Annotated in this window: 37 protein-coding genes and 3 pseudogenes; 3 read left to right on the forward strand and 37 right to left on the reverse strand. The window is 43.2% G+C overall.

Annotation, left to right across the window (positions count from 1 at the left end; genetic code table 11):
- Positions 1-109: 109 nt before the first annotated feature.
- From AALA56_RS02870 to AALA56_RS02895, 6 genes are all read right to left on the reverse strand, one after another.
- A complete protein-coding gene (locus tag AALA56_RS02870; protein ID WP_164682307.1) occupies positions 110-1,003 on the reverse strand; it encodes an ABC transporter permease in 894 nt (297 codons plus the stop codon).
- A 14-nt stretch (positions 1,004-1,017) separates the two neighbouring features.
- The gene (gene opp4B / locus AALA56_RS02875) at positions 1,018-1,977 is read right to left on the reverse strand and encodes an oligopeptide ABC transporter permease (protein ID WP_369908676.1); all 960 of its coding nucleotides are present in this window, start codon (positions 1,975-1,977) and stop codon (positions 1,018-1,020) included.
- 1 nt (position 1,978) lies between these two features.
- A complete protein-coding gene (locus AALA56_RS02880) occupies positions 1,979-2,920 on the reverse strand; it encodes an ATP-binding cassette domain-containing protein (RefSeq protein ID WP_115268265.1) in 942 nt (313 codons plus the stop codon).
- Between the two features lie 2 nt (positions 2,921-2,922).
- Entirely contained in the window at positions 2,923-3,918 is a 996-nt protein-coding gene (locus AALA56_RS02885) for an ABC transporter ATP-binding protein (RefSeq protein ID WP_369908677.1), read from the reverse strand.
- Between the two features lie 91 nt (positions 3,919-4,009).
- Positions 4,010-4,639: a hypothetical protein gene (locus AALA56_RS02890; protein ID WP_369908729.1), complete on the reverse strand. Its 630-nt coding sequence runs from the start codon at positions 4,637-4,639 to the stop codon at positions 4,010-4,012.
- Positions 4,545-5,783 (reverse strand): ABC transporter substrate-binding protein, encoded by a 1,239-nt coding sequence (locus tag AALA56_RS02895; RefSeq protein WP_369908678.1) that lies wholly within the window; start codon positions 5,781-5,783, stop codon positions 4,545-4,547. Before AALA56_RS02895 ends, AALA56_RS02890 begins: the two co-directional genes overlap by 95 nt.
- A 35-nt stretch (positions 5,784-5,818) precedes the next feature.
- On the opposite strand from AALA56_RS02895, the gene pbp3 reads away from it, so the two are divergent.
- Entirely contained in the window at positions 5,819-7,078 is a 1,260-nt protein-coding gene (gene pbp3, locus AALA56_RS02900) for a D-alanyl-D-alanine carboxypeptidase PBP3 (protein ID WP_369908679.1), read from the forward strand.
- A 35-nt stretch (positions 7,079-7,113) separates the two neighbouring features.
- Here pbp3 and sufB read toward each other — a convergent pair whose 3' ends face one another.
- The 26 genes and pseudogenes from sufB to AALA56_RS03030 form a co-directional block, all read right to left on the reverse strand.
- A complete protein-coding gene (sufB, locus tag AALA56_RS02905; protein WP_115268257.1) occupies positions 7,114-8,532 on the reverse strand; it encodes a Fe-S cluster assembly protein SufB in 1,419 nt (472 codons plus the stop codon).
- Between the two features lie 13 nt (positions 8,533-8,545).
- On the reverse strand, positions 8,546-8,983 hold the full coding sequence (gene sufU, locus AALA56_RS02910; protein ID WP_369908680.1) for a Fe-S cluster assembly sulfur transfer protein SufU: 438 nt from the start codon (positions 8,981-8,983) through the stop codon (positions 8,546-8,548).
- Positions 8,970-10,199: a cysteine desulfurase gene (locus AALA56_RS02915; protein ID WP_369908681.1), complete on the reverse strand. Its 1,230-nt coding sequence runs from the start codon at positions 10,197-10,199 to the stop codon at positions 8,970-8,972. The genes sufU and AALA56_RS02915 overlap by 14 nt, the downstream gene beginning before the upstream one ends.
- Before the next feature lie 2 nt (positions 10,200-10,201).
- Positions 10,202-11,464, reverse strand: coding sequence for a Fe-S cluster assembly protein SufD (gene sufD / locus AALA56_RS02920; RefSeq protein ID WP_369908724.1), 1,263 nt, complete (start codon positions 11,462-11,464; stop codon positions 10,202-10,204).
- Between the two features lie 40 nt (positions 11,465-11,504).
- A complete protein-coding gene (sufC, locus tag AALA56_RS02925; RefSeq protein WP_115268248.1) occupies positions 11,505-12,275 on the reverse strand; it encodes a Fe-S cluster assembly ATPase SufC in 771 nt (256 codons plus the stop codon).
- 150 nt (positions 12,276-12,425) lie between these two features.
- Positions 12,426-13,577, reverse strand: coding sequence for a glycosyltransferase family 4 protein (locus AALA56_RS02930; RefSeq protein WP_369908682.1), 1,152 nt, complete (start codon positions 13,575-13,577; stop codon positions 12,426-12,428).
- A gap of 4 nt (positions 13,578-13,581) precedes the next feature.
- On the reverse strand, positions 13,582-14,325 hold the full coding sequence (gene mecA / locus AALA56_RS02935) for an adaptor protein MecA (protein WP_369908683.1): 744 nt from the start codon (positions 14,323-14,325) through the stop codon (positions 13,582-13,584).
- 147 nt (positions 14,326-14,472) lie between these two features.
- Positions 14,473-15,315: an undecaprenyl-diphosphate phosphatase gene (locus AALA56_RS02940; RefSeq protein WP_369908684.1), complete on the reverse strand. Its 843-nt coding sequence runs from the start codon at positions 15,313-15,315 to the stop codon at positions 14,473-14,475.
- Positions 15,316-15,394: 79 nt separating this feature from the next.
- On the reverse strand, positions 15,395-17,293 hold the full coding sequence (locus tag AALA56_RS02945; RefSeq protein ID WP_369908685.1) for a DUF2207 family protein: 1,899 nt from the start codon (positions 17,291-17,293) through the stop codon (positions 15,395-15,397).
- 70 nt (positions 17,294-17,363) lie between these two features.
- A complete protein-coding gene (locus tag AALA56_RS02950; protein ID WP_369908686.1) occupies positions 17,364-18,050 on the reverse strand; it encodes a hypothetical protein in 687 nt (228 codons plus the stop codon).
- A pseudogene (locus tag AALA56_RS02955) lies at positions 18,040-18,870 on the reverse strand (ABC transporter ATP-binding protein). The gene AALA56_RS02950 and the pseudogene AALA56_RS02955 overlap by 11 nt, the downstream one beginning before the upstream one ends.
- Positions 18,871-18,996: 126 nt before the next feature.
- Positions 18,997-19,713, reverse strand: a complete 717-nt coding sequence (locus AALA56_RS02960) for a YebC/PmpR family DNA-binding transcriptional regulator (RefSeq protein WP_369908687.1) — start codon at positions 19,711-19,713, stop codon at positions 18,997-18,999.
- 98 nt (positions 19,714-19,811) lie between these two features.
- A complete protein-coding gene (locus AALA56_RS02965) occupies positions 19,812-20,723 on the reverse strand; it encodes a polysaccharide deacetylase family protein (RefSeq protein WP_369908688.1) in 912 nt (303 codons plus the stop codon).
- 106 nt (positions 20,724-20,829) lie between these two features.
- Complete coding sequence (adhE, locus tag AALA56_RS02970) at positions 20,830-23,499, reverse strand: bifunctional acetaldehyde-CoA/alcohol dehydrogenase (RefSeq protein ID WP_369908689.1); 2,670 nt, start codon at positions 23,497-23,499, stop codon at positions 20,830-20,832.
- 166 nt (positions 23,500-23,665) lie between these two features.
- Positions 23,666-24,043 (reverse strand): TipAS antibiotic-recognition domain-containing protein, encoded by a 378-nt coding sequence (locus AALA56_RS02975; RefSeq protein ID WP_369908690.1) that lies wholly within the window; start codon positions 24,041-24,043, stop codon positions 23,666-23,668.
- Between the two features lie 88 nt (positions 24,044-24,131).
- Entirely contained in the window at positions 24,132-24,377 is a 246-nt protein-coding gene (locus AALA56_RS02980; RefSeq protein WP_369908691.1) for a MerR family transcriptional regulator, read from the reverse strand.
- Between the two features lie 55 nt (positions 24,378-24,432).
- A complete protein-coding gene (locus AALA56_RS02985; RefSeq protein ID WP_369908692.1) occupies positions 24,433-25,524 on the reverse strand; it encodes a nucleotidyltransferase in 1,092 nt (363 codons plus the stop codon).
- 1 nt (position 25,525) lies between these two features.
- Positions 25,526-26,260 (reverse strand): class I SAM-dependent DNA methyltransferase, encoded by a 735-nt coding sequence (locus tag AALA56_RS02990; RefSeq protein WP_369908693.1) that lies wholly within the window; start codon positions 26,258-26,260, stop codon positions 25,526-25,528.
- A gap of 54 nt (positions 26,261-26,314) precedes the next feature.
- On the reverse strand, positions 26,315-26,671 hold the full coding sequence (gene rsfS / locus AALA56_RS02995) for a ribosome silencing factor (RefSeq protein WP_369908694.1): 357 nt from the start codon (positions 26,669-26,671) through the stop codon (positions 26,315-26,317).
- Between the two features lie 44 nt (positions 26,672-26,715).
- Positions 26,716-27,303: a bis(5'-nucleosyl)-tetraphosphatase (symmetrical) YqeK gene (yqeK, locus tag AALA56_RS03000; protein WP_369908695.1), complete on the reverse strand. Its 588-nt coding sequence runs from the start codon at positions 27,301-27,303 to the stop codon at positions 26,716-26,718.
- Complete coding sequence (locus AALA56_RS03005) at positions 27,300-27,932, reverse strand: nicotinate-nucleotide adenylyltransferase (protein WP_369908696.1); 633 nt, start codon at positions 27,930-27,932, stop codon at positions 27,300-27,302. Before AALA56_RS03005 ends, yqeK begins: the two co-directional genes overlap by 4 nt.
- Before the next feature lie 22 nt (positions 27,933-27,954).
- Positions 27,955-28,266: a ribosome assembly RNA-binding protein YhbY gene (yhbY, locus tag AALA56_RS03010; protein ID WP_369908697.1), complete on the reverse strand. Its 312-nt coding sequence runs from the start codon at positions 28,264-28,266 to the stop codon at positions 27,955-27,957.
- Between the two features lie 15 nt (positions 28,267-28,281).
- Complete coding sequence (gene yqeH, locus AALA56_RS03015; protein ID WP_369908698.1) at positions 28,282-29,403, reverse strand: ribosome biogenesis GTPase YqeH; 1,122 nt, start codon at positions 29,401-29,403, stop codon at positions 28,282-28,284.
- Positions 29,403-29,930, reverse strand: a complete 528-nt coding sequence (locus AALA56_RS03020) for a YqeG family HAD IIIA-type phosphatase (protein WP_277423780.1) — start codon at positions 29,928-29,930, stop codon at positions 29,403-29,405. Before AALA56_RS03020 ends, yqeH begins: the two co-directional genes overlap by 1 nt.
- A gap of 90 nt (positions 29,931-30,020) precedes the next feature.
- Positions 30,021-31,418 (reverse strand): MFS transporter, encoded by a 1,398-nt coding sequence (locus AALA56_RS03025; protein ID WP_369908699.1) that lies wholly within the window; start codon positions 31,416-31,418, stop codon positions 30,021-30,023.
- A pseudogene (locus tag AALA56_RS03030) lies at positions 31,418-32,343 on the reverse strand (DMT family transporter). The gene AALA56_RS03025 and the pseudogene AALA56_RS03030 overlap by 1 nt, the downstream one beginning before the upstream one ends.
- A gap of 118 nt (positions 32,344-32,461) precedes the next feature.
- Between AALA56_RS03030 and AALA56_RS03035 the strand changes: the two are divergent.
- Together AALA56_RS03035 and AALA56_RS03040 are read left to right on the forward strand one after the other, a co-directional pair.
- Positions 32,462-32,998: pseudogene (locus AALA56_RS03035) on the forward strand (restriction endonuclease subunit S); the annotation flags it as partial.
- 103 nt (positions 32,999-33,101) lie between these two features.
- Complete coding sequence (locus AALA56_RS03040; RefSeq protein WP_277066505.1) at positions 33,102-34,034, forward strand: site-specific integrase; 933 nt, start codon at positions 33,102-33,104, stop codon at positions 34,032-34,034.
- A gap of 21 nt (positions 34,035-34,055) precedes the next feature.
- On the opposite strand, the gene AALA56_RS03045 is transcribed toward AALA56_RS03040, so the two are convergent.
- From AALA56_RS03045 to AALA56_RS03065, 5 genes are all read right to left on the reverse strand, one after another.
- The gene (locus AALA56_RS03045) at positions 34,056-34,298 is read right to left on the reverse strand and encodes a type I restriction endonuclease subunit R, EcoR124 family (RefSeq protein WP_369908700.1); all 243 of its coding nucleotides are present in this window, start codon (positions 34,296-34,298) and stop codon (positions 34,056-34,058) included.
- Positions 34,299-35,059: 761 nt separating this feature from the next.
- Positions 35,060-35,614 carry a hypothetical protein gene (locus AALA56_RS03050; RefSeq protein ID WP_027973188.1) on the reverse strand — a complete coding sequence of 185 codons (555 nt, stop codon included), beginning with the start codon at positions 35,612-35,614 and terminating at the stop codon, positions 35,060-35,062.
- A gap of 24 nt (positions 35,615-35,638) precedes the next feature.
- Positions 35,639-37,468 (reverse strand): ImmA/IrrE family metallo-endopeptidase, encoded by a 1,830-nt coding sequence (locus tag AALA56_RS03055; RefSeq protein ID WP_369908701.1) that lies wholly within the window; start codon positions 37,466-37,468, stop codon positions 35,639-35,641.
- A gap of 8 nt (positions 37,469-37,476) precedes the next feature.
- Positions 37,477-39,702, reverse strand: a complete 2,226-nt coding sequence (locus AALA56_RS03060) for a DEAD/DEAH box helicase (protein WP_369908702.1) — start codon at positions 39,700-39,702, stop codon at positions 37,477-37,479.
- Positions 39,699-41,303 (reverse strand): site-specific DNA-methyltransferase, encoded by a 1,605-nt coding sequence (locus AALA56_RS03065; RefSeq protein WP_027973191.1) that lies wholly within the window; start codon positions 41,301-41,303, stop codon positions 39,699-39,701. The genes AALA56_RS03060 and AALA56_RS03065 overlap by 4 nt, the downstream gene beginning before the upstream one ends.
- Positions 41,304-41,454: the final 151 nt, after the last annotated feature.

Raw genomic sequence — 41,454 nt, forward strand, 5'->3', positions numbered from 1 at the left:
TAGACATATGAAAACTCCCCTTATAGTTTCTAGTGAATTTTTGTTTTTTCACTGTCTACTATATGGGGAGTATATCAAGGCAAGCTAAGTCCTTTTTATTTATTTTTAATTATCCAAGACGTTGTCTAGCGTCTGCTACACGTTGAAAGGCTTGTCCGACATAGTTGATACTTAACATCATCACAAGGATGAAAACAGTCGCTGGCAGCCAAATCCAAGCTTTATTTTGCAAAATGTCCTGATTACGAGCATAAGCAATCAAGGTTCCTAGACTCGGTGATGTCGCTGGCAAACCAAAGCCAAGATAAGTCAGTGACGTTTCAATCCCGATGTTCCCCGCAAAGTTCAGTGTCAAATTAACAATGACAAGCGAGCTGATATTGGGCAAAATCTCACGCAACATGATGACAATATCACTCGTTCCTAGCGTCTTAGAAGCACTGACATAGTCAAGGCTAGCTTCAGATAGAACCCGTGTCCTAAAGAGCCTTGCCTTTGCTGTCCAATAAAAGGCACTCATAATGAGGATAAAGTGATAAATGGTGTAAGACTTGATGACCGTTACAAACACGATGATGAGGAGCAAAATCGGCAAAATCATGATAAAGTCCACAATCCGCATCAAGATACCATCAATACGACCACCATAGTAACCTGAAATCAGACCGACAGACACACCGATGACACTGGTGATAATCGTTATGGAAAAACCAATCAAAATCGAATTTCTAGCACCGATAATCAATTGCCCAAGGACGTCACGCCCATAAGAGTCCGTTCCTAGGAGGTGTCCTTCATAGCCTGGTGGCAGATTTTTAGAGATGATGTTTACACCCATGACTTGCTCTTGGTCAATAAAGAGTGAGCCGATAAAAACAAATGCCAAAATCAAAACCAACAAAGTCAGCGAAACCAAGGCCACCTTGTCTTTTAAAAATTCGCGACTAATAACGCTAAATCCTGTTGGATTGAGAGTTTTAGTTTGTGTATTTTCCTTACTCAAAAGAGAACCCCCTTCTACTTAATCCGAATACGAGGATCGACAATACTCATGATAATATCTGATAAAAGCGTTCCTAGTAGTGTCGCTAGTCCAAACATCAACAGCAGTGCCAAGATGACAGCATAATCCCGCTGAGAGATAGAGGTCAAAAAGAGCTGACCAATCCCTGGATAGGTGAAGATACTTTCAATAAACACTGACCCACCAATCAATCCTGTCAATTCATAACCTAAGAAGGACGCAATTGGTAGCAATGAGTTTCTAAAAATATGACGATTGTAAACCACACGCTCTGGCACACCCTTTGCCCTAGCTGTACGGACATAGTCCTGCGACTTGGCGTCAATGATACCTGTTCTTAGGTACTGGATAGTCCCCGTTGTGGACAAAATGGCTAGTGTGATTGCTGGCAAAATCATATGATAAAACCTACTAAAGAGAGCACTCACACCTGTCAAGCCTGCCTCGACAGACCCCCTCGTTGGGAACCAGCCCAAAACATAACCAAACAACCACAAGAGCAAAATAGCAAAGACAAAGGTTGGTGTAGAGTAGGTCAAAAAGTTATAGATGGTAATGAGCTTATCTGCAAGGGAGTTTTGATAGCGCCCTGCTATCATCCCTAGTGGCAAAGCAATGAGATAAGTCAAGATAAGGGTCAAGAGTGACAACCAAACCGTGTTATTTAACCGTTGACCGATAACCGTCAAAACAGGTTGCTTGAAAGTGATACTTTGTCCAAAATCACCGTGCAAGATGTTGCCTAACCATTTGAAATATTGGATATAGACAGGGTCGTAGTAACCAGCTTTTATGCGCAGTTGCTCGACGACTTCTGGGCTGATTTTAGGGTCTTGCTCAAGTGCTGTGTAGGCATCCCCTGGCATCATTTTTGAAATAAAGAAGGCGATAATACTAAGGATAATCAACTGAGGTATCATCAGCAGTAAGCGCCTTAAAATTGTCTTCCACATATTAGCGACCTCCTTTGCTATCAAGAGCTACCTTATGGCTTGGTGTGATGTCCTGAAGGTCAAACACTCTGCCATTGGCATCAAAATACTGCGCCTGCTGCTCACGAAAGGCTTTTTCGGTCTCTCGTCTTTTAGCCTTATTGGCGTCACGATTGACAGGGTCAAGGGTTGGAACAGCAGATAAGAGTCGCTTGGTGTAGATATGACGAGGGTCGCTATAGATTTCAGCTTTTTTTCCTGTCTCTACGAAACGTCCACGATACATGATATAAAGCTCATCACACATATGGCGGACAACCCCTAGGTCATGGGAGATAAAGAGATAGCTGACGTTAAACTCCTCTTGGATACGCTTCATGTAGTTGAGGATTTGCGCTTGCACGGACAAGTCAAGGGCTGAGACAGGCTCATCTGCGATGATGAGACGAGGGTTACTGGCTAGAGCCCGTGCAACACCGATACGCTGACGTTGCCCACCTGAAAACTCATGAGGATACTTGTACAGTGCCTCCTCACCTAGACCAATCGTGTCCAGTAAAGACAGCACTTTTTGACGTTCCTCGCCTGCTGACAAGCGCTCAAAATTGCGAATAGGCTCTGCGATGATATCTAGAATACGCTTTTTAGGATTAAAACTAGAGAGCGAGTCTTGGAAAATCATTTGCACATTTTTGCTAAAATGTTCCTTGTCACGGCGTTGCTTGTTGGTAACGTCCTTGCCCTCATAAAAGACCTTGCCAGAAGTCGCTTTTTCAAGACCGATAATAGTTTTTCCAATCGTTGACTTACCAGAGCCAGACTCTCCGACCAGACCATAGGTCTTGCCAGCTTCGATGTGCAAGTCAACACCATCCACAGCATAGACATAGTCTGTCACACGATTGAAAAAGCCACTGCGAATCGGATAATGAACCTTTAAATCTTTCACTTCAATAAATCCCATAGCTATCTCTCACTTTCAAAGTCAAAATATTTATAGCAGGTGCAGCGGACAAAATGCCCTGGTGACACTTCGTGTAAGCTTGGATGAGCCTCGTGTTTATCATCTGCTATCCATTTGATACGTGGGGCAAAGCGGCAACCTTCTCTCTTGATATTAGCAATAGACGGAACGGCACCAGCGATGACATAAAGCTCCTCATCGTCACGGTCAACCTGTGGATTGGAGCGCAAAAGCGAGCGTGTATATGGGTGCTTTGGATGTAAGAAGAGCTCTTCAACGGGAGCAATCTCGACAAACTCGCCTGCATACATGACCGCCACACGGTCTGCCGTCTCAGCAACGACCCCAAGATCGTGTGTAATCAAGATAATCCCTGACTTGGTTTCTTCTTGGATATCCTTTAACAAGTCCAAAATCTGCGCTTGAATGGTTACATCAAGGGCTGTTGTCGGCTCGTCTGCGATGATAACCGCAGGTTTACAAGATAGCGCCATAGCGATTCCGACACGTTGGCGCATCCCACCAGAGAGCTCATGAGGGTATTGGTTGTAGGTACGCTTTGGATTTGGTATGCCGACTTGGTCTAAAAGCTCAAGCACACGTGCCTCACGCTCTTTATCCGTCATTTTCTTGTGGAAATAGAGTGCCTCATCAATCTGTGCCCCAACGGTCATCAAAGGATTGAGCGAAGCCAGCGGATCTTGGAAAATCATGCCGATGTCATTTCCACGGATAGCATTAAAGGCTTCTTCGGATAAGCCAACGAGATTTTGCCCTTTGTAGTTAATCTCGCCTGTGATTTTGGTATTGTGAGGATTGTGTAGTCCCATGATGGCAGTTGCTAGAGTAGACTTGCCACAGCCAGACTCACCGACGATAGCGACGATTTCATTTTCCTTTATCTCCAGTGAGACATCATCAACGGCGTCATAGAAGTCATCTCGTATCCTAAAGCCAACATGCAAGTCCTTTATATCTAATAGCGTATCACTTGTCATTGTTTTTCCTTTCTTAGTGTATAGAAAAAGAGGAGAAGGCTTGTATCAAACGTTTTGTTTGATACCTCCTACCTCCTCAATGTCATCAAGACTATTTATCAGCTACGCCTTTGTCTGAGACAACTTCAAGGTTGTATTCCTTGTTGTTTGCTGATCCGATTTCAGTGTTATAGACTTTAACACGTTTATTGACCGCTACAACAGCGTTTGTCTCAAAGAGTGGGACAGCGTAGAGTTGCTCATTAGAGTATTCTTGCCATTCTTTGTAAGCTTTGATACGGTAGTCTTTGTCCATGGCTTTTTCAGAGACAAGTTTCTTAAAGAGCTTGTTTTGTTTTTCTGAGACAAAGCCTGTGTAGTTCATGTTGGTTGTATCTGGTCCCCAAAGTCCGATTGGTGATGGGTCAAATCCTGTTATAAAGGCACCTATATACATATCAACTGATGTGTCATTTTTCTTAATTTCTTCATAGAAAGCATTTCCCTCCATAGTGCTTCCACCATAGAGCTCTACCTTGACACCGATTTCTTTCCACCATGCGATATACTGCTGAATCATAGACTCATAAGCGTCTCCACGTTGCGTTGCTGCAAGGGTGAGCTTGAAGGATTTACCTTTAGGGTCTTCAACGTAGGCCGTCGTTATTCGTGTCCTTGTAGCCTGCTTCTTTGAGCAGTTTTTTCGCCTTATCTTGGTTAAAGCTGTAGCTCTTGACGTCATCAGAGTGAAGGTCTCCAAAGAAACTAATCTCAAGCGTTGTCGCTGGGTACCAAAGTCCATTGTAAACAGACTCGCCAATCTTTTTATTATCAAGGGCGTAAGCTAGCGCTTGACGAAGCTTGACATTGCTTACTTTAGAATTTGGATTCATGACACGTTTGCCATTTTCAATCTTACCAAGTTTGAAACCTAGATAACGTAGGCTATTTTCTTTTGAGCCTAGTAAGTCGATATTTTTTAGCTTAGTGAATTGTTCGTATTGGTCACTTGGGATATTTGTGATGTCGTAGTGCCCTGCCTTGACCTCTTGTGCGATGGTATCTGGTGATACCACATCCACCTTGAGGTTCTTGTTTTTTGTCTCACCTTTAAAGTAATATGGGTTAGCTTCGTAAACAACAGACTCCCCTGAGACGACGCTTTTAATCTTGTAAGCTCCCATGCCGACAAACTTAGCCGTTCTAGCATAATCACTCTTTTCCCAATCTTGGACAGGGATGTCTTTAAAGATATGTTGTGGAGCGACAAAGTTAGGCAGATAGCTAGCATAGGTCATTGATGGGTTCATCTCGCTGTAGTGGAGAACAACGGTATAGTCGTCTTTCTTTTCCACACCTGAGATGGTGTCGGTCTTGCCCTCGTGGTAGTCTGCCATACCGACAATACCAGCATAACCATCAGAATAACGAACCCCTGTGTAATCTTTATTTCCGATTTGATAGATGGTAAAGATATAGTCATCAATGGTAAAAGGCTGACCATCTGACCACTTGTAGTTTTTACCTGTCAGTGTCACAGTGATAGTCTTTGCGTCATTGTCAAATTTGGCTGACGCTAGACCAGAGTCGTTAATTTGCAGATTTTTGTCATACTCAAAGATAGTCGAATCAACATAATCTGAGAAGTTTCCATCGATATCTAGATTTGCTAGCTCATCCATAAAGATCCCCGTACCGCCTGATGAGGCTACAAGAGCAACGTTAAGCGTTGCATCTTTTTTAGCTGTTCCCTTGTTTTTCACCGTTGTTGGGAGCGAGCTTTGGTCTACGCTCTTACTGGATGATGATTTGTTGCCACATGCAGCTAAAGCGCTTACTGCAAGCAAAGTCACACCTGCTGTTATAAACCATTTTGACTTCTTCATATTTCTTCTTTTGATTTCTATGGTATAATGTGTGTATGAAAAATACTCGATTTTCTTTTGCCTTAAAGGCTATTTTTCTGTCTGTTTTGCTCTGCTTTGGCTTGGCGACAAGCTCTACTTTAGCACAGGATTTTGACGCTGCGGCTGAGCATGCTATCGCTGTCGAGGCAAGTACAGGCAAGATTTTATATGAAAAAGACGCTGATACACCAGACGGTATCGCCTCCATCACAAAACTCTTGACCATTTATCTGGTTTATAAGGACATCAAAGAAGGTAAGCTCTCTTGGAACACCAAGGTCGACATCTCAGACTATGCCTATGACCTGACGACCGACTCACTAGCCAGCAACGTCCCTATGAAAAAACGGCAGTACACGGTCAAAGAGCTGGTCAATGCCTCTCTAGTCGCTAGTGCTAACAGCGCAGCCATTGCCATTGCTGAAAAAGTCGGAGGCAGCGAGTCCAAGTTTGTCGATATGATGAGCGCTCAACTCAAAGAGTGGGGGATAAGTGACGCTAGTCTGGTCAATAGCTCTGGGCTCAACAACAGCATGCTAGGTGACAATATCTATCCAGGCTCTAGCAGTGACGCTGAAAACATGATGAGCGCTAAGGATGTCGCTATCGTGGCGAGACATCTGATTTTGGACTTTCCAGAGGTGCTGGATATCACCAGCCAATCGACCAGTGATTTTGACGGGGTGACCATGACCAGCTCAAACCTCATGCTCAAGTATATGACCAGCTACCGTGATGGCGTTGATGGGCTCAAGACTGGTACAACTGACCTTGCTGGCGCTTGCTTTGTCGGCACGACCGAGGAGAATGGCATGCGCATTATCACAGTTATCCTAAACGCTGATAATGGTGACACTGACAGCACCGCACGCTTCACTGCCACCAACAACCTCATGAACTATATCTATACGACCTACACCGTGCAGACCGTTCTTGAAAAAGGGCAAGCCTACAAAAACAGCACCGTAGAAGTGCTCGATGGTAAAAAGCCTGACGTAACCGCCGTTGCTAAAGACACTTTCAAGGTCATCACACCACGCACGACAGCTTCTACTGCCCTCACCTTTGACCTCAAAAAAGAAGCACCAACCGCTCCTGTAACAAAAGGGCAGACGGTAGCCACCCTGACCTACAAGGATAAGAGCTTAGTCGGTTCTGGCTACCTAGACGGTGAGCCTAGTGTCCAGATGGTCGCTAAAACTGACGTCAAGCGCAGCTTCTTCCTCAAAGTCTGGTGGAACCACTTCGTTCGCTACGTCAATGAGAAACTATAAAAAAGATTGGAAACATCGTTTCCAATCTTTTTTTCTTATCCAACTGAACCTTCCATCTCGTAGGAGATGAGACGGTTGAGCTCAACGGCGTACTCCATAGGGAGTTCTTTTGTGAAAGGCTCGACAAATCCCATGACAATCATCTCAGTAGCTTCGCTCTCAGAAAGCCCACGGCTCATGAGATAGTAGAGCTGTTCTTCTGAAATCTTAGAGACCTTGGCTTCATGCTCAAGAGCCACTTGCGAATTGTGAATTTCGTTAAATGGGATAGTGTCTGAAGCTGACAAGTCATCCATGATGATGGTGTCACACTCGATATGGCTGACGGATTTTTTCGAGTTTTTGGCAAAGGTCACCTGTCCACGATAGTCCACCTTACCGCCACCTTTTGCGATAGACTTAGAGACGATAGAGGAGCTTGTGTGTGGAGCGTTGTGAATCATCTTAGCCCCTGTGTCTTGGTGCTGTCCTTTATTGGCAAAGGCGATAGAAAGCATAGTCCCACGAGCACCCTCACCGTCTAGGTAGACAGATGGGTACTTCATGGTCGTCTTAGCGCCCAAGTTTCCATCAATCCACTCAACAGTAGCGTCTTTCTTTGCCGTAGCACGCTTGGTGACAAGATTGTAGACATTGTCAGACCAGTTTTGGATAGTGGTGTAGCGCATGTAGGCACCGTCTAGTGCAAAAATCTCAACGATAGCAGCATGCAAGCTGTTGCTTGAGTAGGTCGGTGCGGTACAGCCCTCGACATAATGGACGCTGGCGCCCTCATCAACGATAATCAAGGTACGCTCAAACTGCCCTGTATTTTCGTTATTGATACGGAAATAAGTCTGCAAGGGAATGTCCACCTTGACACCCTTTGGCACATAGATAAAGGTACCTCCTGACCAGACAGCAGAGTTGAGCGCAGCCAGTTTATTGTCCGTTGGAGGAACGAGCTTCGCAAAATACTGCTTGAAAAGGTCTGGGTATTCCTTTAGAGCAGAGTCAGTATCGGTAAAGATGATACCTAGCTTTTCAAACTCGTCTTTCATGTTGTGGTAGACAACTTCTGACTCATACTGGGCAGAAGCTCCCGCTAGATAGGCACGCTCTGCCTCTGGGATACCGATACGCTCAAAGGTTTCCTTGATCTTGTCTGGCACTTCATCCCAAGAGCGAGCAGGCTTGTCAGACGGCTTTTGATAATAGATGAGATCGTCAAAGTCAATCTCAGACAAGTCTGGGCCCCACTCTTGCATGGGCATTTTGTTAAAGGTTTCTAGCGACTTGAGACGAAAATCTAGCATCCACTCTGGCTCGCCTTTGGCGCTTGAGAGCTCTCTTACAACGGCTTCACTAAGCCCTTTACCTGTAGAGTAGATAGGCTCGACATCGTCATGAAAGCCAAATTTATATTCTCCTAAGTCGATGGGCTTAGGTTCTACTTTTTCATTTACTTCAGACATAGGTTTCTCTCTTTCATTTGTCATCTGTTCTCTCGATTGCTTTTTTGAGGGCATTCCAAGAGAGGGTCGCACATTTTATCCTTTGGGGAAATTTTGAAACACCTGCTAGATACTGGGCTTCTCCGAGTGCTTTTTGGCTGTCCTCTTTTTGTCCTTGAACCATTTTTGAAAAACTATCTGCTAGAAACAGTGCTTCTTCCTTGGTCTTTCCGATAACAGCGTCTGTCATCATGCTTGAAGACGCTGTCGAGATGGTGCAGCCATCTCCTGAAAAGGCAATATCCGAGATGACATCGCCGTCAAACTGGACAGATAAGCTAATCACATCACCACAGGTAGGGTTGTTGAGCACGATTTGCTCGACATTATCAAGTGTCCCGTGATGGTGGGGATTTTTAGAGTGGTCAGCGACCACAGCCATATAAAGACTATCTAATCTAGAGAGTGCCATTGAAAAACTCCTTTGTTTTGATAATTGCCTCAATCAGCTTGTCACAGTCCTCTTTGCTATTGTAGAGGTAAAAGCTTGCCCGCACAGCAGAGTTAAGCCCAAGGTGATTAATCAAAGGTTGTGCACAGTGGTGCCCTGCTCGCACAGCCACACCCTCGTAGTCAAGAGCTGTTGCGACATCATGCGGATGAAGCTCATCAAGATTAAAGGCAATGACACCGACATGCTTGTCTGCGTCCTTTGGTCCATAGACTGTAAGACCAGAGATAGCTTGCAGTTTTGGCAGAGTATAGCGCATCAACTCACGCTCATGCTCATAGACACGCTCCATACCAATCGCTTCTAAATAATCAATAGCAGCACCAAGCCCAATAGCACCAGCGATATTTGGCGTGCCCGCCTCAAACTTCCAAGGCAGTTCTTTCCAAGTCGCAGACTCCTCATAGACAAAGTCAATCATCTCACCACCAAACTCGACAGGCGACATGCGCTCTAGGATTTCCTCCTTGCCATAAAGGACACCGATACCCATTGGGGCTAACATCTTGTGCCCTGAAAAGGCGAGAAAGTCGCAGTCCAAATCACGCACATCCACTGGCATGTGAGGCACAGACTGCGCTCCGTCAACCACCATATAAGCACCAACAGCGTGCGCTCGCTCTGCAATTGCCTTAATCGGTGTCAGTGCTCCTAGGACATTTGAGACGTGGGCGAGACTGACAAACTTGGTCTTAGGCGATAGCTTGCTATAAAGGTCGTCAAGATCGAGCTCACCGTCCTTTAGATAAGCATAGACCAGTTTTGCCCCTGTCTTTTGGCAAGCCTGCTGCCAAGGGATGACATTGGAGTGGTGCTCCATGATAGAGATAAGCACCTCATCTCCAGGCTGCAAGACCTCCTCAGCAAAGCGCCCAACCCAGTTGAGCCCTGTTGTTGTCCCTCGTGTAAAGAGGACTTCCTTGGTCGTTTTTGCTCCGATAAAGGCACGCACTTTCTCTCGTGCCGCTTCGTACTTGGCGGTTGAGCGCTCTGCTAGCGTGTGCACACCTCGGTGCACATTCGCATTGTCCTCTTTGTAATAGCGCTCTAAGACATCTAAAACTGCTTTTGGTTTTTGTGTGGTGGCAGCATTGTCCAGATAGACCAAGGGTTCGTCATTGACGATTTGGTCTAAAATGGGAAAGTCTGCTACTTTTTTTGCGAGTTCTTCTGTCATGACTATCTCTTTTCCAGCTTGCTATCAACAACGTCAATCATCTCATCACGCACAGCTTTTATCGGAATCTCGGTGATAACCGTGCCTAAGAAACCACGAATGACCAGCTGTTCAGCTGTTTTTTGATCCAAGCCACGGCTCATGAGATAATACAAGTCCTCTGGATCTACCTGACCGATAGAGGCAGCGTGTCCAGCGGTGACATCGTTTTCATCGATGAGAAGAATGGGATTAGCATCACTTCTTGCCTTGTCGGATAACATCAAGACACGGCTCTCCTGCTGAGCGTCAGCGCCTTTTGCGCCTTTGATGATATGTCCGATACCATTAAAGGTCAAGGTTCCACGCTCTAGGATAACCCCGTGCTGCAGGATATATCCGACAGAGTTGCAGCCGTAGTTGGTTACACGTGTGTCAATCCCTTGAACCTGACGTCCAGAGGAAACAGCTACCACCTTGAGATTAGCGTGACTGCCATCACCCACTAGATCAGAGTCAAAGTCTGCGATGACATCTCCTTCATTCATCACATCGAGCGCCCAGTCAATAGTCGCATCACGTCCGTGACGCCCACGGCGGCTAATGTAGGTGGTCACATGCTCACCCAAACGGTCAATGGCTGAAAACTTGACCTGCGCACCGTCAGCAGCGATGACCTCGACACTGATGTTAGCAGTCGCTTTTGTACTTCCTTGTCCAATACTTTCAAAGCGCTCAAGGTAGCTGATACTGCTGTTTTTTCCTACAATGACAAGGACGTGCTTGTTAAAAGGTGTATCGCTATCGCTGTCTTGGTAGAAAATCCCCTCAACAACTGCCTCCACTTCGACATTGTCTGGCACATACAAGACCGCTGCGCTGTTAAAATAAGCCGTGTGATAGGCTGCTAGTTTGTCCTCGTCGTAGCTAGCTGCGCTACCAAAAGCTGCCTCAATCACCTCTGGAATCTCATCAAGAGCACTTGCTAGGTCTGTAAAGACGACACCTTTTTCTACGAGCTCACTTGGCATTTGCTCTAGGATAGTTTGTGTCCCTACTTGCACCAGCTTTGGATTGTCCCCAAGTGCTGTAAAGTCAGGGACGTTAGCTGAGAGCGGGCTGTCTGAGATGGTGCCGTCTCCAAGGTTCCAGCGATGAAACTTAACACGCTCAATCTTTGGCAGTGCCAACTCTTCTATCACATCATAGGCTTTTAGGCGGCGTTCTCTTAACCAGTCAGGCTCTGCATGTGCCCTTGAGAAGTCTAAAATAGCTTCTTTTGTCATCATTTCCTCCTTCTAGTATGGTAAGTAGCAAGCGATGTGCTTACACTTCTTCTTTGTATTCAATACCGAGTTCTTCTGCGATTTTAGCGTAGCCTTCTTTTTCAAGACGAGCAGCCAAGTCAGCCCCTCCAGAGAGAACGACACGTCCATCCATCATGACATGCACCACGTCTGGTGTGATGTAGTTGAGCAAGCGCTGATAGTGAGTGATAATCATAGCACCAAAGCCTTCGCCACGCATAGCATTGACCCCTTTTGAGACCACCTTAAGAGCATCAATGTCAAGTCCAGAGTCAATCTCATCAAGCAGCGCAAACTTAGGCTCTAACATCAAGAGCTGTAAAATTTCGTTACGTTTTTTCTCACCACCTGAGAAACCTTCGTTGAGGTAGCGCTCTGCCATCTCCTCTTTCATGCCAAGCAGCGCCATTTTCTCATCCAGCTTTGTGATAAAGTCAATGACTGAAATCTTGTCCTCATCTGCTTTTCCTGCATTCATCGCTGCACGGATAAATTCAGCATTGGTGATACCTGGGATTTCAGATGGGTACTGCATAGCAAGAAACAGCCCTAGTCTTGCACGCTCATCCACTTCAAGCTCGAGAATATTTTCCCCGTCAAATAAAATCTCGCCTTCTGTGACTTCGTAGTTTGGATTTCCCATGATGGCAGCAGACAAGGTAGACTTACCTGTCCCGTTTGGACCCATGATTGCTGCGATTTCACCTGTTTTCAAGGTCAAATTCAAGCCTTTTAAGATTTCCTTGTCTTCGATAGACACATGAAGATTTTTGATTTCAAGTACAGACATCTATGTTACTCCTTTTTCCATTATTACTAAGGGCAAATCTTGCTCTAGACTAAGTGTTTATAATGATTATTATAACAAAAAAGCGCTAGGCTTTCTATTTTGGCGTTTTGGATTTAAGAAAATGACTGAAACTCTTTCAGTCATTTTTGTTTATTTACGACGGTATTCGTCTTGTTTACGTTTGCGGTAGGCTTTATTGCCGATGAACTTAAAGGCATTAAAGAGAGGCGTGCGATTTTCACCCCAAATACCAAGCCCTTCAATGAAAATCTCAAGGGCAAACAAGAGCCCAAATATCAAAAGCACACCACCAAAGCGGCTAGAGACATTTAACAAGAGAGCAATCAAAGAAAAGATAAAGGCAATGGCATAAACCATCCAGACCGCACCTCTATGGCTAAAGCCCATCGAAAGCAACCTGTGGTGCAGGTGCAACTTGTCTGGCTCGTAAAACTTTTGACCAGATAGCGTCCGTCTGATGATGGCAACAACCGTATCAAGGATAGGCACGCCAAGGATGATAACAGGTGTGACCACCGCAACGGCTGTTGAATTTTTCAAGCCTTGTAGGGACAAAACTCCAATCATAAAGCCAATAAATAGCGCTCCAGTATCACCTAGATAGATACTTGCAGGATGATAATTGTAAGGGAAAAAGCCTGCAATAGCCGCTACCATGACCAAAATAGTCAAGGTCAAAAACAAATCCGCCTTAGGCAGGAAAAAGTAAGACACAATAGCCATGGTCACAAGGCTAATGATAGATACCCCACTCACTAAGCCATCTAAACCATCAATGAGATTGATAGCATTGGTAATAGCGACAATCCACAAAATGGTCAAAAAGCAGGTCACAAGCGGATTAAAGTGGATGAACGGTCCTCCAAAAGGAATCTTAAAACTGTCAAAGCGAAAATCTGTAAATGCCCAGACAATGGTCGCTGCAATGACAATCCCAAGGAGCTTAGGCAGAGGTTTTAGCTCAAAGATATCGTCTAAATAACCCGTCACCACAATCACCAAAGCACCAAGGACAACTGGTAAGATGTAAACCTGATAAGGCTCACGCCACCAAGGATAGGTGTAGTCCTTTGAGATTAACGGTAAAATCACCAAGGTAGCAATGACGAAGGTTAAAAAGATAGCTAAACCACCACCACTAGGCATATCCACCTTGTTGATGCGACGTGCATTGGGATGGTCTACTGCTCCTACTTTCAGTGAAAAACGTCTCACAAGTGGCGTTAGAATAGCTGAGAGGAGACAAGTCCCAAGGAGCACCAAAAAAAGATTTATTGTCATTGATTTATCCCATCTTAATCAACTGTAAACGGCTAATAGCGTCATCAACAATCAATTGCACACCGTGCTCTTGCAAGTAAGCACGTGTTTTCTTGGACTGACTGGCATACTCAAGTAATCTAGCATACATGAGATTGGCATAGTAGCTTGGCTGGTCTTTGATGTCCAATAAAACCGTCATGTAATAGCCATCTTGCTCCTTGTAGAGCTCAGACGCTTCTGTCTCAAAGTCCACAGCTTTTGAAAAGCTAATCGCATCTTCAAGTTTTGGAAAGAAGAAAACGTAATGCACATAGTCTGTTTCTGGCTCATCAAGAGCTTCCTGCTCACTAGTTGCCTCACTCTCCAAGGCATCTTCCATCATCTGTTCAAGCTGTTCGAGCTTTTCATGCGCTTGCGTATCGCCTTTTGATTGCATGGTTTTCTCAAGCGTTTTGAAAAATTCCTCTGGTGACATCTGCGACACATCGCCAAACTCTGCTAAATCATCAAAATTTAAGTCCTTGTCAATCTCAGACTTGGTCACAAAGACATCTATGCGGTCTTTTCGTGGAGTCACTCGAAAACTGAGCATACCGCTGTTTTTAAAGTTATCTGGCAAGTCTAGCTCATCCATGACACTGTAGAAAAACTCCTCTGTCTTTTCCTGCGGCAAAAGAAAGTCCTTCAACTCCATGCCACGATCCGCTAAATCTTCCATACTGATTGTAATTTTCAGTGTTGTTTCACTAATTTGTTTCATTTCCATACTAATCTACCTCGTACGAGTCGTCTTGAGAAATCAACTGTTATCAATCTCTCGCTCTAATGTATTATACAGAAAAAGTCCGCTTTGTGCAATCCACAAGAAAAAAAGAGGCAAGGAAACAAGAAAACCTTGGCTCTTTTTAGTTTTTTAGGCTACTACCATTTTAAGGATTAGGTAGAGGATGATAAGTGTTCCTAGGATGATACGGTATTTCCCAAAAACGGTGAAATCGTGCTTTTTGACATAGCTTGTCAAGAAACGAATAGCATACAAGCTGACGATAAAGGCTGTGATACTTGCAGCTAGTAAAATCAAGACTTGGTTGAAAGTCAGGTGATTGCCGTCAATGAAAAACTTGACCATTTTAAGACCACTGTAGCCAAACATGGTCGGAATGGCAAGGAAAAAGGTGAAGTCAGCAGCCACAGAACGGCTAGTGCCCACGATAATCGCCCCTAAAATCGTAGCTCCTGAACGGCTTGTCCCAGGGATGATACTCAAAACCTGAAAACAGCCAATCCAAAAAGCTGTCTTATAGGGCATGCGAGCAAGTGACGTCACCTCTGGGACGACATCTTGATTGCGCTTTTCAATCCAAATAAAAGCAATCCCGTAGAAAATCAATGCAAGCGCAATGGTAAACAGCGATGTAAAGTGCTCTTCAAACCAGTTGTCAAAGGGTACTGCAATCACAATGGATGGAATGCAGGCAATCACCACCTTGAGCCAGAGTTGCCAAGTCAAGCGAATTTCCTTTGCTGACTTGCCGGGCTGAAAGGGATTGAGACGTTCAAAGTAAATGACCATAACCGCTAGAATAGCTCCCAGCTGGATAACGATATTGAACATCTCCATAAAGCTAGCCGATTGTTTGAGGTTGACGAACTCCTGCAGCAGCAACAAGTGCCCTGTACTTGATACTGGCAACCACTCCGTAATCCCCTCAACAATCCCAAAGAGGATAGCTTTCAATAATTCAAGCAGTAACATAATGTCTCCTTAGTTTTAGTGCTTTCATTATACCATATTGTCACAAGCACCGCCAATACGATTGACAGGCTCTTTTTGACTAGAAGGCGCCTCCGCCTCCACCGCCACCTCCGCCGGTAAAGCCACCAGAAACGCCAGTTCCTGAACTTGCTGGCAAGCTAAAGCTTGAAGCGGACGCAACACCTGAGACACTTGCAGTATAATGGCTAGCTGATAAGAGAAAGGCATAGTTGAAATCTGAAAACGTAACAGTGGCAAGACTGTCTGGCAAGTGCATACCATGCACACGCAGTGCCTTTTCGACCTTGTCAGCGTAGCCAAACAGAGTCGCATAGACCAAGATACGGTTCCAGACAACGATACTTTCAAGCTCTGCACGCTCAAAGGTCTTGACCGCTAAGAGCATTTGCTTAAAGCTGTGCCATTGATAAAGGCGATATGCGCCCTCTTTGGTCACTACACCTTTAGTGTGAAGCGGCTTCATCAAGTGGTACACAAGCCCCGCATAACCAAGCGCCAAGACCACTAAATAAGCATAAGCTGGCCAAAGCTGTGGCAAGGTCATCAAAATATAAGCAAAGAGGCAAATACTAACTAAGCCAAAGCTAAAAGCCCAGATGTAGATGAGATAGCTCACTAGGGTTTCACGATTAGTCAAATCACGGTAAGGCGAGTCAATGCCTTTAGCCGCAAGCTCAAACTCAACATCCCTGTCAACAGCAGCTGTGCGCTCATTGAGCAAACGAGAGATAGAGCGTGAGCTTTTTTTCATCTCATCCTCCAGCTGACTGCCACTGTAGCGTTTTTCTAGGCGAGCTAGGGTCTTGTCATAGTCATAAGCATAGTCTGAAAAGAGAGCCTTAACCGTCTTGACCTCTTCGTCCCCAAAAGCAAGTGTGAGAAAGTCTAGCTCGTAATCCGTCGCACGCTCTAGCTTATCAAAAGAAATCTCATGCCCATCATAGCTTAAAACCTTGCGGTCAATAAAATCTAGTATGGTTGCTTGAGCAAGGTTGGTAAAGCTGATGTCATTGGAATTGCCGTTTTGGGCATCCTCAAGTGTCGTTGCATAGACACTATTTGCGACCAGCAATGGCGAGAGGTCTTCAGGCACCTCATAGAGCCTGTCATGCTTTTCAAAGCGAGCAAAGCGGTTGATACGCCAGACAAAAACCACAAGAAAGATAAGACCCACAGCGCCTGCCACAAGGATAATCACTGGAATCTCTTTTCCAAAACGTATCAGCTTTTCTTTGTACTGCTTGACAAGCAACTTCTCTTGCTTTAGGATAATGGCTTTACGCTTACTTTTTATCGGATGAGCCACACTTGTCAAGTAACTCCTATCCCAATAACCATGCAATTCTAGCTTGCCTTCGACATTTTTTCGTGTAAGAGTGTAGGTCCTATCGCTCAAGCTTGCTTGTAAACTTGGTGTAAACGCACCCAAGTGCCCCCAGAGCTTGCTGTCCTTGACCATTTTATCCGTTGAAACGCTGAACTTTACTTGCTCTAAAGGCACACTCCAGTCTGTAATCGGCAGCCACCTAAGCTCCGCAACGTCCTGATAAGCATAGAGCATGTTCTTTAAATGCCAGCTTACCGTGACTGTGACCTTGTCATCCTCATAGCCTTTATTGTAGATTTTGAGCTGGTAGCCAGCCGTCTCCTTTGTCAAGTCCCAGCGGACTTTGGCAGACCTTTTCTTGCCATTTCTGACAATAACAGCAGACACTTTTGGATCTTTGTCAACACTAAACCCTTCTGGCATTCTGCCTGTTCCTAGGGTGATAATCTGACCGTTATAGTCGGTATCAAACTGATAGCTGATTTGCTGCTTAAAGTCTGCGCTATTGTCCTGATGGATACGCAACTCTCCCTTATAATCTGGAATACTATATTCCACATCATCTGCCAAAACACTCGGCATGAGAAAGAGCAAAATAGCGCTCACTAAATAAACAATCCCTTTTTTCATGGCGCTCCTCCTTTGTCTTAATTATACCATAAAATTAAGACAAAAAAACAAGCTGAAAACAGCTTGTTGATTAGTGGGAACGATTGAAGCGAAAAGCAAGTCCTAAAAGATAAAAAAGAAGGACGAGCCAAACCAGCAAGGCTATAAAGGATGTGTCTGTTAGCTGGTAGCCAGTACTAGCATAGAGGTAGTTGCTGCTGGCACCAAAAAAGCTAAAAGAAACTACCGTTTTGACCATATCATTTGTAAACATCAGCATGGGCAAAAAACTGCCTAGAGCCATAACCAGCATGCTGCACATGGCTTCCTGCACCTGCGTTTGACACACCAGCGCAATGACAAAGTTAATGGCGATATAAGCTAACGCCGTCAAAATGGTGACAAGGCTGTAAACCAGCCAATTGGCAACAGGTCTTTGAAAAAGAAATGGCAGGAGAATAAGCGACAAAACCGAGAGGATGAGAGGATAGGCGATGACAGAAATGGCATAATTCAGCTGATGCACCCCTGTCAAAATCAAAGTTCTGATATTCTTTTTCTCCTTTTCCTCAGCGACTATCAGCGTCACAAAAGAACCCGCCGTCACGCTATAGACAAGCCCTGTCCCAAAAGAGAGCAGCATGGCGTCAGCGCTAGGACCTAAAAGCGACATCAAGTAAACATCTATAATCGGGCTCAGCACCACCACTAAAAGCACTTTATTGGTCACAATATACTGCCACTTTAACCACAATAAACTACGCATACTATTTGTCATCGAATCTCTCTCCTGTCACCTGAATGAAAACACTCTCAAGGGTTGGCTCTAAGCTGTGAATGCTAGCAGCTTTACCAAGATAAAGCCCGACATCTTCTTGAGGAACGAGCTTAACCTCACCAGAGAGCATGCGCACTTCCACTCTATCATCATTACGATAACGCTCTAAAATGTCCTGAAGGCTGCCATACTCACAGATACGCCCACGGTGAAGCAGCGCCAGCTTATCACAGAGCCTTGTCGCTTCTTGCATATCATGAGTGGTTAAGAAAATCGTCATGCCATTGTCCTTAAGCTCAAGGAGAAGCTCATGCACCTTTTGAGACATGACAGGGTCTAATCCTGATGTTGGCTCATCTAAAAAGACAATCTTTGGCTCATGTAAAATCGCTCGGATGAGAAACATGCGCTGCCGCATTCATGTGGACAACTTCTCCGCTCTGGTCTTTCGACTCTCCCACAAGTCCAGACGTCTAAGCAAAGCCTCCAAGCGCTCCATTGGTACCCTATGAAAGCGAGCAAAAAAAGCGAGGTTTTGATACAAGCTCATCTTTTCATAAAAACCAACCGTATCACTCATAATGCCTAAGTTGACCATATCATCTGCGACGAGCTTACTCGACTCTCTTCCAAGCACGAGAGCTGTGCCGCTCTTAGGCGTCAGCTGACCTGTTAGGATATTGATAGTCGTCGTCTTTCCCGCACCAGACGGACCTAGAAAGCCAAAAATCTCGCCCTCTTCCACCTCAAAACTGATGTCCTCCAAGGCAGTCTTTTCATGAAAGACGCACACCAGATGATTTACCTCTATAACACTCATATTTTTCCTTTCTCATCTCAACTCGCTATTGACTTAATATTCTGACAAGATTATACCACACGACAGGAAGTCTGTATAGGGTATCAAAAAACTCACTGCTTGATGTAGCAGTGAGTGCTTTGTTTTTTAGAAATCTGAAACGTTGTGGTAAACTTTTTGCACGTCGTCATCCGCTTCAAGGGCGTCGATGAGTTTTTCAAAGACTTCGAGGTCTTCACCCTCAAGAGTGACCTCAGATTGTGGAATCATCTCTAGTTCAGTCACTTGAAACTCTTCGATACCATTAGCACGAAGGGCTTCAATTCCCTTGTGAAGGTCAGTTGGTGCTGTGTAGACAGTGATAACGCCGTCTTCTGCTTCAACGTCATCCACATCAACGTCTGCTTCAAGCAATTGCTCAAAGATACTGTCTGCGTCATCTCCAGAAAAGACGATAACACCTTTTTTGTCAAAGAGGTAAGATACAGAGCCTGACGCTCCCATATTACCACCGTTTTTACCGTAGGCTGAACGCACGTTGGCAGCAGTACGGTTGACGTTTGAGGTGAGGGTATCTACGATAATCATTGAACCGTTTGGTCCAAAACCTTCATAACGCCCTTCAACAAAGGTTTCGTCTGTATTTCCCTTAGCCTTGTCAATGGCTTTATCAATAACGTGTTTTGGTACTTGCGCTTGCTTAGCACGCTCCAAAACAAACTTCAAAGCTGAGTTTGACTCTGGGTCTGGCTCACCTTTTTTAGCAGCAACATAGATTTCAACACCAAATTTAGCATAAATTTTTGAGTTTGCACCATCTTTGGCAGTTTTCTTGGCAACAATATTAGCCCATTTACGTCCCATTCTAGTCTCCTTTTTGTCTAATAATGATAAACACGGCTGTTAAAAAACAGTCAAATCTTCTTTATTATAGCACGTTTCATCTAAAATGTTAATCTCTTTTACCAACTCGCTCGCATACTAGCGAGTAAATCATCTGCTGTCATGTTTGGCAGCACCCGCACCCGATCAAGAGAGAGCAGCCCATCGCTGTACTCTGCCAAGCCTTCATTGGTCGTGACAGCCAGTTTGTAACTTTGCTCTGCCGTTTGTAAGGTTGTGTCATTATATCTCCCAGACGGATAAGCAAGGGCAATAGTGTCTTGAGAGAGATTGCTATCTAAAAAGCTCTTACTGCCTGTCATCTCGCTACTTTGGCGCTCTGGTGTCTGTACTGACAAGTCTGGGTGTGTGACGGTGTGCGCTTGAAAGGACATGCCGTTTTCCTTCATCTCCTGCATTTGCTCAAGGGTGAGATTAGCAGCATTGCCATTTTCTACAAAGCTTGTGATGACATTATTGGTAGCTTTGGCGCCGTATTTTTTGAGAATAGGGTAAGCCTGCGTATAAAAGTCCTCATCACCGTCATCAAAGGTCAGCCAAACCACCTTTTGGCTCGGCAAGCTGTTTTCGATCAGCGCCTTATAAGCCTCCTCTGGCGAGAGGAAATAATAACCCTCTTCCTTTAAACGCTTGATATGCGTTTCAAAAACGCTAGGTGAAACGATGAGATTGGCACTAGCCGTTTCTGACGGATCCATATCATGGATGGCATGATACATCAAAATCGGAATGCGAACGGGCTCGTCCTGCTTTTGCCAGCTCACTTTTTCTGCTTTTTCTTCACTTTGTGCCGTTGATGTGCTGGTGCTTTGCTTGCTACTTGAGGTGATTGTAGTCTTTTCAGCTGTTTTGTCCTCAGAGAGAAAAGCTTTTGAGAGCGCAAAAGCCCCCAGCAAACAAAAACCTACAAAAACAAAACCAAGCGCTAATATAGCTTTATAAGATGACTTTCTTTTTCTGCGACGACGCATAACTTCCTCCTAAATAATCATTCCTCTTAATTGTACCACCAATACAGACACTTGACTAGAGCTTTTAAAAAAACAATTCCTGCTAGTCGCAGGAATTGTTTTGGGATTAAAACATGTCAATCAAGAGTTGTTTGAGTTCTTCGATGTATGGCTGGCGTGGGTTAGCTGGTGTGCATTGGTCGTCATAGGCAAGGACAGCCAACTCATCCACAGCAGCATCAAAGGCTTCTTTTGTGACACCGTTAGCTGATAGGGTTGGTGTGACGTCAACCGCTGTCATCAAATCATTGATACGCTGGCAAAGCGCTTCGACAAGGTCAGCGTCCGTCTTACCTTTGAGTCCGACAGCACGGGCAATATCAGCATAGTCTTTTTGACCACGGTAAACTTCGTAACGTGGGTAGACACTGCGTTTGACATTACCAGAGACACCGTTGTAGCGGATAACGTGCTGCATAGCAATAGAAATCGCTAGACCATGTGGCAACTCAAACTCTCCACCTAGCTTGTGGGCGATAGAGTGGTTGATACCAAGAAAGGCATTTGAGAAGGCCATACCAGCAAGTGTCGCTGCGTAGTGCATGTTTTCACGCGCCAACTCACCCTCAAGCGTTGGGTGTTGTGGGTCGTACTTGTAAGACGCTTCTAAGTTTTCAAGAACTAACTTGATAGCTTCTAGTGACCAAGGACGTGTGAAGTCTGACGCCATAACTGACACATAAGACTCAAGAGCGTGTGAAAGCGTATCAAGTCCTGACCAAGCACAAGTGCGTTTTGGTACTGTCATGACAAACTCTGGGTCGACAATAGCAACCTGTGGTGTCAATTCATAGTCTGTCAGTGGGTATTTGACATGGGTGTGATCGTCTGTGATAACAGCATATGGTGTTACTTCTGAACCTGTACCAGATGTTGTTGGGATACAGAAGAGACGTGTTTCAGCTTGGTGTTTGAACTTGACGATACGTTTACGGATATCGATGAATTTTTGTTGGAGACGAAGGAAGAGCTCGCTAACAGCTTCATAGCTTTCAAGGAAGCCTTCTTCTTGGTCAAGAGAGTACTCGTAGATGTAGCGGGCAATTTTCGCTGCGTCTATAGCAGAACCACCACCGACAGCGATGATTGTGTCTGGTTTGAAGCTTGCCATTTGTTTAGCAATCTCGATGGTTTGCCCAAGTGTTGGGTCTGGCTTGATGGTACCGTAAAGTGAGGTCACGACTTTTTCCTCACGAAGAGCTAGCTGAGCAAGCACCGTGTCTACAAAACCAAACTGCACCATACCTGGGTCAGCAACGATCAAAGCACGTGTAATGACTTCTGACTCGTCTTGAAGGTAAGAGATGGCATTTTTTTCGTAGTAGATTTTTTCTGGTAAACGTACCCATTGTGGACGGTTACGACGTTTAGCGACTGTTTTGATGTTCAAGAGGTCGCCAGTTGATAGATTGTGTGACAATGAATTTTTCCCCCATGATCCTGTTCCAAGTGTTAGGCTGGCTTTAAGGGCATCTGTATAAATATCACCGATACCACCGATAGAGTCTGGCTGATTGACAAGCACACGAGAAGCTTTGACCTTATCGCCAAATTCAGAAACAAATGGGTCTGCTTGTGAGCCGATTTGGATAGCCGCATTGTGTCCAGCACCTTGGTAGTCTAGAAGGGCAGAGACAATCTCAACACCGTCTGTACGGTCTTTTGCTTTATAAACAGAAAGGAGTGGAGAGAGCTTTTCAGATGAGAGTTTTTCGCCGATATTTTTCTTATCAAGCTCAAAGAGAAGCACGTCTTTGCCATCAGGAAGCTCAACACCTGCCTGCTCACAAATCCAAGCGGCATTGCGTCCAGCAACAGGACCATTGACACCGTGGTGGTCGTTAAAGACAAAGTCTTCAAACTTCTTGTAATCTTTTTTTGGCACCAAGTAAGCGCCTTTTTCCTGCATCTTCGTCAGCCATTCTTTGTAAATCGGCGCTTCAACGACAGCAGAGTTTTCTGTCGCACAGATCATACCATTATCAAAACGTTTTGACATGAGTAAATCCTCAACCGCACGGTCAAGATAAGCAGTGTGGTCGACATAAACCGCACCATTTCCAGCACCAACACCCATAGATGGATTACCAGATTTAAGAGCGGCATTGACCATACCAGGTCCACCAGTCGCTAGGATAGAAGCAATCTTTTTGTTTTGGATAAGCGCTGATGTGTTGGCAATAGAGGGCACTTCAATCCATTGGATGATGTTTTCTGGTGCGCCAGCTTCAATAGCTGCCTCGTAGAGGATTTTCGCAGCGTGTGCTGAACAGTTTTGCGCCTGTGGGTGGAAAGCAAAAACAATAGCATTGCGTGTTTTGAGCGCCACCAAAATCTTGAACATGGTCGTTGATGTTGGGTTGGTCGTTGGGACAATCCCTGCTAAAACACCAAGCGGTGCTGCGATTTGGACTTGACCTGAAATCTTGTCCTCGCCAATGATACCAACGGTTTTCTCATCTTTGATAGAATTGTAGATATTTTCAGTCGCAAAGTGGTTTTTGGTATCCTTATCCTCAACCACACCACGTTTGGTTTCAGCGACTGCTTCCTGGGCAAGCTCTAAGGAATGCTCAGACCCTGCAAGCGCCATAGCAGCAACGATTTTATCCACTTGCTCTTGTGAGTAAGTCGCATAAAGTGCCTCTGCTGCTAGCGCTTTTTCAACCAAGCTATCTGTGTAGGCAATCGCCTGCTCCTCTACAGATAATTCTGCTGTTTGTGCTTTCTTAACCATTTCTCTTCCTCCATAGTCTTATGTCAATAATAACGAAAAAATATCTTTGTGATTTTCTTCACCTAGTATTGTACATTATTTCACAAATAAATGCAACCGTTTTCTGTTTTTTTTACATTATTTTTCGACAATTCAAAAAACAGCCCAAAAGGACTGTTCTTCTTTTCTACTTGACATAGATGGCGATGGCTTTGTTGACGTAGTTGGCTGTGCCACGACCACCTGATTGGTCAATAAAATCTGTAAAGCGCTGATCTGTGACATAAAGCTCACCCAGACCCTTTAGAATGTCATCTGTGCACTCGTAAAAATGCTCGCTGATGTAGTCTTTTAGCGCCTTGACCTGGGCTTGAACTTCCTCGGTATCTGCTGGCAAGTCCTGCATGCGTCCAAAGCTAGCAAATAATAAACGCAAGTCATCTACAGCAGACGGCAGCTCTTCTTGAGTGCGCTTGGCAAAGTCTTGATAAGCCTCGGTATCTCCCCATTTTTCCTTAGCTTCTTTTTGAAAAGCTAGGACTTCCTCTTTTGTGTAACTCAGCATAGTGAGCCCTCCTTTTTTTCTCCTGCAAATGCTTGAGACGATTGATTTTCTGTGTTAGCGCTCTGCTCTCTTGCTGCAGAGAAGCAAGCTACTGCCCTAACAGGATATATCTATCGTCCCTTGAGCACATCAAGAGTGTTTTTATCGTCTCAAGAGGAAAAGACAGGTCACGAAAATATAAAATCATCTGCAATCGACTAAGAGCCGTCCCATCATAATAGCGGTAGCCATTTTCAGCGGCAATCGTTGGCTTTAACAAAACAATCTTATCGTAATAATGCAGCGTCTTGATACTAACACCTGATAGGTGACTCACTTCTTTTACCGTTTTCATGATTTTTCCTCTCTACAGCTAGTATAAAGGATACCCTAAGGGGAGAGTCAAGCCTTTAGCGCAACATTTTTGGAATCCGCCCCCAGTTTTGCTCAAGGACTTGGCTATTGCCTAGCTGATAGACGGTGTCTGCCTGCTGGGTCATAGCGTCCCAAGGGAGCTTTCCAATCCGTGTCACAAAGTCGACCTGCCCTTTTAGGCTAGCGAGATGTTTTTGACCGTCTCTTGAAAAGCCCAGGACATGCACGGCTTCTGGCAAGGGAATTTCTCTAGCGTTGACTAGGATGTAGGTAAGTATTCGTCTGACGCGTGCCTTGGTGTAGCGTTTGGTGCTGACCGTATCCACCAAGTCCTCCACACTAGTCGCTGGCTTGATAGCAGACCGAATGCGATGCGCAAGCTCGTGATTGACCTGATAAACCTCGGTCAAATCCTGATGTGTGATAATCTGGTAACGTAAAAAGTCAAAATAATCCGCCCAGCTGACCTGCGGCTGACTGCGTAGAAGCGCAGCATTTGGCATGACACTGTCTACAAAAGCGTCGTCTCCTCGGTTCTTACGGATACTGGTTGCTGAAGCGAACTGCTCTCTTTTTTCCTGCGAATGGTAGCCTGCACCGAGACGCTTGATAGGGTTGAGGGAAATGCCGTAAGGTCTTGCTGCCTTAGCATAGCTCAGCGCTAGGATATGGTTGGGCGTTGCTCCAGAAAAGGGACTGCCTGTAAACTTCTCCCACATGGCTTGCGTCTTTTGCGGATAGGAGAGCGCCTCAGGCAGACTCTCAAGATAAGCAGCCATCTCCTCTTTGTGCTCTATATAGCGATCACCAATAGCATTGTAATCCAGCATTTCCTCCGTGCCAAAGGTCAAGTTATCCACACCCAGCTTAGAGAGAATATCAACCGCTCCCTGCGCAAAGTAATCTGCCGCCTGCACCGCTATCAGAAGAGGCAGCTCCACCACCAAATCAGCCCCGCACTCAAGCGCCATCTGCGTGCGTGTCCACTTGTCCACAAGAGCTGGTTCACCACGCTGGACAAAATTGCCACTCATAGCGATGATTTTAAGACCCTGTGCCTGCTCCAGCAGGTACTTGTGCCCATTGTGCAGGGGATTAAACTCTGCGATGATTCCTGTTGTGGTCATCTCACTTCTCCGCTACGAAGAACCAGCGTAAGCTCTCGTCTGTCGGTGCTTGGTCGCTAAAGTCGGCATAGACTTGGACCTTGCTAAAGCCAGCTTCTTTTAGCAATTTTTTTAAAGTCGCTATCGGATAGGTGCGCTCCTCGTGCAGCTCATCACGTCTAGTGAAGCAACCGTCCTCTTCCTTGACAAAGAAAGTCAGCTCATGAGCAATCGAGTGCGGCTCTTCTCCCTCATAAGTGTCCCAGACGAAGGCAAAGTCCTCGTAATTTTCATGATAAGCGTAGCCTGGGAAAATGTCGTCCATCTGATGAATAGAGTGCACGTCAAACAAAAAGCGACCGCCTGTTTTCAGGACACTTGCCACCTGTGAAAAGACCTGAGCCACCGCTTTTTCATCAGGCATGTAGCAGAGACTGTCTGAATAGCAGGTCACCACATCAAAAGTACCAACTCCTTCCATATCCAGCATATCTGCCTGCACCAAATCCAACTGCGCCTGCTCACGCTCGGCACGCTTTTTGGCCACCTCTAACATCTCATAGCTCAAATCAAGCCCTGTCACCTCAAAGCCTGCCTTGGCAAAGCGTACTGCTTGAATGCCAGTCCCGCAAGCCAGCTCTAAGATAGAGTGCGCCTTTTCTGGAAAATGCCGTAGACTAAAGGCTGTCCAATCGTCATAAAGACTATCGTCCATAATCTCGTCATAGACTGCCGCAAAAGTTTCATAACTTGCCATTTTATCCTCATTTCTAACAAAAGAGACTGCAACATCCGCTACAGTCTAGCTTGGTTAATCTTCTAAAAAGGCTGTGACATCAAGGCTGTCTGCCTCATGCCAGAGCTTTTCAAGGTTGTAGTGTTCACGCTCATCTTGAGAAAAGATGTGCACAACGACACTACCAAGGTCAAGCAAGACCCAGCCTGTCTTGCTATCGCCCTCATGGTGGCTACTATCGCCTCCAGCTTCCTTGACCTTCTCACGGATATTGTCGGCTATTGCCTCAAGCTGACGGCTGTTCATCGCAGAAGCAATAACAAAATAATCCGTGATACTGGTTAGCTTTATCACATCTAAAACAAGCATGTCCTCAGCACGCTTCTCATCAGCAGCCTTCAGGACTACTGTTAACAATTCTTGTTCTTTCATAGGTTCCTTTCTATGATTTCGTTTGTAATAAAAGTGGAATATGTCTATTTTAAATAGCTTATGTAAGCATTGTAAGTCTCAATAGTCTGTGGGTAGATAGGCTGTGCTTTTTGAGCGAGGAAGGCAACGGTTCTTGCTGTCTCGTAAGCGACTGCCCTATCAAGCGAAGATGCGGCAATCTCCCTTGCCTCATCGACTCCGGGAAAGTCTCTGCCATCCTCGATGTAGTCAGCAACGTAGATGATTTTATCCAGCAGGCTCATCTCCTTTGAGCCTACCGTATGGATCTCAATGCTGTGTAAAATCTCAGTGTCACTAAGCCCCAAATCTTCTTTGATTTTGTAGATACCGACCACGCCATGCCAGATGTTATTGCCCCAGTTTTTGAGGTCATTATCTAGCTGATATTTGTCAATCAAAGCCAAAAAGTCCTCGTCAGACACTTCCTTGGCATAGTCATGTAAAAGCCCAGCCAGACCAGCCTTTGTCTCGTCTGCGCCGTAGCGCTTAGCCAGCTTGATAGCCGCTGCTTCAACGCCCAAAGAGTGCTCCAAGCGTTTTTTTGACATCTGCTCTGCCATTTTTGCAAGTAAATCCTCTCGGTTAATAGCAAGATACGCTTCATAGCTCATCGGTATAGCCCTTCTTTCTCGATATAGTCTAGCACGGCTTGAGGCAAAAGAAAGTTTGGTTTTTTTCCTTCCTCAAGCTGGCGTCGAATCAGACTGGATGAGATGTCGAGTAGTGGCACATCCACCCAAATGACAGGATAAGACGTCCCTGCCTTGTACTTAGGGCGTTGCACTCCGACAAACTGCACCATCTGGATAAGCTCTGAAATGCGGTGCCACTTGGGCAGATAAGCCACCATGTCCGCTCCGATGATAAAGTAATAATCCACATCTGGATTTTTCTCGGTCAAAAGTTTCATGGTGTCGTAAGTGTAGCTAATGCCCTTTCTCTCAAGCTCAATGGTCTCAATACCAAGTCCATCAATGTCACGCACAGCCAGCTCAAGCATTCTCAAACGATGTTTTTCGCTAATGGTTGTCTTTTTATCCACATGCGGAGGTTGGTATTCAGGCATCAGAAGAACCTCATCAAGCCCTAGCTGCTGGCGCACTTGGTCAGCAATGGTCAAATGCGCATTGTGGACAGGATTGAAATTCCCACCCAAAAGCCCAATTTGCTTACGGTTGCTTGTGACTTTTTCTTCTTCTAACTCCACCTTGGTAAAAGGTGTCAATAATTCTAATGCCATAAATTCCTCCTAAAAGAAGCGCTTATAGCGCCTTGACTTTGACCGATAGTTTGCGGTTTTCCTTGCGGGCTGACTGCTTGTAGAGAATGAGAATGCGCCCAATTTTAAGCACAGTATCGCAGCCAATCTCCTCTTCTAAGATGTCAGCTACGTCGTGGATGTCCTCATCTGTATTTTGCAAGAGTTGAACTTTAATCAACTCACGAGCATCAAGTGCTTGCCTAACACTTGTCTTAATCTGGTCGTTGAGACCGTTTTTGCCAATCTGTACAATTGGCTTCATGCCATGTGCTTCTGACTTTAAAAAAGCACGTTGTTTTGATGTTAATGCCATATGTTTTCCTCGTTTTTAAATAATCGCTTTTCTCAGCACAACAGCGACACCCTTTGGTGCCCAAGCAGCTAGCACAACTGGTTTATCTTGACTGGCGTTGACACGCACCCAGCCAAGACCAGAGCAAACCACATCCATCTTGTCCTTAATGGTAAATTCATGGCGGACAAGCTCTGGGAAGTTTTCAAGCGTCTTGGCACTTGGTGGTTGCAAGAGCTGTCCGACATGCTTGTCATAAAAAGCATCTGCGCCAGCTAATTTTGTCCTGTGGATGTTTAGATTATTGTCCATATAGACCGTGAAGCCCTGCTTTTGCCCTTCTACAAAGTCAAAGCGAGCAAGACCGCCTAAAAAGAGCGTCTGCTCTGGATTAAGCTGATAAGTCTTGGGCTTGATTTCTTTTTTAGGGCTGACATATTTCAAATCCTTGGCTGAGAGATAATGCGCCATCTGGTGGCGGTGGATAATTCCCGGTGTGTCAAAGAGGAAAGTTCCGTCATCCAGCGGAATCTCAATCTTATCAAGCGTCGTGCCAGGAAAACGTGACGTGGTAATAGTGTCCTTGTCCCCTGTAATCTCACGGATAATGGCGTTGATAAGTGTTGACTTGCCGACATTGGTCACCCCAACGATGTAGACATCTCGTCCTTTTCTCAGACGCTCAATAGTCGCTATCAAGTCTTTGATGGCTTGGTGGTTTTGCGCAGAGGTCAACACCACATCAATCGGGCGTAAGCCCTCCTCGTGCGCACGCTCTAAGAGCCAATTTTTGATTTTACTGTCCTTGACAGACTTTGGTAAGATATCTTTTTTATTACCGACAAGAAGGATATCGTTGTTAGAAACAAAGCGGGCAAGCCCTGGAATGAGCGAGCCATTGACATCAAAAATGTCAATCACGTTGACTACAAGCGCATTGCTGTCGCCAACTTCGTGAAGCAATTTTAAAAAGTCATCGTCACTCATCTGCACATCTGTGATGTCATTGTAGTGACGCAGTCTAAAGCAGCGCTGGCAATAGAGCTGTCCTGTCTCTAAGCCCTTTTCAAGGGCAGCCTTTGGGGTGTAGCCCAGCGCTTTTGAATCTTCTGTTTGAATGGGTGCACCGCAACCGATGCAAGATAATGTTTCGTTCATTAAATTCCTTTTTGATAGGTTAGTTTTCCGTATTTTTTCTCAAGTTTACGCCAAATGCGGCGCTCACGAAAGCGATTGAACTTGGTATTCCAAGCGTCTGATGTCACTAATGGCTTGACCAAAACCGAGCGAATGCCAGCCCTGTGGCTAGCACGAATATCGGTCATGAGTTGATCGCCCACCATGATAACCTCATCTGGCGAGAAACCATAGCGCTCCATGGCAATCTTGATGCCCCTTGTGAAAGGCTTCATAGCACGACTGACAAAGTCCACGCCAAATAAAGACACCGCACGCTCGACACGTGAATGCTTGTTATTTGAAACCACGACAATGGCAATATCTGCTGTTGTCATCTCATCAATCCAAGCACGCACTTCAGCGGTGCCGTCTGGATTGTCCCAAGCAATCAAGGTGTTGTCTAAATCTACTAAAACGGCATGAATGCCGTGCTTAAGCAGGTCTTCTGCTTTTAAATCATATACTGCCTCAACCATAAAGGTCGGCCTATAATCGTCTATACTCACATGTTACTCCAAAAGGTTAGTTTAGCTTTTATTTTACCATATTTTGGCTTATAAGGCGAATTGAAAATGCCTTGCCAAAGGCAAAACATTTTACTGAGATGATTTGGGTGTGTTATCCACCACTTTGTAAAGGACAAGCCACTCAATAATAGCAAGCACTAGTAAGCATATAAATGCCATCTGGCTGCCTTTTGCAGTTGCTTGGCTCTGGCTGATATTAGACGCAGACTGGCTAATAGCAACTATAAGGGACGCTAGCGTTGTTCCAACAGCTCCCGCAAACTGTTGCAGGGTGTTAAAGATAGCATTGGCGTCTGAGCGATTTTTTTCAGGGACACCCTTTTGCCCGCTGGTCATGATATTGCCAAAGGCAATCCCCATCCCACACATAAAGATAATGTAAATAGCGGTCAAATAGCCATTTTGCAAGTGACGCCCAAAGACAGAAAAGAGCGCAAGAGCAATCACAATTAAGCTCGTTCCAAACAAAATCGGTTTTTTAGCGCCTAGCCTATCTAGCAAATAACCGCTAAATGGCGAGCAAAACGCTCCCAGAAATGCTGCTGGAAAAACCAAGAGCCCTGCGATAGTCGCACTTGAGTGATTGACCAGCTGGATATAGTTTGGAATCAAGAAGGACATGCCAAGATTGACCGTCTGAAAGAGGAAAAAGGCAAGCACATGCCCTGCAAAAATCGGATTTTTCAAGACATCAAGAGCGATGATAGGCTGCGTGAGCTTTTGACTGCGCTTGATGAGAAGGACAAGCCCACAAACACCCAGCAAGAACCAAGCCCAGACCTCAGGCTGGTAAAAAGCGTACTCTGCTAGATTATTAAGCGCTAAAATTAAGCCGATAAACAGCGCTAAGATAGCTAAAAAGCTGATGACATCAAGAATTTCAAAGACAACCTTTGTCTTTTGCTCAATCGCTGTCACGCCTAAGATAAAGGAGATGATGAGTATAGGAAGCAGCAAGATAAAAATGTAGCGCCAGCCAAGACTGGAAGCCACAAAGCCACCAAAGGTAGGACCGACCGCAGGCGCAACCGCAGTAATCAAAGTGCCGACCCCCATCATGGTCCCAATCTTACTCATAGGCACCTGATCTAGGATGATATTAAACATCAAAGGCAGTGCGATCCCGACACCTATCCCCTGAATGACACGCCCAAAAAGCAGCAACCCAAAGCTTGGTGCGACAATATCCACCAAAAGCCCGATGATAAAAAGAATATTAGCTGCGCAAAAGAGTGTCTTGGTCTTAAAAGAGCGTTTGAGATAGGCTGATAAAGGCACCACCAGAGCTACGACCAAAAGATAAATGGTGGTCATCCACTGCACGGTAGAGGTGTTGATATGAAACGTTTTCATCAAAATGGGAAAGGTAATATTCATAGCCGTCTCAACGACAACGCCACAAAATGACAGCAAGCCAACAGCAATCACTGCTCTGATAACTTTTGCGGATAAAGTTTCTTCGGACATTACAGCCTAGCTCCTTTCTTTCTAAGCTTTTCTACGAGCAAATCTTGAATGGAAATCAGCATGACTGCTAAGATGATAAGCACCATGCCAAATAGGTCACTGGCATAAAAATGCTCTCCAAAAATCAGCACAGTCAGAAGCACAGACGAAATCGGCTCAACGGACGCTAAAAGGCTACCTTTGACCGCTCCGATAATAGTTGTTCCCTTTAAAAAAGCCGTATAGGCAAAGAGCGTCCCAATACCAATAATACCAATGTAAGCTAATATAGAGCGGATGTCTAGCGGATAGTGATAAGTCCACGCCTGCGTCAAAAGGCTAAAGAGCACACCACCAAAGAGCATGCTCACTCCAAGCACCAAGAGACTCCCCCATTTGCGAATGGCATTGACCGGAATCAAGATATAAGCCACGCCACGTAGGTAAAGGCGGATAAAATCCCCCCAGAAAAGCCCTGCTGGCGTCAGCGCAAGGCTACCTAGCTGACCGTGCGTTGCCATGATAAAAGTCCCAAACACAGCCAAAAAATAGAGATGATCTCAACCCATCTCGGCAACTGCCGTTTTTTGATACTGGCTAAAACGATGATAATAACGGGTGCCATGTACTGCAAGACCGTAGCTGTCCCAGCATTGGTGTAAGAAATGGCTTTTAGATAAGCGTATTGATTGGCTACCAAACCAAAGCAGGAAAAGATAAGCATTGTCACCAGAAACTCCTTGTCCCTAAGCGCTGCTCTTACCTTAGCAAAGTCGCTTATCGCAACCACTCCTAATAGACAAATCCCCGAAATCAATAGCCGAATAGACGATAAAGCATTGATATTAAGACCATGAGACAAAAGATACTGCCCACTAATGCCCGAAATCCCCCAAGCAATACCTGCAATCAGTGTCAACAGCACACCAACTCCTTGTTTAGACATAACCCCTCCTTAATCATTTTTCTTCATTATAGCAAAAAGCTAGTGCCAAAACAATGACACAAAGGAAAAAAGCTCTTAGATAAAACAACCATTTGATATTTTATAATTCCAATCATTTACTTACCCTTGGGAACAGCGTAAGTTGGGGGAGATAGCAGATATTGTTGGCGGAGGAACACCAAGCACGTCAAAAGATGAATACTGGGATGGTGATATTGATTGGTATGCTCCTGCTGAAATTATCAACCAAATTTTTGTTTCTTCAAGTGAAAGAAAAATTACTCAAGAAGGATATAATAATATTTCTGCTAAAATGCTTCCTATTGGAACTGTACTCTTTACTTCTCGTGCAGGTATAGGAAAAACGGCAATTTTAAGCAAAAAAGGATGTACGAATCAAGGATTTCAATCTATTGTTCCTCATGAAAATGAGCTTGACTCTTATTTTATTTTTTCTCGTTCAGAGGAATTGAAAAAATATGGAGAAACTGTTGATGCAGGTTCGACCTTTGTCGAAGTATCTGGAAAACAAATGTCTGCTATGAATTTATTGCTACCAACATCCTATACTGAACAACAAAAAATTGGCGCCTATTTCTCCACCCTTGACCGCCTCATCACCCTTCATCAGCGTAAGTGTTTTGGTTTCAAAAATGTGGGCATTTTTATGAAAGATCTGGTTTCTGATAAAAAATTAGGTTCTAAAACATATTTTAATACTCTTTATGATACATTATTGAGAGGAGGTTTATCATTTTATGATAGAAACAATGAATTCTGAAACAATGTTATTTTGTGATTATTATAAGCAATGGATTATGGTCTACAAAGAGGGAGCTATCCGCCCTGTGACCATGAAAAAGTACCATATGGCTCATCGCTGGCTTGAAAAGTTGGTGCCAACATTACAGATACAGCAGTTGGATCGCTTTTCTTATCAAAAATTATTAAATCAATATGCAAGCGTTCATGAAAAACAAACTACAATGGATTTTCATCACCACTTAAAATGTGCCATTATGGATGCTGTTGATGAGGGACTTATTCAGCGAGACCCAACACGTAAAGCCATCATTAAAGGCAAACAACCACGTGCTAAGAAACCTAAGTTTCTCAATCAGTACGAACTCCACAAACTCCTTGATGACCTTGATTTAGCCCCGCAAATTAATATGGATTGGTTGATTTTATTGATTGCCAAAACTGGCTTACGTTTTTCAGAAGCGCTCGCTCTAACCCCAAAAGATTTCGACTTGACACGTCAGACATTATCTGTCTCAAAAACGTGGGATTATAAAGAAAATAGTGGCTTTTTACCGACTAAAAATCAATCCTCCATTAGAAAAATTCCTATCGATTGGCAAACAGTTATTCAGTTTGCAGAGTTACTCAAAAATCTACCCGAGGATAAGCCTATTTTCGTAACAGGTAAAATTTATAATTCTACCGTAAATGACCGACTAGCTAGACATTGTAAAAATGCTGGCATTCCTATCATTTCTATTCATGGTTTACGCCATACCCATGCCTCACTGCTCCTCTTTGCAGGCGTTTCTATCGCAAGTGTAGCAAGACGACTTGGACACTCTAATATGACGACCACTCAAAAAACATATCTCCATATTATTAACGAGCTAGAGAGTAAAGACATTGACATCATTATGCGCTCACTATCCAGTTTAAATTCCTAAAAAATAGACCTTGAATCAACTTCAAGGTCTATCGTTTGCATTCCCCTCGCCTGGCTCGTCTGTTTTCAACTCTGCTAAAACATTTTTATAAACCGCCGCATAATCCTCGTATTCTTCTTGTGAAAAATGATTCTCTGTCAAAATGTGCGGGTCATAATCTGTGAAGGCTTTTAGATGATTAAATGAATCAGTTTCTTCTCTAAAACTGATTCTAATTCTGCCATAATCTCTTAGCCTTTCTAATGTGAAAAAGATGACTTGCATTAAATGCAACCTTTAATCAAAACTATGGGAGAATACCAAAAAAACAAGTAACTTATCAGGATTTTATTAGATTTTATCATCTTGATAAAGTTACTTTTTGTTAATCTATAAATAATACTCTCAAATTTATCAAGCTTACTTTTTGAAGCTTTTGGAAAAAAGAATTCCTTGTACGAGGCTTCAAATCCCCTATTATTCCAGTTTATTGTTGAATAAACCATGAAAATAAAAGAAAGAAAAGTGGGAGTAATGTAAGCAAGTAAATGAATTCTAATAATACTGAATGCAATGGTCCAAGCCAGTGGTACAACTAACAAAGACAGCAAAAATTTTTTCGAACTTGTAAATTCGGTTTTAATACTTCAAATGTCATTCCTATGGCTGTGGGGGAAATTGCCTATTGCAATCTTAAAAAGTAATGGTGTGAATTTTGCTATTTTCCATCAAAAAAAACACCCCATGGTGTGAACCATGAAGTGCTTGAAACGTTGATATAATCGTATTGATTAACGTTTTGAGAACAAAACTTTAATTTTTTACGGAGAGCAGCACCAAACAAATCTCTTTATATCAACATTTAATAGGAAGGATGCTTCTCCCAAACCCTTTAAAATCCATAAAAATGGATAGCATTAACACCAATTAACACCATAAAATAGACTAGTCACTTCATCAAATTTCATTCCTCTAAACTGTCGGAAAAGCGTAGTCTTTCCGATTGAGCAGAGGAATCCAAAAGGCAGGTTCGCACCTGCCTTTATCTATTTTTTTACCTTATGAGCTAATTCTTCTTGTAGAAATGGTTTTATTGATGTCAGAATAATAGCCACGGCTTTTTTATTTTGATTCTCAGTTCGATTACGTTTATTGAACATATCAATCATGAATTCATAATCTTTTTCTGGTTCAAAGTTATTCCATTTCGTTGCTTTAAATGCTCCAACTTCAAATAAATAACGCAATAATTTACGACTGAAAAATTCTGATGATAATTGAAGAAATTCATTATCTTCTACTGCGTGTAACAACTTAAATAATTGTTCTTTGACATCCACTTCATATTTCAAATCATCACGCTCAAACTTCTTAATGCAAGAACTACCAATAGGATAAAGTACATTACCATTCAATTGATTTTCAATTGTAAAAAGGTAACGAAGATGTTCTTTACCACATATACATGATTCTTCTAATCGTTCATCCTCTTCTACATCTAAAATCTCCCACTCTAAGACTGCTGAGTCCCAGTCATTGGAATCAGAGTTATCCATAACATCTTTGATAAGAGTCTGCAAATATTTACTTTGTGCTACCATAATGTAAGGCCTCTCTAATTTATTTTATAAGCCACTTCTATCAGGAACAAGCTCTTTGAAGCCTTTGTTGACCAATAGTGTATTACACATATTCACATCCCAGCTTGCTGTGCAATTAAGAATGAACTCATACAACATTTCTTGCTGATTTCCTACACGAAGTGTTCTTCCTGATAGTTCAACTAGCATTTTACTGATACTTGGTGGTAATTTCATACCAATACAAATGGCAATCACCGTTTCAAGTTTGGGTTCAGTCTTTCCATTCCTCAAGTTGGAAATAGCCTTCAATCCGAGATTGGTTTCATCAGCCAGTTCCTGATTTCGAACATCTCGCCATTTCATCACTTCTACTAATGCAGGAGCAAAACTATTCATCCCACTAAGCTTTAACATAATTTCCAGTGTATCATCAATGTGAACATCAACTTGTTCGAGCCAATTATTCTTATCCTTCGGATAACTAATCGTAAATTGAATATCAGAATCTGCATCACGATTGAGTAACAAGGTTAAAGAAGTAGAGCGACCTATTCGAGTGCTTGACGAAATTTCAAAGACAATACAACATTCATCCATATGATGCCTTGCATAAGGCGTTAGGAATGGAGTTCCTGCAATATCATATGAAAGATACTTGGCATCATTGATACAGAGGTGGGATTCTACATAGAGTAATTCACCTTTCTCAACACGCTCTTTCAAGACTGGCTGAGATAATAATTGAAGACCAAGCTGAATCAGATTTACTGAAAAAGTTTGATTATCCTCTAAATATCCCTGCTTCCATGTATGAGTTGGAACATAGGCATCATCTATATAAATAAATGCACCTTTCACCTCTTCAAAACCACATTCTGCCAAGCGAACTTTAGCAGATAGACGAGAAACTCCGAAAAACTGAGCTAATTCATCAATCCATTTTTTAAGAATATCAAGAATATCTTGGGTTTGACTCAACTCTAGTAACCGTTGCTGTCTACTCCTTGCTTCTTGAATAAACATCTCTTTAGGCATCAAGATTTTAGGTGCAATTGATTCAGCGTGCCATTCCATCCAACCAATCATATCATAAGCTTTTTCATCCTTAATGTCATTTGTTGTAGATAGAACAGAAAGTTCCTCTTCCTCAGCTCTTGCTAATTCTAAAGCATAACGGTGCAACTCCCAGTGTACACATTCATGAAGAATCGTATTTCTCACAACTCCAAGATTTCGTATCTGAGGAAGCTTTTCATCAATAACCACTGTTCCTGCAGAGATACCATTTTCAGGATTATCTTGAAAATAGATTTGTCCAAAAATTGAAGTATCTTCCGTAATGGAATCATACTTTAATTGAAGCCCCATTTGTTGAACAATATATTCAGGTTCAACTCTTGTAGGTGTCAGCAAGGCATTTCGGTCATATTTATTCAAAATTGCTTCTGCCACCTTATCCAAATCATCCTTACAAATAAATGGAACAAGTTTATCAGAGAGAGGATATTTAAAGGTACTATATGTCCCCCTCTCATAGGTATCAACTTTTACAATTTTAAAATTTTTGATTCCTGCATCAGGCTTTCCAATAGCAGATACACGAAGCCAACGATTCTTTTCGATGGTATTCTCATAATGATTCGTACGTTCAGTTACTACTGCATAGACATCCGTCAAAATATCTATATCAATTTCGCCATCTCCATGATGTCCAGCATAAACATACTTGAAGTCTACATCTGTAACTTCTACTTCACCGTCATAATCATAGGTAATACCTAGTTCTTCAAGATTGCCTAGGAAATATTTCTCACTTGCGTCATAAATTTCATTATAGAATGTTTTTTCTATATATTTGCTAAAAGAAATCAAGTTTCCTCCTAAAATCCAAATAGCTCGTCAATGGAATGCCAATCTGTCATATCATCTTTCCATGCTCCTTCATTCAAATAGCGAAGAGTGCCTGAAATATCACGGATAAATGCCCCTTTTAAATTATATTTTTCAAGGTAAGCTTTCAAGGCTTCGTATTTCAATGGTGCATACTCGTCAATATTCTTATCTTCACCTTTAGCACTTTCTCCACCCTTGGTTTCTACAATATAGACATCGCCATTCTTCATTTTGACAATATAATCAGGATAGAAATGATGGGAAGAGCTGGCTGTATAATAGACAATTGAAAAATATTGACTTCCTTTATCACCGTTCTTATAGACAAACTCAACAGCATCTTCGTGTGATTCAATGTACTCTTCAAAAAGACGTTCAGCTTCACTTCCTTTGAGAACGCTATTTGTATAACCTTCATAGATATTGGTTATTGTATCAATATGTTCCAATTTTGGATTATAGGAATAACGTTCTGTCATCGGAATATAGAAATCATTCTCCTGAGGTACTACAAGTCCCATACTGATGGTTGGCTGAATATCAGCTTGTCTAAAGACTTCACGCAGAGCACGCCAATTATTTAAGATAAAGGCTGTCCATTCGCTAGGTTCCAACGTCAAAAGTTTTTGCTGGTTTGGTCGCTTATCATCCATGAAGAAGCGTTTCAGAAGAGCTTCAACCTGACTTACTTTCAAGTGAGTAACTCGGTCAAGTTCATGGTAAGCATGAAGCAAGTCAAGACGATTAGCACGATAGTCTGCTTCTACTCGTCTTTCTCTATCTTGAAGGCGGTCAGAATGTTCCAACGTATCAAAACGACCTTGTTTATAGGTGTTAACAATGGAACTTCCAAATTGAAGTCCTTGATTTTCTAACTTTTGCTTATTTGATTCAACATCTTCTGTCAGATTCCATTCACGAACCATACCTTGATAGAGATTTTCACGTATAGCTTTTTCATTTTGTCCTTCATGCAAATCAAGTACTCGCTCGCTGATTAAATGGAAATCTTTAGCTATATCTTTTCGATTCAGAAGTGGCGTAGGTGCTCCTACTCCTTTTTGAGTAAATGCACCATTCAAGAAGTCCACATCAAAAGTATAAAGATAAGCATTATCCAATACATCAACATCATAATGCCCTTTGAAAGGTTCGGGCATCCTACGGATACGACCAATAGTCTGAATAGTAAAGGCTTCACCCATGTTTTCACGAATCTTAATCAGAATCTTAGCTCGTGGAGCATCCCAACCTGTGGCAATTGCCTGTTTGATAATAAGATATTCTACTTCATTATCTAGTTCTTGTACATTGAGATAGTTTCGTTTCTGGTCTGCCAACCAAATACCAAGTTTTCCATCCTCATAAGTTTTGTGAAGTTTTTCTTGGATATAGGTTTCAATACGACTTACTAACTCAGGTTCTGAATCCGATTTATCAGGTAACTGAACCAACACCAAGGGATTGACTCCTGTTACGCCATGTTCAGCATAACCCTGAACAATTTCTTTACGCTTCAGCTCAGCACTTTCAAAGAGAAGTTCAAATTCCTCACTAATATGCTGACTCTCGTCAAGATAGTTTTCAAGTCCTTCGTTGACGACAACCGATTTTGTAATCAATCCTGATGCAATAACTTCTTCTTCCATCACCTCATAGAACTCTATCTTGTCAGGCATATTGGGGGCTTCAATGGTAGCAGAAACCTTGACAGTTTTTGAAGCATTAAAGCGTGCAATAATATCTCTCGCCTGTTTGGTATCATTACGATGTGCTTCATCAATGACAAGAATAAAATGACGACCTGCTGCGACAGCCTTTTCAATCTTATCTTCAAGATTATCACGCTCGCTATCCGAAAGCATGGCTTTCGACTTCTTACCGATAACACGCTCATAGTTAATAAAGGTAACACTTTCCTTATCAAATCCTTGCAGTAAGGCATCATCCACTGACTGTGCCTTAATAGATGAGAAATGCTTCGCCTTATCCTGACTCTGTTCTTCAAGTTCTCCTGCTCCAGGCGTAAACCATACAAATGCTACGTTATCATGTGTACTTGAAATATAGGTATTGACCCAATCAAGAAGGGTAATCGTCTTACCCGATCCTGTTGGCGACTTAATGACCATCTCATCAAACTCATACTCAGGTGCTGTAAATCTCAAGAGTTTATCAACTAGTTTTTGTTGGAATTGTTTTAATCCAATCATGACCACATCTCCTTTCCGAAGTAGTAATGTGGAATTTCCTGTTTTGTAATATTTTTCTCACGAAGGATTCGTTCCTGATCGGCATCAAAGAAGATCTCGGGATGGAAGAAGAGAGTTGAGTCTTCAATAAAATCGGTCTCGTGCATCGCATCTAACTGTTCTTCGGATAGGATAATTTGCACCTTAGGATTTGAAATATCGATTCCGAACTCTAACTCCACTAGAGGAGTAATATAGTTAAGCAACTCATACTCAAGGGTGACATCAGGAAAGTCTTCCTTAACTACAAAATCCGTCTTGAAGTACTTGAGATTGTGTGGTAATTCTTCTTGGATATTCGATAGTCGTTTGTAGGTAATTTCTTCAGCGATTTTGTTTTCATTGTTTGTGCAAAGAATATACTTACGATTTCCTCCGTCTTCTTTGTTTAGTTGCATAACTGCGTGACCGGTGGTGCCAGAGCCAGCGAAGAAGTCTAAAATATAAATATTATTATCTTTAACTGTAGAAATAAGCGTTAACAAAAATTTGACTGACTTAGGGTAACTAAATACTTTTCTGCCAAAAATACTTTTAATTTCTTTATCTCCTTCAGTTGTACCCCCAAAATCCATTGTCATACTTCTCGGTCTTTTTCCATTTGGATTTAAATATTGTTTGAATTGAACACTCCATTCCCCATTCTTTTTCTTTGTAATCCTTATTTTTCCTTCCGAATATTCTTTCTTAAAACGCTCCTCCGAGCGTATCCATCCATTATTGATCTTGGTTCCATCCGGCGCAATTATATTGTAGATGATTGGATTTTTTAATCCTGGTCTAGCAAATGTATCCCAAAAATATCGCCCATATTCGTCCTCTTCCTTATATCTTTTTAAATATGAATCATCATGTTCAATATTCATAGGAGCAGTCACTTTGATATTTTTTGCATAGCACAAACAATACTCATGTTCTTTTACAATAAACTTACTGTCATTACCACCTCCTACTTTTGATTGTTTTATATATTCTCCTACAAAATTCTCCGCCCCTAACACTTCATCACAAAGTAGTTTTAGTTGTGCTTGTTCATTATCGTCTATACTTATGAATATAACCCCCTCATCGCTGAGTAGTTCCCTAGCAATTTCCAACCTCTTACTCATAAAACTCAACCATTTTGAATGAGAATAGCCATCGTTTTTATCTACAATTTTGTCATTATAAATAAAATCTTTATTTCCTGTATTATAAGGCGGGTCAATATAGATCACATCAATTTTTCCTGTGTGCGTTTTTTTCAAGAGATGTAGACTATGAAGGTTATCCCCTTCAAGCAGGAAGTTATAGTCCTCCGATTCAGGATTCCCCACAATTTTCTTGGTCTCGTCCTCAATGAAGACAGGAATCTTTGTTTTCATTTCCTCCTCGACCAATTCGGCATGTTCCTCCCAGACCAAACCATATTTCTTAGTATTGAGCAAGCGGATAAGATTTTCCAGTTTATCAACATCCTCATTTCGTCTATCTTCACGAGCCTGTTTCAGAAGTTCCTGTACATAGGTGATAGCTCTATCTTTCTCGTTCTTGCGAGGGCGTTCGATAAAATCTTTAGACATTACAAAACACCCCCTTTCTCAAAAAAGAGAGTGTTTTCGTACACGCAGAAAAGAGGTAGAAAACTACCTTGTTGCTTGTTGCTTGTTGCTTGTTGCTTGTTGCTTGTTGCTTGTTGCTTGTTGCTTGTTGCTTGTTGCTTGTTGCTTGTTG

Source organism: Streptococcus hyointestinalis, from assembly GCF_041225505.1.
GTDB classification, from domain to species: domain Bacteria; phylum Bacillota; class Bacilli; order Lactobacillales; family Streptococcaceae; genus Streptococcus; species Streptococcus hyointestinalis_B.

What these genes read in the sequence shown, in the direction of transcription:
- opp4B (WP_369908676.1), bottom strand. Translation starts at nt 1,977, where the DNA reads ATGTGGAAGACAATTTTAAGGCGCTTACTGCTGATGATACCTCAGTTG.
- AALA56_RS02880 (WP_115268265.1), bottom strand. Translation starts at nt 2,920, where the DNA reads ATGGGATTTATTGAAGTGAAAGATTTAAAGGTTCATTATCCGATTCGC.
- AALA56_RS02885 (WP_369908677.1), bottom strand. Translation starts at nt 3,918, where the DNA reads ATGACAAGTGATACGCTATTAGATATAAAGGACTTGCATGTTGGCTTT.
- AALA56_RS02890 (WP_369908729.1), bottom strand. Translation starts at nt 4,639, where the DNA reads ATGACGTCAAGAGCTACAGCTTTAACCAAGATAAGGCGAAAAAACTGC.
- AALA56_RS02895 (WP_369908678.1), bottom strand. Translation starts at nt 5,783, where the DNA reads ATGAAGAAGTCAAAATGGTTTATAACAGCAGGTGTGACTTTGCTTGCA.
- pbp3 (WP_369908679.1), top strand. Translation starts at nt 5,819, where the DNA reads ATGAAAAATACTCGATTTTCTTTTGCCTTAAAGGCTATTTTTCTGTCT.
- sufB (WP_115268257.1), bottom strand. Translation starts at nt 8,532, where the DNA reads ATGTCTGAAGTAAATGAAAAAGTAGAACCTAAGCCCATCGACTTAGGA.
- sufU (WP_369908680.1), bottom strand. Translation starts at nt 8,983, where the DNA reads ATGGCACTCTCTAGATTAGATAGTCTTTATATGGCTGTGGTCGCTGAC.
- AALA56_RS02915 (WP_369908681.1), bottom strand. Translation starts at nt 10,199, where the DNA reads ATGACAGAAGAACTCGCAAAAAAAGTAGCAGACTTTCCCATTTTAGAC.
- sufD (WP_369908724.1), bottom strand. Translation starts at nt 11,464, where the DNA reads ATGACAAAAGAAGCTATTTTAGACTTCTCAAGGGCACATGCAGAGCCT.
- sufC (WP_115268248.1), bottom strand. Translation starts at nt 12,275, where the DNA reads ATGTCTGTACTTGAAATCAAAAATCTTCATGTGTCTATCGAAGACAAG.
- AALA56_RS02930 (WP_369908682.1), bottom strand. Translation starts at nt 13,577, where the DNA reads ATGACAATAAATCTTTTTTTGGTGCTCCTTGGGACTTGTCTCCTCTCA.
- mecA (WP_369908683.1), bottom strand. Translation starts at nt 14,325, where the DNA reads ATGGAAATGAAACAAATTAGTGAAACAACACTGAAAATTACAATCAGT.
- AALA56_RS02940 (WP_369908684.1), bottom strand. Translation starts at nt 15,315, where the DNA reads ATGTTACTGCTTGAATTATTGAAAGCTATCCTCTTTGGGATTGTTGAG.
- AALA56_RS02945 (WP_369908685.1), bottom strand. Translation starts at nt 17,293, where the DNA reads ATGAAAAAAGGGATTGTTTATTTAGTGAGCGCTATTTTGCTCTTTCTC.
- AALA56_RS02950 (WP_369908686.1), bottom strand. Translation starts at nt 18,050, where the DNA reads ATGACAAATAGTATGCGTAGTTTATTGTGGTTAAAGTGGCAGTATATT.
- AALA56_RS02960 (WP_369908687.1), bottom strand. Translation starts at nt 19,713, where the DNA reads ATGGGACGTAAATGGGCTAATATTGTTGCCAAGAAAACTGCCAAAGAT.
- AALA56_RS02965 (WP_369908688.1), bottom strand. Translation starts at nt 20,723, where the DNA reads ATGCGTCGTCGCAGAAAAAGAAAGTCATCTTATAAAGCTATATTAGCG.
- adhE (WP_369908689.1), bottom strand. Translation starts at nt 23,499, where the DNA reads ATGGTTAAGAAAGCACAAACAGCAGAATTATCTGTAGAGGAGCAGGCG.
- AALA56_RS02975 (WP_369908690.1), bottom strand. Translation starts at nt 24,043, where the DNA reads ATGCTGAGTTACACAAAAGAGGAAGTCCTAGCTTTTCAAAAAGAAGCT.
- AALA56_RS02980 (WP_369908691.1), bottom strand. Translation starts at nt 24,377, where the DNA reads ATGAAAACGGTAAAAGAAGTGAGTCACCTATCAGGTGTTAGTATCAAG.
- AALA56_RS02985 (WP_369908692.1), bottom strand. Translation starts at nt 25,524, where the DNA reads ATGACCACAACAGGAATCATCGCAGAGTTTAATCCCCTGCACAATGGG.
- AALA56_RS02990 (WP_369908693.1), bottom strand. Translation starts at nt 26,260, where the DNA reads ATGGCAAGTTATGAAACTTTTGCGGCAGTCTATGACGAGATTATGGAC.
- rsfS (WP_369908694.1), bottom strand. Translation starts at nt 26,671, where the DNA reads ATGAAAGAACAAGAATTGTTAACAGTAGTCCTGAAGGCTGCTGATGAG.
- yqeK (WP_369908695.1), bottom strand. Translation starts at nt 27,303, where the DNA reads ATGAGCTATGAAGCGTATCTTGCTATTAACCGAGAGGATTTACTTGCA.
- AALA56_RS03005 (WP_369908696.1), bottom strand. Translation starts at nt 27,932, where the DNA reads ATGGCATTAGAATTATTGACACCTTTTACCAAGGTGGAGTTAGAAGAA.
- yhbY (WP_369908697.1), bottom strand. Translation starts at nt 28,266, where the DNA reads ATGGCATTAACATCAAAACAACGTGCTTTTTTAAAGTCAGAAGCACAT.
- yqeH (WP_369908698.1), bottom strand. Translation starts at nt 29,403, where the DNA reads ATGAACGAAACATTATCTTGCATCGGTTGCGGTGCACCCATTCAAACA.
- AALA56_RS03025 (WP_369908699.1), bottom strand. Translation starts at nt 31,418, where the DNA reads ATGTCCGAAGAAACTTTATCCGCAAAAGTTATCAGAGCAGTGATTGCT.
- AALA56_RS03040 (WP_277066505.1), top strand. Translation starts at nt 33,102, where the DNA reads ATGATAGAAACAATGAATTCTGAAACAATGTTATTTTGTGATTATTAT.
- AALA56_RS03045 (WP_369908700.1), bottom strand. Translation starts at nt 34,298, where the DNA reads ATGCAAGTCATCTTTTTCACATTAGAAAGGCTAAGAGATTATGGCAGA.
- AALA56_RS03050 (WP_027973188.1), bottom strand. Translation starts at nt 35,614, where the DNA reads ATGGTAGCACAAAGTAAATATTTGCAGACTCTTATCAAAGATGTTATG.
- AALA56_RS03060 (WP_369908702.1), bottom strand. Translation starts at nt 39,702, where the DNA reads ATGATTGGATTAAAACAATTCCAACAAAAACTAGTTGATAAACTCTTG.
- AALA56_RS03065 (WP_027973191.1), bottom strand. Translation starts at nt 41,303, where the DNA reads ATGTCTAAAGATTTTATCGAACGCCCTCGCAAGAACGAGAAAGATAGA.